The sequence below is a fragment of the Acinetobacter sp. AOR01_HL genome (genome assembly GCF_027855455.1).
Classification (GTDB): Bacteria; Pseudomonadota; Gammaproteobacteria; order Pseudomonadales; family Moraxellaceae; genus Acinetobacter; species Acinetobacter baumannii.
The window spans coordinates 57,672-115,342 of record NZ_JAKTIM010000007.1; the positions used below are offsets into that span (position 1 = coordinate 57,672).

The 57,671-nt window shown below is 40.0% G+C and carries 53 protein-coding genes (2 of these 53 cut by a window edge); 35 read left to right on the plus strand and 18 right to left on the minus strand.

Annotated features, from left to right (window positions below; all coding sequences use genetic code 11):
• The 3 genes from MKL62_RS00825 to MKL62_RS00835 all read right to left on the minus strand — a co-directional run.
• On the minus strand, positions 1-897 hold the 5' portion of the coding sequence (locus MKL62_RS00825) for a ribonucleotide-diphosphate reductase subunit beta (RefSeq protein ID WP_000025828.1). The gene continues 387 nt to the left of window position 1, outside the view; 897 of the gene's 1,284 nt are visible here — the first part of the coding sequence; the start codon lies at positions 895-897; the stop codon falls past the left edge of the window.
• A gap of 137 nt (positions 898-1,034) precedes the next feature.
• A complete protein-coding gene (locus tag MKL62_RS00830; RefSeq protein ID WP_000465010.1) occupies positions 1,035-1,169 on the minus strand; it encodes a hypothetical protein in 135 nt (44 codons plus the stop codon).
• Between the two features lie 56 nt (positions 1,170-1,225).
• Complete coding sequence (locus MKL62_RS00835) at positions 1,226-4,057, minus strand: ribonucleoside-diphosphate reductase subunit alpha (protein WP_000111542.1); 2,832 nt, start codon at positions 4,055-4,057, stop codon at positions 1,226-1,228.
• Positions 4,058-4,387: 330 nt separating this feature from the next.
• Here MKL62_RS00835 and MKL62_RS00840 point away from each other — a divergent pair, with 330 nt between their 5' ends.
• Genes MKL62_RS00840 through bfmS form a run of 3 tightly spaced genes read left to right on the plus strand, consistent with a single transcriptional unit; the run spans position 4,388 to position 6,989 of the window.
• Positions 4,388-4,594, plus strand: a complete 207-nt coding sequence (locus MKL62_RS00840; RefSeq protein WP_000143214.1) for a hypothetical protein — start codon at positions 4,388-4,390, stop codon at positions 4,592-4,594.
• A complete protein-coding gene (bfmR, locus tag MKL62_RS00845; protein WP_000076440.1) occupies positions 4,591-5,307 on the plus strand; it encodes a response regulator transcription factor BfmR in 717 nt (238 codons plus the stop codon). Before MKL62_RS00840 ends, bfmR begins: the two co-directional genes overlap by 4 nt.
• Before the next feature lie 32 nt (positions 5,308-5,339).
• The gene (gene bfmS / locus MKL62_RS00850) at positions 5,340-6,989 is read left to right on the plus strand and encodes a sensor histidine kinase BfmS (RefSeq protein WP_005129536.1); all 1,650 of its coding nucleotides are present in this window, start codon (positions 5,340-5,342) and stop codon (positions 6,987-6,989) included.
• A gap of 22 nt (positions 6,990-7,011) precedes the next feature.
• Here bfmS and MKL62_RS00855 read toward each other — a convergent pair whose 3' ends face one another.
• Together MKL62_RS00855 and MKL62_RS00860 are read right to left on the minus strand one after the other, a co-directional pair.
• Positions 7,012-7,365, minus strand: a complete 354-nt coding sequence (locus MKL62_RS00855) for a hypothetical protein (RefSeq protein WP_001047855.1) — start codon at positions 7,363-7,365, stop codon at positions 7,012-7,014.
• A 92-nt stretch (positions 7,366-7,457) separates the two neighbouring features.
• Positions 7,458-8,879 carry a GGDEF domain-containing protein gene (locus MKL62_RS00860; RefSeq protein ID WP_001147027.1) on the minus strand — a complete coding sequence of 474 codons (1,422 nt, stop codon included), beginning with the start codon at positions 8,877-8,879 and terminating at the stop codon, positions 7,458-7,460.
• A 427-nt stretch (positions 8,880-9,306) separates the two neighbouring features.
• Between MKL62_RS00860 and ndhC the strand changes: the two genes are divergently transcribed.
• From ndhC to MKL62_RS00935, 15 genes are all read left to right on the plus strand, one after another.
• A complete protein-coding gene (ndhC, locus tag MKL62_RS00865; RefSeq protein ID WP_001274550.1) occupies positions 9,307-9,858 on the plus strand; it encodes an NADH-quinone oxidoreductase subunit A in 552 nt (183 codons plus the stop codon).
• 6 nt (positions 9,859-9,864) lie between these two features.
• Entirely contained in the window at positions 9,865-10,542 is a 678-nt protein-coding gene (locus MKL62_RS00870) for a NuoB/complex I 20 kDa subunit family protein (protein ID WP_000878003.1), read from the plus strand.
• Between the two features lie 84 nt (positions 10,543-10,626).
• On the plus strand, positions 10,627-12,414 hold the full coding sequence (gene nuoC / locus MKL62_RS00875) for an NADH-quinone oxidoreductase subunit C/D (RefSeq protein ID WP_000852150.1): 1,788 nt from the start codon (positions 10,627-10,629) through the stop codon (positions 12,412-12,414).
• A gap of 13 nt (positions 12,415-12,427) precedes the next feature.
• Positions 12,428-12,937, plus strand: a complete 510-nt coding sequence (nuoE, locus tag MKL62_RS00880) for an NADH-quinone oxidoreductase subunit NuoE (protein WP_000973142.1) — start codon at positions 12,428-12,430, stop codon at positions 12,935-12,937.
• Entirely contained in the window at positions 12,934-14,265 is a 1,332-nt protein-coding gene (gene nuoF, locus MKL62_RS00885) for an NADH-quinone oxidoreductase subunit NuoF (protein ID WP_001091095.1), read from the plus strand. Before nuoE ends, nuoF begins: the two co-directional genes overlap by 4 nt.
• A gap of 11 nt (positions 14,266-14,276) precedes the next feature.
• Positions 14,277-16,961 carry an NADH-quinone oxidoreductase subunit NuoG gene (gene nuoG / locus MKL62_RS00890; protein WP_000190957.1) on the plus strand — a complete coding sequence of 895 codons (2,685 nt, stop codon included), beginning with the start codon at positions 14,277-14,279 and terminating at the stop codon, positions 16,959-16,961.
• A gap of 3 nt (positions 16,962-16,964) precedes the next feature.
• Complete coding sequence (nuoH, locus tag MKL62_RS00895) at positions 16,965-17,981, plus strand: NADH-quinone oxidoreductase subunit NuoH (RefSeq protein WP_001070989.1); 1,017 nt, start codon at positions 16,965-16,967, stop codon at positions 17,979-17,981.
• Between the two features lie 18 nt (positions 17,982-17,999).
• Positions 18,000-18,542: an NADH-quinone oxidoreductase subunit NuoI gene (nuoI, locus tag MKL62_RS00900; protein ID WP_000276693.1), complete on the plus strand. Its 543-nt coding sequence runs from the start codon at positions 18,000-18,002 to the stop codon at positions 18,540-18,542.
• Entirely contained in the window at positions 18,542-19,060 is a 519-nt protein-coding gene (nuoJ, locus tag MKL62_RS00905) for an NADH-quinone oxidoreductase subunit J (protein ID WP_014205902.1), read from the plus strand. The genes nuoI and nuoJ overlap by 1 nt, the downstream gene beginning before the upstream one ends.
• Positions 19,060-19,368: an NADH-quinone oxidoreductase subunit NuoK gene (nuoK, locus tag MKL62_RS00910; protein WP_000529822.1), complete on the plus strand. Its 309-nt coding sequence runs from the start codon at positions 19,060-19,062 to the stop codon at positions 19,366-19,368. The genes nuoJ and nuoK overlap by 1 nt, the downstream gene beginning before the upstream one ends.
• Complete coding sequence (gene nuoL, locus MKL62_RS00915; protein ID WP_000121137.1) at positions 19,365-21,254, plus strand: NADH-quinone oxidoreductase subunit L; 1,890 nt, start codon at positions 19,365-19,367, stop codon at positions 21,252-21,254. The genes nuoK and nuoL overlap by 4 nt, the downstream gene beginning before the upstream one ends.
• A 1-nt stretch (position 21,255) precedes the next feature.
• Complete coding sequence (nuoM, locus tag MKL62_RS00920) at positions 21,256-22,854, plus strand: NADH-quinone oxidoreductase subunit M (RefSeq protein ID WP_000429844.1); 1,599 nt, start codon at positions 21,256-21,258, stop codon at positions 22,852-22,854.
• 2 nt (positions 22,855-22,856) lie between these two features.
• Positions 22,857-24,353, plus strand: coding sequence for an NADH-quinone oxidoreductase subunit NuoN (nuoN, locus tag MKL62_RS00925; RefSeq protein WP_001011955.1), 1,497 nt, complete (start codon positions 22,857-22,859; stop codon positions 24,351-24,353).
• Between the two features lie 100 nt (positions 24,354-24,453).
• A complete protein-coding gene (gene upp, locus MKL62_RS00930) occupies positions 24,454-25,089 on the plus strand; it encodes a uracil phosphoribosyltransferase (RefSeq protein ID WP_001007343.1) in 636 nt (211 codons plus the stop codon).
• A gap of 116 nt (positions 25,090-25,205) precedes the next feature.
• On the plus strand, positions 25,206-25,499 hold the full coding sequence (locus tag MKL62_RS00935) for a cold shock domain-containing protein (RefSeq protein ID WP_005129533.1): 294 nt from the start codon (positions 25,206-25,208) through the stop codon (positions 25,497-25,499).
• Between the two features lie 19 nt (positions 25,500-25,518).
• On the opposite strand, the gene gigC is transcribed toward MKL62_RS00935, so the two are convergent.
• The gene (gene gigC, locus MKL62_RS00940; RefSeq protein ID WP_001242992.1) at positions 25,519-26,406 is read right to left on the minus strand and encodes a LysR family transcriptional regulator GigC; all 888 of its coding nucleotides are present in this window, start codon (positions 26,404-26,406) and stop codon (positions 25,519-25,521) included.
• Between the two features lie 86 nt (positions 26,407-26,492).
• Here gigC and MKL62_RS00945 point away from each other — a divergent pair, with 86 nt between their 5' ends.
• On the plus strand, positions 26,493-27,254 hold the full coding sequence (locus tag MKL62_RS00945; protein ID WP_000021166.1) for a ferredoxin--NADP reductase: 762 nt from the start codon (positions 26,493-26,495) through the stop codon (positions 27,252-27,254).
• A gap of 46 nt (positions 27,255-27,300) precedes the next feature.
• Here the strand turns inward: MKL62_RS00945 and MKL62_RS00950 are convergent, their stop codons facing one another.
• Positions 27,301-27,720 carry a hypothetical protein gene (locus MKL62_RS00950; protein WP_002000170.1) on the minus strand — a complete coding sequence of 140 codons (420 nt, stop codon included), beginning with the start codon at positions 27,718-27,720 and terminating at the stop codon, positions 27,301-27,303.
• Positions 27,721-28,012: 292 nt separating this feature from the next.
• Between MKL62_RS00950 and MKL62_RS00955 the strand changes: the two genes are divergently transcribed.
• From MKL62_RS00955 to MKL62_RS00965, 3 genes are all read left to right on the plus strand, one after another.
• Positions 28,013-28,240: a hypothetical protein gene (locus MKL62_RS00955; protein ID WP_000543705.1), complete on the plus strand. Its 228-nt coding sequence runs from the start codon at positions 28,013-28,015 to the stop codon at positions 28,238-28,240.
• Positions 28,241-28,467: 227 nt separating this feature from the next.
• Positions 28,468-30,144, plus strand: coding sequence for a mechanosensitive ion channel (locus MKL62_RS00960; RefSeq protein ID WP_005129531.1), 1,677 nt, complete (start codon positions 28,468-28,470; stop codon positions 30,142-30,144).
• 128 nt (positions 30,145-30,272) lie between these two features.
• Positions 30,273-30,443, plus strand: coding sequence for a hypothetical protein (locus tag MKL62_RS00965; RefSeq protein WP_000742883.1), 171 nt, complete (start codon positions 30,273-30,275; stop codon positions 30,441-30,443).
• A 12-nt stretch (positions 30,444-30,455) separates the two neighbouring features.
• Here the strand turns inward: MKL62_RS00965 and MKL62_RS00970 are convergent, their stop codons facing one another.
• From MKL62_RS00970 to MKL62_RS00990, 5 genes are all read right to left on the minus strand, one after another.
• Positions 30,456-31,655 (minus strand): BaiN/RdsA family NAD(P)/FAD-dependent oxidoreductase, encoded by a 1,200-nt coding sequence (locus MKL62_RS00970; protein WP_005129529.1) that lies wholly within the window; start codon positions 31,653-31,655, stop codon positions 30,456-30,458.
• A 117-nt stretch (positions 31,656-31,772) separates the two neighbouring features.
• A complete protein-coding gene (locus MKL62_RS00975; protein WP_005129528.1) occupies positions 31,773-32,642 on the minus strand; it encodes a 1-aminocyclopropane-1-carboxylate deaminase/D-cysteine desulfhydrase in 870 nt (289 codons plus the stop codon).
• Between the two features lie 65 nt (positions 32,643-32,707).
• Positions 32,708-33,817, minus strand: coding sequence for an HlyD family secretion protein (locus tag MKL62_RS00980; RefSeq protein ID WP_005129525.1), 1,110 nt, complete (start codon positions 33,815-33,817; stop codon positions 32,708-32,710).
• A gap of 40 nt (positions 33,818-33,857) precedes the next feature.
• On the minus strand, positions 33,858-35,501 hold the full coding sequence (locus MKL62_RS00985; RefSeq protein ID WP_000047790.1) for an MFS transporter: 1,644 nt from the start codon (positions 35,499-35,501) through the stop codon (positions 33,858-33,860).
• The gene (locus MKL62_RS00990) at positions 35,498-36,067 is read right to left on the minus strand and encodes a TetR/AcrR family transcriptional regulator (RefSeq protein WP_005129524.1); all 570 of its coding nucleotides are present in this window, start codon (positions 36,065-36,067) and stop codon (positions 35,498-35,500) included. Before MKL62_RS00990 ends, MKL62_RS00985 begins: the two co-directional genes overlap by 4 nt.
• A gap of 178 nt (positions 36,068-36,245) precedes the next feature.
• On the opposite strand from MKL62_RS00990, the gene MKL62_RS00995 reads away from it, so the two are divergent.
• Together MKL62_RS00995 and MKL62_RS01000 are read left to right on the plus strand one after the other, a co-directional pair.
• Entirely contained in the window at positions 36,246-36,869 is a 624-nt protein-coding gene (locus MKL62_RS00995) for a LysE family translocator (protein ID WP_000463103.1), read from the plus strand.
• Between the two features lie 162 nt (positions 36,870-37,031).
• Positions 37,032-37,220 (plus strand): NF038215 family lipoprotein, encoded by a 189-nt coding sequence (locus MKL62_RS01000; RefSeq protein ID WP_005129523.1) that lies wholly within the window; start codon positions 37,032-37,034, stop codon positions 37,218-37,220.
• Between the two features lie 127 nt (positions 37,221-37,347).
• On the opposite strand, the gene metG is transcribed toward MKL62_RS01000, so the two are convergent.
• Positions 37,348-39,411 carry a methionine--tRNA ligase gene (gene metG, locus MKL62_RS01005; protein WP_005129522.1) on the minus strand — a complete coding sequence of 688 codons (2,064 nt, stop codon included), beginning with the start codon at positions 39,409-39,411 and terminating at the stop codon, positions 37,348-37,350.
• A 286-nt stretch (positions 39,412-39,697) separates the two neighbouring features.
• On the opposite strand from metG, the gene MKL62_RS01010 reads away from it, so the two are divergent.
• From MKL62_RS01010 to MKL62_RS01020, 3 genes are all read left to right on the plus strand, one after another.
• Positions 39,698-40,198: a hypothetical protein gene (locus MKL62_RS01010; protein WP_000206127.1), complete on the plus strand. Its 501-nt coding sequence runs from the start codon at positions 39,698-39,700 to the stop codon at positions 40,196-40,198.
• 145 nt (positions 40,199-40,343) lie between these two features.
• The gene (gene apbC / locus MKL62_RS01015; RefSeq protein ID WP_000118708.1) at positions 40,344-41,573 is read left to right on the plus strand and encodes an iron-sulfur cluster carrier protein ApbC; all 1,230 of its coding nucleotides are present in this window, start codon (positions 40,344-40,346) and stop codon (positions 41,571-41,573) included.
• A 145-nt stretch (positions 41,574-41,718) separates the two neighbouring features.
• A complete protein-coding gene (locus MKL62_RS01020; protein ID WP_001159887.1) occupies positions 41,719-42,591 on the plus strand; it encodes a 5'-methylthioadenosine/S-adenosylhomocysteine nucleosidase in 873 nt (290 codons plus the stop codon).
• A 30-nt stretch (positions 42,592-42,621) separates the two neighbouring features.
• Here MKL62_RS01020 and MKL62_RS01025 read toward each other — a convergent pair whose 3' ends face one another.
• A complete protein-coding gene (locus MKL62_RS01025) occupies positions 42,622-43,188 on the minus strand; it encodes a DUF2062 domain-containing protein (RefSeq protein ID WP_000605097.1) in 567 nt (188 codons plus the stop codon).
• A gap of 356 nt (positions 43,189-43,544) precedes the next feature.
• On the opposite strand from MKL62_RS01025, the gene MKL62_RS01030 reads away from it, so the two are divergent.
• The 7 genes from MKL62_RS01030 to MKL62_RS01060 all read left to right on the plus strand — a co-directional run bounded on the left by MKL62_RS01030 (position 43,545) and on the right by MKL62_RS01060 (position 53,076).
• Complete coding sequence (locus MKL62_RS01030; RefSeq protein ID WP_000626772.1) at positions 43,545-44,138, plus strand: LysE family translocator; 594 nt, start codon at positions 43,545-43,547, stop codon at positions 44,136-44,138.
• A gap of 114 nt (positions 44,139-44,252) precedes the next feature.
• On the plus strand, positions 44,253-44,822 hold the full coding sequence (dcd, locus tag MKL62_RS01035; RefSeq protein WP_000985728.1) for a dCTP deaminase: 570 nt from the start codon (positions 44,253-44,255) through the stop codon (positions 44,820-44,822).
• Positions 44,823-45,118: 296 nt separating this feature from the next.
• Complete coding sequence (locus MKL62_RS01040) at positions 45,119-46,420, plus strand: hypothetical protein (protein ID WP_005129521.1); 1,302 nt, start codon at positions 45,119-45,121, stop codon at positions 46,418-46,420.
• A gap of 223 nt (positions 46,421-46,643) precedes the next feature.
• Positions 46,644-48,776, plus strand: coding sequence for a hypothetical protein (locus MKL62_RS01045; protein WP_005129520.1), 2,133 nt, complete (start codon positions 46,644-46,646; stop codon positions 48,774-48,776).
• Positions 48,777-48,791: 15 nt separating this feature from the next.
• A complete protein-coding gene (locus tag MKL62_RS01050; RefSeq protein ID WP_005129519.1) occupies positions 48,792-49,517 on the plus strand; it encodes a DUF6160 family protein in 726 nt (241 codons plus the stop codon).
• 32 nt (positions 49,518-49,549) lie between these two features.
• Positions 49,550-51,961 (plus strand): DUF6160 family protein, encoded by a 2,412-nt coding sequence (locus tag MKL62_RS01055; protein WP_005129518.1) that lies wholly within the window; start codon positions 49,550-49,552, stop codon positions 51,959-51,961.
• A 161-nt stretch (positions 51,962-52,122) separates the two neighbouring features.
• The gene (locus tag MKL62_RS01060; RefSeq protein WP_005129517.1) at positions 52,123-53,076 is read left to right on the plus strand and encodes a DUF6160 family protein; all 954 of its coding nucleotides are present in this window, start codon (positions 52,123-52,125) and stop codon (positions 53,074-53,076) included.
• A 79-nt stretch (positions 53,077-53,155) separates the two neighbouring features.
• Here MKL62_RS01060 and MKL62_RS01065 read toward each other — a convergent pair whose 3' ends face one another.
• Positions 53,156-54,100, minus strand: coding sequence for a tRNA dihydrouridine synthase (locus MKL62_RS01065; RefSeq protein ID WP_005129516.1), 945 nt, complete (start codon positions 54,098-54,100; stop codon positions 53,156-53,158).
• Positions 54,101-54,184: 84 nt separating this feature from the next.
• Positions 54,185-54,994 carry a cytochrome C assembly family protein gene (locus MKL62_RS01070; RefSeq protein WP_000624642.1) on the minus strand — a complete coding sequence of 270 codons (810 nt, stop codon included), beginning with the start codon at positions 54,992-54,994 and terminating at the stop codon, positions 54,185-54,187.
• Between the two features lie 140 nt (positions 54,995-55,134).
• Here MKL62_RS01070 and ffh point away from each other — a divergent pair, with 140 nt between their 5' ends.
• Positions 55,135-56,544, plus strand: a complete 1,410-nt coding sequence (ffh, locus tag MKL62_RS01075) for a signal recognition particle protein (protein WP_005129514.1) — start codon at positions 55,135-55,137, stop codon at positions 56,542-56,544.
• Positions 56,545-56,593: 49 nt separating this feature from the next.
• On the opposite strand, the gene MKL62_RS01080 is transcribed toward ffh, so the two are convergent.
• Complete coding sequence (locus MKL62_RS01080; RefSeq protein WP_005129512.1) at positions 56,594-57,328, minus strand: pantothenate kinase; 735 nt, start codon at positions 57,326-57,328, stop codon at positions 56,594-56,596.
• 15 nt (positions 57,329-57,343) lie between these two features.
• Positions 57,344-57,671, minus strand: partial view of a biotin--[acetyl-CoA-carboxylase] ligase gene (locus MKL62_RS01085; protein WP_000362828.1) — the 3' portion only. It continues 425 nt past the right edge of the window; the window shows 328 of its 753 coding nt (coding positions 426-753); the start codon falls outside the window, past its right edge; its stop codon occupies positions 57,344-57,346.

Sequence of the window (57,671 nt, forward strand, 5' to 3'; positions counted from 1 at the left end):
CTGCTCAGCAACACCATTCATCTTGTTACGGCGACCCATACTCAAAATTTGAGTAAAGCCACAGTAGAAGAAGATCCCTTCAAGAACACAGTAGAACGCGATCAAGTTACGAAGTAAACGTTGGTCGTTTTCAGGCGTACCTGTGTGGAAAGTAGGATCACTTAACGATTGAGTGTACTTCAAGCCCCAAGCTGCTTTACGCGCAACCGATGGAATCTCGCGGTACATGTTGAAGACTTCGCCTTCATCCATACCTAAAGATTCGATACAGTATTGGTAAGCGTGAGTGTGAATTGCTTCTTCAAACGCTTGACGCAAAATGTACTGACGGCATTCAGGGTTCGTGATGTGACGGTAAATTGCCAATACGAGGTTGTTCGCAACCAAAGAGTCCGCAGTCGAGAAGAAACCTAAAGAACGCATAACGATCGTACGCTCATCTTCAGTTAAGCCATTTTCAGACTTCCAAAGTGCGATATCGTGGTTCATGTTCACTTCTTGAGGCATCCAGTGGTTTGCACAACCATCTAGATATTTTTGCCAAGCCCACTCATATTTAAATGGAACAAGCTGGTTCAAGTCGGCGCGACAGTTAATCATGGCTTTGTCGTCAACCTGAACGCGTTGCGCGCCCATTTCTAACTCTTCAAGGCCAGGAGCAACATCCAAATGTTCTAAGGCTTCAGATGCTCGAGCCATTGAATCGGTTGGATTTGTTGATCGCACGGAATGGGTTCCAGTGGATTGTGGAGCTGCCACGCTCTGCGATGATGGCTGCGCAGCAGATACATTCTGCGAATCAGGCGTTTTTTCCGGGTTGACGGGCGCAGACTTGTGTTCAGGTGCAGCCGGTTTTTGCGAATCATCTTCAAAATCGTCCCAACTAAGGATAGACATTGTTGTTCTCTCTTCGTTGTATATATCTATGTTCGACATCTCTAAACGAAGATGTCACTACTATACGCTCATAATGTGTAAACAAAATTAAGTTTTATTGATGTATGACCAAATTTTGGGCCTTTGGTCCATTATCCCTACAACTTATTTTGCTTACGCTGTTGTTTACGGATTTTAAAAAAGGCGTAAACCATAGGCGTATAAAAGAAAATAAAGGCAAAGATTAAGATTCCAACACCAAGCATATAGTTATGGCTGAGATGAAAAAACATAATCTTTACCTCGTTTAAAGTTGCTCTTTTGTGTTAAAGAGCAACTTTATTGAATGTTATTGGCAAGCTTCGCAATCTGGGTTATCGATTGAACAAGCCATAGGAACCGGAGCTGCTTGAGTGAAGCCGTCTTCTTCAACTGCTTCAGGCTTCTTCGCTTCTACGACTGGAGCTGCCGCAGGTGCTGCTTCTACAGTTGCAGGTTTAACCGCGTTTAACGCACCTGTGTTAATTGTAGATTTTTCAGCAGATGTTGCGCCTAACGCACGGAGGTAATAAGTCGTCTTAAGACCACGTAACCATGCCATCTTATAAGTGATGTCAAGTTTCTTACCGTTTGCACCAGAGATGTAAAGGTTAAGAGATTGGGCTTGATCAATCCATTTTTGACGGCGTGATGCAGCATCAACAATCCAGCGTGGCTCAACTTCAAACGCAGTTGCAAAGATTGCTTTTAATTCTTCAGGAATACGAGCAATTTTTTGTACTGAACCTTCAAAGTGTTTGAGGTCATTAACCATCACTGTGTCCCAAAGACCACGTTCTTTTAATGCGCGAACAAGGTAAGGGTTAATTACAGTGAACTCACCAGACAAGTTAGATTTCACATATAAGTTTTGGAATGTTGGCTCAATAGACTGAGAAACACCACAAATGTTCGAAATGGTTGCAGTTGGAGCAATCGCCATTACGTTTGAGTTACGCATACCGTCTTTTTGAACTTTGGCACGTAAACTGTCCCAATCTAAACGTTGAGTACGGTCAACTTCAAACATACGTTCTGGACGAGATTTCGCAACAATTTCTAAAGAGTCGATTGGAAGGATGCCTTGATCCCACAATGAACCTTTAAATGTTGAGTAAGCACCACGTTCAACAGCCAAGTCACTTGAAGTTTGGATTGCATAGTAGCTAATCACTTCCATTGACTCATCAGCAAAGTTCACAGCTTCATCAGAACCGTAAGCCATACCCATTTCGTAAAGTGCATCTTGGAAGCCCATGATACCCATACCAACAGGGCGGTGTTTCAAGTTAGAGTTCTTCGCTTGTGGTACAGCGTAGTAGTTAATGTCGATAACGTTATCGAGCATACGAACTGCTGTTTTAACAGTACGCGCTAACTTCTCACGGTCTAATACGCCACCTTTAACGTGTTGAACAAGGTTGATCGAACCTAAGTTACATACCGCAATTTCGTCTTGGTTGGTGTTTAACGTAATTTCAGTACATAGGTTAGATGAGTGAACTACGCCAACGTGTTGTTGTGGTGAACGTAAATTACAAACATCTTTAAACGTGATCCAAGGGTGACCAGTTTCGAACAACATAGAAAGCATTTTGCGCCATAAGTCTTTCGCACGTACTTTCTTGTGCAACATGTTCTGTTCTTTCGCAACAGACTCATAGTATGCATAGCGTTCAGCAAACTCAGCACCAGTTAAATCGTGTAGGTCTGGAGTTTCAGACGGAGTGAATAGTGTCCATTCGCCATCTTCAAACACACGTTGCATAAATAGGTCAGGAACCCAGTTTGCAGTGTTCATGTCGTGAGTACGACGACGGTCATCACCCGTGTTTTTACGAAGTTCTAAGAATTCTTCGATGTCTAAGTGCCAAGTTTCTAAGTACGCACATACCGCACCTTTACGCTTACCACCTTGGTTTACCGCAACGGCTGTATCGTTCGCAACTTTAAGGAACGGAACAACACCCTGAGATTTACCGTTTGTACCTTTAATATAAGAGTTCAAGGCACGTACAGGTGTCCAGTCGTTACCTAAACCACCTGCCCATTTAGAGAGCATCGCGTTGTCACGCATTGCACCATAAATGTCATAAAGGTCATCGCCAATCGTTGTTAAGTAACAGCTTGAAAGCTGTGGACGTAATGTACCTGAGTTAAACAGGGTAGGCGTAGATGCCATATAGTCAAAGCTAGACAACAAGTTATAGAACTCGATTGCACGCTCTTCTTTGTCTTGCTCATTAAGTGCAAGACCCATTGACACACGCATGAAGAATAATTGTGGTAATTCAAAGCGAACGCCATTTGAATGGATGAAGTAACGGTCAAATAAAGTCTGTAAACCTAAATAGGTAAACTGGTTAGAACGTTCCGGTTGAATTGCCGCTGCTAGTTTTTCTAGATCGAACTTAAGCAAGTCCGGTGAAAGCAAATCAAGCTCTACACCTTTTTTCAAGAATGCTTCAAGTGCATTGTTTTCAGCTGTATCGGCCGGTAAACCTAAGAATGCTAAGCCAGTGCTTACCAACTCATCACGAAGCAAACGTGCAGTTACGTATGTATAGTTAGGTTCTTGTTCAATACGTGTACGTGTTGCCATCATCATGGTGGTAGCAATATCGCTTTCTTTTACGCCGTTATATAAGTTTTTAACGGTTTCATCGATAATTGCTTGAACATCAATACCTTCTAAGCCTTCAGCAGCTCGATTTACAGTTGCTTGCAGTGCACTTAAATCAAGTGGTTGAAGCTGACCGTTTGCATCGGTAACTTGCAAGGTAGGGTGATGATTAGAATTTGTGTCTTTACGGGCACTTGCGCGTTGATCGCGATAGATAACGTAAGCACGAGCGACTTTGTGCTCCCCAGTACGCATCAGTGCAAGTTCAACTTGATCTTGAATCTCTTCAATATGAATGGTACCGCCAGAAGGTAAACGGCGAGTGAAAGTGTTCAGTACCATTTCCGTCAGTTGGGTAATACGGTCGTGAATACGGCTCGAATCCGCACTTTGTTGACCTTCCACAGCAAGAAAAGCTTTACCAATCGCAACAGAAATTTTCTCTGCATCAAATGCAGCAACATCTCCGGTGCGTTTAATCACCTGAATTTGACCGGGAGTCGAAGTAATTACGCTCATGCCAGCATAGCTCCATTGTCACTTTTGTTATGTTCATAGACCGTTTGAACCGAGCAAAAAACATGCCACGATATTTGAGGGATAAACACAAGACTTAGTAGTTAAAGTTTATTTTCAACACAAGATACGGGATTTTTTACGGTAGATCAATCTTGACTTTTTAGTAATTTTTTATCTGTATGATTTGTCGGGAGATAGCATACCAAAGCTGTGAAAAAACACTTATAGATAACTTTGTGGATAACTCAAAAAAACAAACACTTGAGTGAATTTAAATTTAGTGAAGAAATAATTTGTTTAATATTCATACATAGGAAATATGAATAGATTATGACATTTAAGAACAATAAACAGATAATAAAAATACCTGAAAATTCAAAGATTAATAAAATGCAACAAAACATGGTTGTCATGTATCAGTTTGGTGAACGCCTACTTGTTTACAATGTAAACGTGTGTATATTGCAAATGATAAACGAATGTATCTGCAAGATTTTTAAGATACATGTAATGAGATTTATAGGGGCAATGATATGAGCCAAGAAGAAAAGTTACCAAAGATTCTGATCGTTGAAGACGACGAGCGTTTAGCGCGATTAACTCAAGAATATTTAATCCGTAATGGTTTGGAAGTTGGTGTAGAAACCGATGGTAACCGTGCAATTCGTCGTATTATTAGTGAGCAACCGGATCTTGTGGTCTTGGATGTCATGTTGCCGGGTGCAGATGGTTTAACCGTTTGTCGTGAAGTTCGCCCACACTATCATCAACCAATCTTAATGTTGACTGCACGTACTGAAGATATGGATCAGGTACTTGGTCTTGAAATGGGTGCAGACGATTATGTCGCGAAACCAGTTCAACCACGTGTATTATTAGCGCGTATTCGTGCTTTGTTACGCCGTACGGATAAAACTGTTGAAGATGAAGTTGCTCAACGTATTGAGTTTGACGACCTTGTCATCGACAATGGTGGCCGTTCGGTAACGTTGAACGGTGAGCTTGTTGACTTTACAAGTGCTGAATATGACTTGTTATGGTTGCTTGCATCAAATGCTGGCCGTATTTTATCGCGTGAAGATATCTTCGAACGTTTACGTGGTATCGAATACGATGGTCAAGACCGTTCAATTGACGTACGTATTTCACGTATTCGTCCAAAAATTGGCGATGATCCTGAAAATCCAAAACGTATTAAAACTGTACGTAGTAAAGGTTACTTGTTTGTTAAAGAAACCAATGGATTGTAAAATCTGATTAAACTTCCTATAAGGTTGGTCGAGTGTTTAAACACAGTATATTCCTGCGAATATATGCGGGGCTGGTAATTCTTGTTGTTTTGGTGGCTGTTTTTGGGTATTTACTGGTACAAATTATCAACTACCAACGCGCACAAGAATACCGAGAATCTTTAACTGATGGTATTTCTTATGTCATTAGTGAAGGAGTCGCTCGACAACCTGGGAAGCAGCAAAAAATAGATTGGATTTCTGACGCATCTGATTTGCTCGAACTTCCAATTTATTATACCGATGCAAGTAAGGTTGAGCTGTCTCGGACCGAGAAAAAGCGGATCGAAGCACAAAAATCTGTAGTTCGTTACGATGCAAGCAATAGCATTGCATATGTCATTATTGGCTTGCGTGACGACCCACAACATTACCTATCTATAAAAGTCGACAAAATCACTGAACGCCAAATGAAGGCTCTTCCTATTTTTGTGCTCGACTATTTAATGTTTTATCCGGGGCAGGAACAAGAATATCTTGCCAAGATTGAAAAGCATTTCTCATATCCGATCAATATTCAAAACATTCAAGATGTAAATCTGGATTCTGAACAGATTGGACGTTTGCGCCAAGACCAAAGTGTCATGTTGTACAAAGATAGTGCAACAGTGCGCGGTACAACCATTTCGATTGTGTCTCCAATACCGAATCATCCTGCGCAGGTGTTAGTGCTGGGTCCGGTTCCAATGTTTAACTGGATGCCTTTACAGCTTTCGGCGGGTATTACCTTATTTAGCTTATTCTTATTAAGTCTAGGTGTTTACGGTTTGATTTTGCCGTTAGAGCGCAAAATCCGTCAGGTGCGTTATGCATTAAACCGTATGAAATCGGGTGATTTGTCACTGCGTGTTCCTATTGAAGGAAGCGATGAAATGGCAAACTTGGCTTCAAGTTATAACAATATGTCTGACCATATTCAGCGTTTGATTGAGGCTCAACGTGAGTTAATGAGAGCGGTATCTCATGAGCTGAGAACGCCTGTGGCACGTATTCGCTTTGGTACAGAAATGTTAGCCGAAGAAGATGATTACAATCATCGTATGCATCAGGTCGACATGATTGATAAAGATATTGAAGCGCTCAATACCTTAATTGATGAAATCATGACTTATGCAAAACTAGAGCAGGGTACACCTTCACTAGATTTTGCAGAAATTGTACTCTTCGAAGTGTTGGATCAGGTTGCAGTTGAAACTGAGGCTTTAAAAACACAGAAAGAAATTGAACTTATTCCACCGCCTTTATATGTGAAAGTAGATGCAGAGCGTCGTTACCTTCACCGTGTTGTACAAAATCTGGTAGGTAATGCTGTTCGTTATTGTGATAACAAAGTTCGGATTACGGGCGGTATTCATAGTGATGGCATGGCTTTTGTCTGTGTCGAAGACGACGGACCGGGTATTCCTGAGCAAGACCGCAAACGTGTATTCGAAGCCTTTGCCCGTTTAGATGACAGTCGTACACGCGCATCTGGCGGTTATGGTTTGGGTCTCTCTATCGTAAGTCGTATTGCTTACTGGTTTGGTGGGGAAATTAAGGTAGATGAAAGTCCAAGTTTGGGAGGCGCACGCTTTATTATGACTTGGCCAGCACATCGCTTTAAACAACCGCCATTAAAGAGCAATAAAAAAGCACCTGCATAAGGTGCTTTTTTTATTGGTTCATTTATAACTGAGTTGCATCAGGTTCCAAAATAGGTTTGCCGCTTCTCAGGCTATTGAGTGCATCTGTATTAAAGTCAATCAAGAGCGAATTATTTTTAGCATCAATTTGATATTTTTGAATAAGAGGCTGATCCCCATTCAAAGTCTCAACTCTATATGAGTCTGCAATATGTAAAATGCCTTCTAGATTTGTTGTGGTTGATGCGAAATCTTGCCTAAAAATTTCATAGACATCTCGCAAGTCAAAAATGGCATTATCTGCATCTGGGTGTTTATGAATATAGCTTTCTATATGTCGCACCAGTAATTGTGCAAACAAGTAATAGTCTGGTTTATGCGTATATTCTAGATTCATGCATTTTTCTCCTTATTATCTGTTATTAGCATACATGGCAAAACAGAAGATATTGTATAAAATTCATTACACTAGATGATGACTTGGAAATATTACAAAGAAATAAAAACTCTATTACGCCCTTGGCGCTTTGCTTGATAGAGTGCATCGTCTGCTTCTTTAAACAAACTTTCAATAGAACGGTGATAGCTTGGAGAATATAAGCTAATACCAATACTTACCTGCACAAAGATGGGTAATTTGCCATATACATAAATCGGTTGCTGACTAATTTGAATGCGTATTCTTTCTGCGAGTTCAAAGGCAGCCTCTCTGGTGGTATCCGGAATAAAAATTGCGAATTCTTCTCCACCAAAACGTCCTAGTAAGTCATGAGGATGTAAAATATTTTGTATGGTCGTTACACAGGTCTGTAAGGCTCTATCCCCAATTAAGTGGCCATAACTATCATTCACTTTTTTAAAATGATCGACATCCAACATAAAAAATGCAGAGGTCTTATTTTCCTTTTGTACTTTTTCTTGGAGTAAGCGGACTGACTGTAAAAATTGGCGTCGAGTTAAACTCGAGGTGAGTTCATCATGGGCAATTGCATGTTGTAACTTCTGAATTAATTCAGAATGGAGTGCGCTAATACTGGAAACGGTAAGTGGCGCAACCGTCATCATGATCAGCCCTATACGTATAGAAATGGTATTGCCTAAATAGTCTTGCGGATACAGTAATAAATAATGCCCTGAGACATGATAAATAATATATGCACTGGTAAAGGATGTAATGAGAGCAACAATAATGGGTTTATAGCGGATAGCGCACCAGATTAATGCGGCGATGGGGTAGAGTAGGGAACCTGGACCCGAGTCGTAATAACTTACACCTATCGAAATTAAAACAGCGAATAAAGGTAAAAAATCAATCGCTTTGATATATATACGATTACCCTTAAGGTGGTTTTTTATTTTAAGGTAAGGGGGGATATTTAAAATAATGGGCAGCAACAATAAGGCATTTTGAAGCTCTGATGTAACCCAATAACCAAATTCGGCCCAAAAACTACCAATCATAAATTTGGTGTTAAACATAGGCACAAAAGTTGCTGCAAAAAAAGCACCGGTTATGCTGCCAATCCCGCATAGTGCAAATAAGAGTAAATAAGAATAGCCTTGATAAGCTGCTTTTATATGGCGATTAAACAATATTGCGAGTGCTAAAGTCGTTACTACATACAGGTAGTTGGATATCGTTAAAATAAGGGTGAGAAAAAGAGGTGTGCCATTAACTAAATCGGCAATCATGTAACCGGTAAAAGCACCGGCAAAACTACCTATTTGGCGAGTTTGTGGAAATCGAAGCAATAGGCCTAGAAATACCGAGTTAGCAGGCCAGAAAAAAGCAAGAAAACTAAGAGGACGAGATGCAATTCCAATAAAGCAACATAACGTAATAATGATGGTAAATAAGAGAAAAAATTTCAGGGAGGTAGAAAATGAAAATTCACGAAGTGAGTATGGCATCAGCTGCCCTTAATGATAAACACTCTTATCCAAGAGTAATAAAATATTAATGCATGATTAAACATTCATCATAATTCAGAGGGGAAGATGAATACAATAAAAAACCGATTAATATTATAAAAAAGTAAGGTGTTTAATTTGACCGATTGAGCAATTGTGCAAATAATATTAAAAATCAGAAAATGAAAAAAATCATTACAAGTGCGAAAACTATCAAATAAACCGATTATAAGCGGTGAAACCCCCTCTACAAGACATAGATGATTACTTTTGATTGGAAAATCATCCAAAAGACTAAGACGCTTCAACTAGCAAGGGAAATTAGAAATCAGGTACAATTGGCGGGATTAATTTTGTGTTTGGTGTATTTGAAGGCCAATACATACATTCTTTGTTAAATAATAGGCCTGCCAGGAGTTATCCCCGCATGAGTGCCATTACTCCATACGACTGGGCGATTATCGCCTTCGTGATCGGCGTTACATTTCTTTGCGTCTTTATGCTCACAGTTCCCTTACTCCTCGGGGGGAAATCGTGGGGACGTGCTAAGCAAGAGCAGTTTGAATCAGGTGTCGTGAGTGCTGGTGGCGCTCGCATTCGCCTGTCTGCAAAGTTCTATCTAGTTGCAATTTTCTTCGTTGTTTTCGACTTAGAGGCACTTTACCTCTATGCATGGTCTACTTCTGTGCGTGAAGTAGGATGGTTGGGTTATACCACTGTCGTAATCTTTGTCGTTGACCTATTAATTGCGCTTGTTTATGCCTTCTCTGTAGGTGCTTTAAGTTGGGCACCGGCAGATCGCCGTAAATTAGCAGGTGAGAAGATTAAAGTCGGTTCACCAACAATGAACATTGCTGAAATTACACGCTTTAACTCTATTGAAGAGCTCGTAACTGACCCTACAGGCCAGATTCCAGCCCAATCATCAGGTCGTGTTAAGTCAAAAACTACACCTGCATTGTCATCTGAAAAGGAGTAAGTCGGGATGAAATATACTCTGACCCGCGCGAATCCGGATGCTGATCAATATCCATTGCAAGATCGTCAAATTGTGACAGATCCACTTGAAGAGGAAGTGAATAAAAACGTATTCATGACTCGTTTAGAGGATGTCTTGCATACAGCAGTAAACTGGGGACGTAAAAACTCTTTGTGGCCATTTAACTTTGGTACATCATGTTGTTACGTTGAATATGCAACGACCTTAACAGGCGTGCATGACTTATCCCGTTTCGGTGCAGAGGTTATTCGTGCTTCACCTCGTCAGGCTGACTTGATGATTGTTGCAGGTACCTGCTTTGTAAAAATGGCTCCGGTTATCCAACGTTTGTATGAACAAATGTTAGAACCTAAATGGGTTATTTCAATGGGCGCTTGTGCAAACTCTGGAGGTATGTACGACATCTATTCAGTAGTACAAGGTGTAGACAAAATTATTCCTGTTGACGTGTACGTCCCAGGTTGTCCGCCTCGTCCTGAAGCATTAATCCAAGCATTAATGCTTTTACAAGACCAGATTCAATTAGAGCGACGCCCGCTTTCTGCCGTGATTGGTGATGATCTTCAGCCAGTGTATAAGCCAAAGATGATGCCAGAACGTGATCGTAAGAATGCGCAGCGTATTGCCGTTAAAAACTTACGCTCTATGGATGAGATTAAATAATTTTTTGACGGTGTTTTGACATATCTAACCGATATGTTCATCGAGAAAATTGACAGAATTTGTATTAAATAGGAAGCCAAGCCAATGGCTGAAACTGACATTGCTATGCCAGAATCAACACCAGTTGATTCACGCCCAGCATTTGCAATCGTAGAAGAGCTCAAAACCAAATTTGGTGAGAATTTCTATGTGCAGGCGACTTTTGAAGAGTTTCCAACAGTCTGGGTTGAGCGCGCACGCGTGCAAGAAGTCCTCATGTTCCTGCGTAAAGTGGAACGTCCTTATGTAATGCTGTTTGACTTATCAGCGATGGATGAGCGTTTACGCCAACATCGTGATGGTTTGCCAGCATCTGACTTCACTGTGTTCTATCATTTATTATCGCTTGAGCGTAATAGTGACATTCGTATCAAGGTTGCCTTGAACGAAAACGATCTTAACCTCCCGACAGCGACAAATATCTGGCCAAATGCCAACTGGTATGAACGTGAAGCTTACGATATGTTCGGTATCAATTTCGAAGGGCACCCAATGCTTCGTCGTATCTTGTTACCAACTTATTGGGAAGGTCACCCGCTTCGTAAAGAATATTCAGCACGTGCGACAGAATATACGCCGTACATGCAAGACAAAGCGAAGCAAGATTTCGAACAGGAACACTTACGCTTTGTTCCAGAAGACTGGGGTCTTAAGCGTGGTAACGCTGACGAAGACTTCATGTTCTTGAACTTGGGTCCTAACCATCCATCTGCGCACGGTGCATTCCGTATTGTATTGCAGTTAGACGGTGAAGAAGTGAAGGATTGTGTTCCTGATATCGGTTATCACCACCGCGGCGTGGAAAAGATGGCTGAGCGTCAAACATGGCACTCTTTCATTCCTTATACTGACCGTGTTGACTACTTGGGTGGTTGTGCGCAAAACATGCCATATGTCATGGCTGTTGAGCAGCTTGCTGGAATCAAAGTTCCTGAGCGTGCACAAGTGATCCGTGTCATGTTGAACGAATTGTTCCGTATTAATAACCACTTACTTTACTGTGGTACGGCAATTCAGGATGCCGGTGGTATGACACCAGTATTCTATATGTTCGCAGACCGTCAAAAAGTATACGACATCGTTGAAGCAATTACGGGTTACCGTATGCACCCGGCATGGTTCCGTATTGGTGGTACAGCACATGACCTTCCAAACAACTGGCAAAAACTTGTTAAAGAATTGCTAGATTGGATGCCAAAACGTTTGAACGAATACTACACAGCTGCATTTAAAAACTCTGTGTTTATTGGTCGTACACGTAATGTTGCTCAATACGATGCTAAATCTGCACTTGCATGGGGTGTAACCGGTACTGGTTTACGTGCAACAGGTATTGATTTCGACGTTCGTAAATATCGTCCATACAGTGGCTATGAAAACTTCGACTTCGAAGTTCCGGTTGAGTATGAAGGTGATGCGTACGCTCGTGTACTTGTTCACTTCCGTGAAATTGAACAATCACTCAAAATTATCAAACAGTGTTTGGATAACATGCCTTCTGGTCCATATAAAGCGGATCACCCATTGGCTGTTCCACCACCAAAAGATAAGACGTTACAAGATATTGAAACTTTGATTACGCACTTCTTGAGCGTGTCATGGGGTCCTGTCATGCCTGCTGGTGAAGCGTCATTCATGACTGAAGTTGTGAAAGGTGCAAGTACTTATTACTTGACTTCGGATAAGGCAACGATGAGTTATCGTACTCGTATCCGTACACCGACGTTTACTCACTTACAGCAAATTCCTTCAGTGATTAACGGCAGTTTAGTATCTGACTTAATCATTTATCTGGCGACCATTGACGTGGTTATGGCTGACGTGGATCGCTAAGAGGTAACGCAAAATGATGATTCTGACTGATAAAAAACCACGTGTGAATGTTGAAGGGATTTTGACTGCTGAAGAAATCCACGAAATTGAACATCACATTGGTCACTATCCATACCCACGTGCAGCTTCTTTAGATGCATTAAAGTGCGTACAGCGTCGTAATGGCTGGGTAGATGATGCTCAAATGAACGCCATCGCACAATTATTAACGATCAGTGTTGCAGATTTGGAAGGTGTAGCAACCTTCTACAACCGTATCTATCGCCAACCTGTAGGTCGCCACGTAATTTTGCTTTGTGACTCAATTGCTTGCTTCTTGATGGGTGCTGAAACACTTGCTGAAGCATTCCAACGCGAATTAGGTATTCAGTTTGGTCAAACGACACAAGATGGTCGTTTTACGCTGCTTCCAATTTGCTGTCTAGGCAACTGTGACAAAGGCCCAACGTTAATGATTGATGAAGATACTCACGGTTTAGTAGAAGTGACATCAATCAAACAGTTATTGGAGAAGTATGTATGAATACTGAACCAAAACCAATTTATGGCGACGGTAATCCGGAAACTCATCCACTGACTTGGCGTTTAAGCAAACAAGAATCAGTACGTAGTGCTGACGATTACGAAGCACTTGAAGGTTATGCCGGTTTTAAAAAAGCATTAGGTATGAAACCTGCTGAAGTGCTTGAAGTCATTAAAGCTGCAACTGTAAAAGGTCGCGGTGGTGCAGGCTTCCCTGCAGGGATCAAATGGTCTCTTATGGCACCAAATGATGGCGGTCCACGTTACTTGATCTGTAACGCCGATGAGATGGAACCAGGTACCTTTAAAGACCGTTTGTTGATGGAAAAACTTCCTCACCAATTGATCGAAGGTATGTTGATTGCAGGTTATACCCTAGAAGCAACTCAGGGTTATATCTTTATTCGTGGTGAATATATCGAGGCTGCACAATACCTAAATGAAGCGCTTGAGCAAATCCGCGCTAAAGGTTACTTAGGTGACAATATTTTAGGTTCTGGCTGGAACTTCGAGTTACACGTGCACACTGGTGCAGGTCGTTATATTTGTGGTGAAGAAACTGCATTGATTAACTCACTTGAAGGTCGCCGTGCTAACCCACGTACTAAACCACCATTCCCGCAAGTTGCTGGTGCATGGGGTCGCCCAACGATTGTGAACAACGTTGAAACTTATAACAACTTGCCAGCAATCATGCTTCGTGGTCCAGAATGGTATATCGGTTTATCAGCAGGTAAATCAAAAGATCCGGGCACAAAGATTTATGGTGCGTCAGGTAAAGTAAAATTCCCTGGTCTTTGGGAACTACCATTTGGTACGACTGCACGTGAAGTAATCGAAGAACATGCTGGTGGTATGCGTGATGGCTTGAAGCTTAAAGCATGGTTACCAGGCGGTGCGTCTACTGACTTTTTACCGGCAGATACCATTGATTTACCAATGGATGCTGAAACCATTATGAAAGCAGGTTCACGTTTAGGAACATGTTTATTAATGGTGGTAGACGAGACCCAATGTATGGTGTCGTTGACCCGTAATCTGGAAGAATTCTTTGCGCGTGAATCATGTGGCTGGTGTACACCTTGCCGTGATGGTTTGCCATGGGCTGTTAAAGCGCTTAAAGCACTTGAGACAGGTGAAGGTAAGAAAGAGGATATCGACCACTTACAAGAACTTACTCGTAAATTGTGGATTGGTAAGACTTTCTGTGCCCACGCACCAGGTGCGATGGAGCCGCTTATGGGCGCACTCAAACATTTCCGTAGCGAGTTTGAAGCGAAAGTGACTGATCGTCCTGTCGTGCAAACTAGCAACGTAGAACAAGCTTAAGGGATTCGACTATGGCTACAATTCATGTCGATGGAAAATCGTACGAAGTCAATGGATCAGAAAACTTGCTACAAGCATGTTTATCCCTTGGCATTGATATTCCGTATTTTTGTTGGCACCCATCCTTAGGTTCTGTTGGTTCATGTCGTCAATGTGCCGTAACTCAGTATGCAAATCCTGAAGATACGCGCGGACGTCTTGTGATGTCATGTATGACACCAGCATCTGACAATACCTATATTTCGATTGAAGACAAAGAAGCAGTAGATTTCCGTGAATCTATTGTTGAGTTCTTAATGACCAACCACCCACACGACTGTCCAGTGTGTGAAGAGGGTGGTCACTGTCATTTACAAGATATGACTGTAATGACAGGTCACGACCGTCGTCGCTATCGTTTTACTAAGCGTACACATTACAACCAAGAACTAGGCTCATTCATTGCACATGAAATGAACCGTTGTATTGCTTGTTACCGTTGTGTTCGTTACTACAAGGATTATGCAGGCGGTACAGACTTTGGTGTATATGCCAATGCATCACGTGTTTACTTTGGTCGTCCAGAATCAGGTACTTTAGAGTCTGAATTCTCTGGTAACTTGACTGAAGTATGTCCAACTGGCGTATTTACCGATAAGACTCATTCAGAGCGCTATAACCGTAAATGGGATATGCAATATGCACCAAGCGTGTGTCATGGCTGTTCTTCAGGTTGTAACATCTCTCCGGGTGAGCGTTATGGCGAAATCCGTCGTGTAGAAAACCGTTTCAATGGTTCGGTTAACCAATACTTCCTTTGTGACAAAGGCCGTTTTGGCACAGGTTATGTAAACCGTGCAGATCGTCCACGTCAACCTCAGTTCCGTAATGGCGAAACAGTAGCTACTGTTTCTGTTGACCAAGCGTTGGACCAAACAATTGCGAAACTTGAAGGTAAAAAAGTTCTAGGTATCGGTTCGCCACGTGCAAGCTTAGAATCAAATTACGCATTGCGTGAACTAGTGGGCCAAGCAAACTACTCAACAGGTGTTGCACAAAAAGAGCAAAGCCTCGTTGAACTTGCTGCTTCAATCATGCAAACAGAGGGTATTTACAACCCGAACATGCGTGAAATTGAAAGCTACGATGCAGTACTAATTTTGGGTGAAGATTTAACTCAAACTGCTCCACGTATGGCATTGTCAGTTCGTCAAGCTGCAAAAAATAAAGCTCGCGAAATGGCTGCAAAAACACGTACACCGGACTGGTTGGCTGAACCTGTACAACGTATTGGTCAGGAAGCGAAATCTCCGATCTATATCTTGGCTGCAACTCAAACTCGTCTTGCGGATGTTGCGACTGGTGAAGTTGTTGCATCACCAAATGATATTGCGCGTTTAGGTTTTGCAGTTGCTGCGGCAGTTAAAGGCGAAACAGTTAATGGTTTAGATGAGGATGCAAAAGCATTTGCTCAAACTATTGCCGACACTTTAAAAGCAGCAAACAAACCGTTAATTATTGCGGGTACGAGCTTGCAAGATGCTTCAATTATGGAAGCGGCAGCAGAGTTAACGCAAAACCTTGGCTCAAAAGCTGGTTTAAGCCTTGTTGTTCCTGAAGTGAACTCTATGGGCTTGGCATTATTTGGTGGCTTAAGCCTTGAACAAGCATTTGCTCAAGACTACGACACACTTGTTATTGTTGAAAATGACTTATTCCGTCGTTTACCGGCCGCTCAAGTTAAAGCAGCACTTGATAAAGCTGAAACAGTAATCGTGCTTGACCACAGTGAAACTGAAACTGTGAAACAGGCTGATATTGTACTTTCAGCAGCAAGCTTTGCTGAAGGTGATGGTACTGTCGTAAGCCAAGAAGGTCGTGCACAACGCTTCTACCAAGTTTACGATCCAAGCTACTACAAACCTGAATACGCGATTAAAGAATCTTGGCGTTGGTTGCATGCCATTGAAACTGGCCTTAAAGGCAAGCCAATTGATTGGACAGTACTTGACGACGTAATCGAAACAATCGTGAAGAACGTTCCGGTACTTGAAGCAATTCAAGATGTTGCGCCAGACGCTGGCTACCGTGTACATGGTTTGAAAATTGCTCGTGAACCACGTCGTTATTCTGGTCGTACAGCAATGCGTGCGCCTTTATCGGTTCATGAACCTAAACAACCGACAGATCCAGACTCAGCATTAACATTCTCTATGGAAGGTTATGTAGGTCCGCAAAAAGCTTCTTCGCTTGTACCATTTGCGTGGGCACCAGGTTGGAACTCTCCACAATCTTGGAACAAATACCAAGATGAAGTGGGTGGTCACTTAAAAGGTGGTGATTCAGGCGTTCGTTTATTCGACCGTTTAGCAAAACGTCCAGCACGTAGCTATGTTGCTCCAACAGCTGTAGTTGCAAATCCTGAAAGCTTCCGTCTTGTACCAATGCACCATATCTTTGGTTCTGGTGAATTCACAATTAAAACACCTGCAATGGAAACTCGTATTCCTGAAGCTGTGTTTGCTGTGGGCGAACAAGACGCAACACGTTTGAATCTACAAGAAGGCCAACGTATTACAGTAAAAGCAGGCGAAACAACTGTGAGCTTACCTGTACAAGTAATCGAATATTTACCTACAGGTTATATTGGTTACCCAGTTGGTTTAGCTCCGACAGTATCTTTAGCTGAACCTGTTTCAGTGGCATTAGGAGTGTAATTCATGAATCAAGAAATTATACGTCAAACGCCACTTTGGGCTGAGAACTGGCCAATTGCTTACGCTGTTGTTCAAGCAGTTGTGATTTTGCTTGTTGTTGTTCTTGTTGCAGCGTTGATGTCTTTCATTGAGCGTCGTTTGCTTGCTTGGTGGCAAGACCGTTATGGTCCAAACCGTGTTGGTCCTGGTGGTATGTTCCAGATCGTTGCCGACATGCTTAAGATCATGTTCAAAGAAGACTGGACACCAAAATTTGCTGATAAATTAACTTTCCGTTTAGCTCCGGCAGTTGCGATGGCAACTGCGGTGCTTTCGTTCATGGTTATTCCTGTAAGCCCTGCATTGGGTGTTGCGGACATGAGCATCGGTTTGTTGTTCTTTATGGCAATGGCTGGTATTGCGGTTTATGCAGTGTTATTCGGTGGTTGGTCATCAAATAACAAATATTCATTACTCGGTGGTTTGCGTTCAGCTGCTCAAACAATTTCTTATGAAGTGTTCTTGGGTATCTCGCTAATGGGTGTGGTTGCAATCGCTGGTTCATTTAACCTTCGTGAAATTGTTGAAGCTCAACGTGATGTTTGGTTCATCATTCCACAGTTCTTAGGTTTCTTGATTTTCGTTGTTGCAGGTGTTGCGGTAACTCACCGTCACCCATTTGACCAACCTGAAGCAGAACAAGAATTGGCCGAAGGTTACCATGTTGAATATGGCGGTATGAAATGGGGTATGTTCTTCGTTGCTGAATATGTAAACGTTGTACTTATCTCTGCATTGATCGTGACCTTATTCTTTGGTGGCTGGTTAGCTCCATTCAATTTAGAAATTCCATTTGTTCCACCAGTGTTCTGGTTTGTGATTAAAACAGCATTCTTCGTAATGATGTTTGTATTGGCACGTGGTTCTTTAATGCGTCCACGTTACGACCAAGTCATGAACTTCGGTTGGAAAATTTGTTTGCCGCTGGCGTTGGTTAACCTATTGGTAACTGGTGCTGTGATTCTGATGAATCAGGCCTAAGACAGCAGGGAGTACAAAATGTATAAAATTCTAGCTGGAGTTGGGTCAATCGTTCGGACGTTATTCATGGTATTTACCCATGGTTTCCGTAAACGTGACACAATTCTTTATCCAGAAGTACCAGCAGAGGAAATTGTACCACCTCGCTATCGTGGTCGTATTATCTTGACACGTGACCCGGATGGGGAAGAGCGTTGTGTGGCATGTAACCTTTGTGCGGTTGCATGTCCGGTTGGCTGTATTTCACTGCAAAAAGCTGAAAAAGAAGACGGACGTTGGTATCCGGAATTTTTCCGTATCAACTTCTCTCGTTGTATCTTCTGCGGTATGTGTGAAGAAGCATGTCCAACTACAGCGATTCAGCTAACTCCAGATTTCGAGTTGGGCGAATACGTACGTCAAGACCTCGTATATGAGAAAGAAAACTTGCTCATTTCAGGTCCAGGTAAATACCCAGACTATAACTTCTACCGTGTAACTGGTATGGCAATTAACGGTAAAGAGAAAGGTCAAGCACAAAAAGAAAGTGCACCAATCGATGTACGGAGTCTATTACCATGATGTGGCCGTTTTATTTGATGGCGCTCGTGGCCATCGTTTCTACGGTTCGTGTAGTGACTAACACGAACCCTGTACATGCATTGCTTAGTCTGATTGTTTCATTGCTTGCTGTTGCTGGTATTTTCATGATCGTAGGTGCGCCGTTTGCCGGCGCCCTCGAAATCATTGTTTATGCTGGTGCGATTATGGTCTTGTTCGTATTCGTTGTGATGATGCTTAACTTAGGGCAACACACAGTTGAACAAGAGCGTAAATGGCTTTCTTCAGATGCTTGGGCATATCCAGCACTCATGAGCTTTTTACTTGGCTTACTTTTAGTTTGGATGCTCGGTGGTGAATATACAACCATCTCTGCACCACTTGGAGCACAAGTAATTGGACCAAAAGTTGTTGGTCAAGCGCTCTTTACACACTATTTATTGTTGGTTGAAGTTGCCGCGATGTTATTGCTAGCAGCCCTTGTTGCAGCATACCACTTAGGTAAACGTGAACCAGGTGCAGAAGAGGAAAAAGAATAATGGGCCAGATCCCTTTAGAACATGGTTTGATTGTTGCAACCATTCTTTTTGCACTCGGTTTTTACGGTGTAATGGTGCGACGCAACCTTTTATTTATGTTAATGAGCCTTGAGATCATGATGAATGCTGCAGCGTTAGCATTCGTTCTTGCGGGTAGTGTATGGGCACAACCAGATGGACAAGTCATGTTCATTCTGATTTTAACCCTTGCTGCTGCAGAGGCGTGTATCGGTCTTGCGATTGTCCTTCAGTTCTATCATCGCTTCCATCATTTGGATGTGGATGCTGCTAGTGAGATGCGCGGATGAGTTATTTATATCTAACAGTATTATTTCCGCTAATCGGTTTTATTTTATTGGCGGCTGGGCGTGATAAGCTCTCTGAAAATGTTGCAGCAATTATTGGTGTAGGTTCTGTAGGTTTATCTGCATTATTTGCATTGATTGCTGGTATGGCATTTACCAGTAGCGGCCAGCAAGTTTTTGTTCAAAATCTTTGGACATGGTTCAATGTTGGTGGTTTCGCGCCTGGCATTAGCTTACATTTAGATGGCTTATCTTTACTCATGATGGGCATGATCACGGGTGTTGGTTTCCTAATCCACATCTTTGCATCATGGTACATGCGTGGTGAAGAAGGGTATGCGCGCTTCTTCTCTTACTTCAACCTGTTCGTTGCAAGCATGCTTTTGCTTGTGTTGGGTGACAACTTAGCGTTGTTATTCTTAGGTTGGGAAGGCGTAGGTCTATGCTCTTACTTGCTGATTGGTTTCTATTATGCAAATCCAGCAAATGGTTGGGCAGCGATCAAAGCATTTACAGTTACCCGTGTAGGTGACGTATTCTTACTTATCGCTTTATTCTTGCTTTACCAACAATTTGGTACGCTTAATACTCAGTACATCGTTGAACACGCAGCAGAAGTAATGACGAAGAGTTCGTCACTTACCATCTGGACTGCATTAATGTTGTTCTTGGGTGCTGCTGGTAAATCTGCACAAATTCCATTGCAAACATGGTTAGCAGATGCGATGGCAGGTCCTACACCTGTTTCTGCATTAATCCACGCAGCAACAATGGTAACAGCTGGTGTGTACTTATGCTGTCGTCTATTCAGCGTATTTGAACTTGCGCCTGAAGTGATGCAATTCATTTCGGTAACAGGTGCTGTAACTTTATTAGTTGCAGGCTTTGCTGCTCTCGTACAAACAGACATCAAACGTATTTTAGCTTACTCAACTATGAGTCAGCTTGGTTATATGTTTATGGCTGTAGGTGCAGAAGCGTATCAAGCTGGCTTGTTCCACATGTTGGCTCACGCATTCTTCAAAGCATTATTATTCTTGTCTTCTGGTGCAGTTATTCTTGCTTACCATCACGAACAAAATATTTTCAAAATGGGTGGTTTGTTCTACAAAAACAAATTCCTATTTGCATGTTTTGCGATTGGTGGCGGTGCATTAGCGGCTATCCCATTCTTAACTATCGGCTTCTTCTCTAAAGACGCGATTCTCGGTGAGGTTTGGGTACAAGGTCAATCGATTGCTTTATATAACAGCTTATATTGGGCTGGTGTAGCAGGTGCATTCCTGACTTCAATCTATACCTTCCGTTTAATCTGGGTTGTATTCTTCGGTAAAGAAAATACACATTACCATGAGATTAAAGGTGCTACTTACTGGGCTCCATTAGGTATTTTAGCTGTATTGTCTACTTTTGTGGGTGCTGCATTAAAAGCTCCGGTAGCAAATATTTTGAATACGGCAAAAATTCCTGAATTCCATGTTGCTGAACAATTTGTTGAAGGCATGCATGGGGCAGAGCATTTAGCAGTAGGTATCGCGCTTGTTGGTTTAGCTGTTGGTATTGGTCTATTTGCATTTGCTTACGGTGCAGTAAAATCGTTTGCAAAAACAAGTCTTGGTGCTGGCTTAGCTCATATTTGTCGTACTGCATTTGGTTTCGATGCGTTGTATGACATCGTTTTTGTTAAACCTTATTTATTCTTCGCCAAACTATTTGGTCGTGATCCGATTGACAGCTTATGGCTTGTTCTTCCTGCGCTTGTTAAAGGCGGAAACAGTTTCACAAGCTCACGTCAAACAGGTTCATTGCGTGAATACGCATCAAGCATGTCACTCGGTGTAGTGGTGTTATTGATGATCTTGATCGTTATTCAGGTAGTGGGGAAATAAAATGGAAAACAATTTAATTTTACCCGCGCTGATCCTTGTTCCGTTCATTGCAGGTTTTACTTGTTGGTTAGTCGATAAACTCGACAAAACTTTGCCACGCTGGATCGCCTTAATTGGTATGCTCATCACGTTGGGCTTAGGTCTTGCGCTTTGGCAAAGTGGTACTTATAGCTACGAGTTAGGCTCAAAAGTCCCAACTTGGACAGCTGAGTTTTATTTACCGTGGATTCAATCTCTCGGTATTGGCATTCACCTAGCAGTGGATGGCTTGTCTTTACTCATGGTGTTATTAACAGCTTTACTTGGTGTACTTGCTGTTGGTTGTTCATGGGGTGAGATCCAAAAGAATGTTGGTTTCTTCCACTTAAACTTGTTATGGAGTTTAGGGGGCGTTATCGGCGTGTTCTTGGCAATTGATTTGTTCCTATTCTTCTTCTTCTGGGAGATGATGCTTGTACCAATCTACTTCTTGATTGCGTTATGGGGTCATAAGGGTTCAAACGGTCGTTCACGTGTTTACGCTGCAACCAAGTTCTTCTTATATACGCAAATCGCTGGTTTAGTAATGTTAATCGGTATCCTTGGCCTTGTGGTTTATGGTTACATGATGACTGGTATGATCGGTTTTGATTACAACTATTTATTAGCTGTAGCGAATCGTTTACCTGCTGGCTTCGCGTATGGTTTCATGATCTGCTTCTTTATTGGTTTTGCAGTGAAGTTACCAGTTTTCCCATTGCATGGCTGGTTACCGGATGCCCATGCTCAAGCACCTACAGCGGGTTCTGTAGACTTGGCTGGTATCTTGATTAAAACAGCAGCGTACGGTTTGCTTCGTTTTGTAATTCCATTCTTCCCGGCAGCTTCTGCACAGTTTGCAGATATTGCAATTATTTTCGGTTTGATTGGTATTTTCTACGGCGCGTGGTGTGCTTACCAGCAAACTGACATGAAACGTTTACTTGCGTATACGTCGATTTCACATATGGGCTTCGTTTTACTTGCTATTTATGCAGGTAATATTTTGACCTTCCAAGGTTTAATGATCATGATGTTGGCACATGGTTTGTCATCAGCTGCATTGTTCATTATGTCTGGTCAAATCTACGAGCGCTTACATACACGTGATTTACGTTTGATGGGTGGTCTTCGTGGTCAGCTCCAGTATTTACCGTTCTTCTTAATGTTCTTCGTCGCAGCTCTTGTTGGTGTGCCAGGTTTAGGTAACTTTATTGGTGAATTCCTGATTTTGATGGGTTCATTTAATAAATATCCTGTATTCACGATCATTGCTTCTATCAGCCTTGTATTTGCAGGTTTGTATGGTTTGATCTTGATTCACCGTGCTTTGTTTGGTGAACCAAACTCTGAACAAAAGCAACACTACACTAGTCCATTAAAAGACTTATCTGCTCGTGAAGTTAGTATTTTGATGATTTGTGCGATTGGTCTCGTTTGGCTTGGTATCTATCCACAAACATTCTTGGATGTATCTCATTCAAGCATGCAGTGGTTGGTCAATAGTTATGTACCAGTACAAGAAGTCGTTGAAACTGTTCAGCAAACAGCTACTCAACTTGACCATGTGGAGATCCAATAATCATGAACTTCACAGTATCATTTTCTACGCTTATGCCTTTAGCACCGGTGATGATTGTTGCTTTGACAGCAGTCGTCGTCATGCTGTTAATTTCAATTAAGCGTAACCATAATTTAATCGCAACAACCTCTGTTGTCGGTTTAAACCTTGCTGCACTTTATATCTTGTTAGAATTATTTGGCGGTAAATTTGTGCCGGCAAATGTGATGGGCATGTTTATGGTTGATCCATTTACTATGTTCTATCAATTCATGATTTTAGTTGCATCATTGGCTTGCTGTACTTTGTCTCATGCATATATTGAGACTTATAAAGACAACCGCGAAGAACTCTATCTTCTGTTACTTGCTTCTGTAGCAGGTGCAATGTTGATGGTTGCAAGTTCACACTATGCATCATTCTTCATTAGCCTTGAGTTAATGTCGATTCCTGTATACGGCTTACTTGCTTATACATATCAACGTAGTCAGTCGCTTGAAGCAGGGATTAAGTATCTTGTGCTTTCTGCAACAGCTTCTGCAATGTTGTTGATGGGTATGGCGTATATCTACGCTTATACTGGTTCACTTTCATTCTATGATTCTGTACAAGCTTTATTTGGCGCAATCAAACAGCCAATGGTGTTATTAGGTTTAGCACTCATTATTTTTGCTGTTGCATTCAAATTGTCGCTTGCGCCGTTCCATAAATGGACACCGGATGTATATGCAGGTGCGCCGGCTCCAATGGCAACGTTCTTGGCGACTGCAGCTAAAGTTGCAACAATTGGTTTGTTCGTACGTTATTTGCTTGCTTCTGGCGCAATTATGGTGAATTCGCTAGTGACCGTTTTGACAATCATTGCCGTATTGTCAATTTTAGTCGGTAACTTGCTTGCTGTTCGTCAGGTCAACTTAAAGCGTATTTTGGGTTATTCATCTATTGCTCACTTTGGTTATTTGTTAATTGCTTTAATCAGCATGACATATGCAAGCTTGGGCAGCGTAACTGTGTATGTGGTGACTTATGTATTAACGACTATTGGTGCTTTTGGTGCAGTAGCGTTAATGTCTAGCCCATATAACAACGTAGATGAAGCGCAAAGCCTTGCAGACTACCGTGGTTTGTTCTGGCGCCGTCCAGTACTTACAGCAACATTAACAGTCATGATGTTATCTTTGGCTGGTATTCCATTAACAGCAGGCTTCATTGGTAAGTTCTTGGTTGTTATGGCTGCTGTAACAACTCAACACTGGTTCTTAGCTGCAATGATTATTGTGGGTAGTGGTATTGGTTTGTATTACTACTTACGTGTGATGGTTGTTATGTATATGACTCCACCTGAAACTCCTCGTATTGATGCTGATGCACATTGGGGACAAAAAGTGGGTGGTTTAATGGTATTGGCTGCTGCTGCATTAGTTATTATTTTGGGTGTTTATCCAGATCCAATGATTAATTTGGCATTAAAAGCAGAAATTTTATCTCCATTACATTTCATGCTTTCTCAGCAACAATAATTCTTGTGTACAAAAAAGCCTCCAAATATGGAGGCTTTTTTTTATTGATAGTTAAAAAAAGATTATAATAAATACGTTTTTATATTTTTAGGTAACATCTGTGGCCATTCAAGAAATTCGTCACCCACTTATTCGTCATAAATTAGGTTTATTACGTCGTGCTGACATCAGTACCAAGAATTTCCGTGAGCTTGCTCAGGAAGTGACTATGTTATTGACATATGAAGCGACGAAAGACTTACCAGTTGTGGATTGTGAGATTGAAGGTTGGGCTGGCAATGTTACTACTCAGCGTATCGCGGGTAAAAAAATAACGATTGTACCGATTTTGCGTGCAGGTATCGGTATGCTTGATGGTGTGCTTAACCTAATTCCAAGTGCAAAAGTAAGTGTGTTAGGGCTTGAGCGTGATGAAGCAACTCTAGAAGTACGTACTTACTATAAAAAGTTAGTTCCTGATGTCGCTAACCGTATTGCCATGATCATTGATCCAATGTTGGCAACAGGTAATTCTTTAGTTGCTGCTATTGATGTATTAAAGGCAAGTGGATGCAAAGATATCCGTGTTATGGTGCTAGTTGCAGCACCTGAAGGAATTGCGAAAGTAGAGGCAGCACATCCTGATATTCAGCTTTATACTGCATCTATTGATAATGGCTTAAATGAACATGGTTATATTGTTCCAGGTTTAGGCGATGCTGGTGACAAGATTTTTGGTAGTGTTCAAAAAGACTAATTTTTGAAATAAAGATAAAAAGAGACTTCATTAAGCCGTATAACTTTTAAGAACGGAAATGAAAGTCTCTTTTTATTTACTACAGTAATTGCATTGGGAAAGTAGGGTGAAAAATCATGAAGCAAGAGTTTTATACTGGAAGGGTAAAACAATATAACGCCGATAAAGGGTTTGGTTTTATTTCGACGACTGAAGGAGATATTTTCTTTCATATTTCTGATTTCCCTGCATCCGAAGGTGAACCGAAAAGAAATGAAAAAGTGAGATTTCTTGCTGCAGATAATCGAGGAAAATTTAAAGCTATTAAGATTGAGCGTATCGATCCTAATCCTGCGAAGAGTAAGAAAACTAAAATTGCTGATCACAATAAAGCGATCACAAGTGAGTTATTGTCTAATTTCCGACGCTAATGAATGTGAAGATCAGGCTTTAAGCCTGATCTTCATCGCAAAATTTTAAAAATGCTTTAAGGCCCGGACCTTGATATTTTTGGCGGTGCACTAGCATATAAAGAGGGCGGGTAAGTTGCCAAAATGGAGTATCTAAAATAACAAGTTGACCTTTTTCACTTAAAGGTTCAATCGCTAACTTTGAAATACACGACATTCCTAAACCGCCAGCCACTATCTTTAAGATCGCTTCATTATGTCCAAGCGTCAAACGTATGTTTGCATCTGGTAAATCTTGCAAAATTGCATTATCAAAGACTTCACGAGTACCTGAACCTTCTTCACGTAATATCCATTCTACGTCATGAAAATCTTGAGGGGTAAGTGGGCGATTTAAACGTGTTAACGGATGGTCAGGTGAGCAGCACACTGCTAGCTCATCGTCACGCCAATGAATACATTGGAGTTGAGGTAAGTGACAAGACCCTTCAATTAAAGCTAAATCAAGCTGAAACTGATTTACAGCTTCAATCATTTGGCGTGTGTTACCAACTTGAAGTTGTAAATGCGCTTGTGGATGACGTTGTAAGAAGTTAGCCATTAAATCTGGCATTAGATAATCACTGATGGTTAAAGTAGCCCCGATACGAAGGTCAATACTCTGTAACTCACCCTTGGCTGCTTGTTCAAAGGCTTCACAGCGGCCTAAAATTTCTAATGCTTGGGGAAGCAGAAAACGTCCAAGATCATTTAGCTGCAAGCGCTTACCTAAACGATCAAATAAAGGAGCACCTAAGCCGTCTTCTAAATCGGCTAAAGCCATACTTGCTGCACTTTGCGTCAGTCTGACCGCATCACTGGCTTTAGTAACGGTTCCTTCTTGGGCGACTGCTACAAAAACAGCCAACTGGCGTAATGTCATCCGCATGTTTAAAAAGCCTTAACGTTTAAAAGTATTCATTATTTCGGCTGTCATGCTAACATGAGCGCACTATTTCATGCCACGTTGAAATCATGTCAATTGAAAAATTTAGCGTAGAAAAAGTTTTATCTGTTCATCGTTGGACCCCAACTCTTTTCAGTTTTACCATGACGCGTCCTTCGCATTTTAAATTTACGGCAGGGCAATTTGCGCGTATTGGTTTAAAGGTGGGAGATGAGCTGGTTGTCCGTGCGTATTCGGTGGTGTCTTCTCCGTTTGATGAAACGCTAGAGTTTTTCTCAATTGTAGTACCAGACGGTGCCTTCACCTCGAATCTACAGCATTTGAAAGTCGATGATGAGCTATATTTGGAAAAAATTCCATATGGTTACCTGACGTTGGCACGCTATCAACAGCCTTTACCGCATGATCTGTGGTTACTGGCAACAGGTACAGGCTTGGCTCCATTTTTGTCGATGCTACAAGATTTTGAAACTTGGTCTAATTACCAGAAAATTAACTTGGTCTACAGTGTTCGTACTGCGGCTGAGCTGGCTTATGTTGACCGTATTCAAGAGATTGCTGAAACGTTTGGGGAAGGGCATAGCGGTTTTAAATTTATTCCTATAATTACCCGAGATCCATCTGCGCCGTTGCATGAGCGCTTACCTGTATTAATCGAAAATGGTGAGTTAGAAAAAGCAGCAGGTTTGGAACTCAGCCCAGCATCAAGTCATGTCATGCTTTGTGGAAACCCGCAAATGGTTGATGATACGAAAGAGGCTCTAAAACGCCGTGGTCTCACAATGAATCGTCGCGGTGAAGGAAATATTGCGGTAGAAAATTACTGGTAAAACTGGAAGTAAAATATTTTAAGAAAATTTTTTATGGATATGTTTATTAATGGACAAACATATCCATAAACTCACGGATCTCTGCAATCGCACTGTCGACATCTGTTGAAAGCCATGTTGGTTCAAATAATCCCGCATAGTGTTCAAGGCGGTCTTGAGGAACAACTAGGCGAACAGGACAATCTTCTTCGAGTAAACGCCACGGTAAAATTGGAACTTCATTGTCCAGAAATACATTGATATTACGAATATCAACAATCATCGCATTAATGCATTCAGGAAATGGCATGACCGAGAACTCTTCGGTGCGGCGACGGAAATATTCAAGATCACCCCATTTGAGTTCATAACTTGGTTTATTAAATTCAATAATACCAATGAGATGGTCATCTCTTGTCTGATGCAAATAACATTGATGTGTGACGTCAGTGTCGAGATCAAGAGTTACGCTTTGCTGACGATACATCATAAAATTGAGTAGCTTTAAAACAAGGGGGCTTATTATAGCCTATTTTATAAAAAGTAAGGGCTAAAACATATTGTATTACAAATCGGACTTTAGCGAAGATTCTGAATATCGAGAAGTTAGATTCTAAAACGTTATAATTAAAGTGGCTAAATTTTATACTAAATTAATATTTTTAAAAGTAGAGTTTTGCAACCGTAGACACCTTCTCATAATGCTTTTTCACACAATGCAACAAATCAAATTGTTATGATGAATATAAAGTTAATGATAATAGAAGAGGGGAAAGAAGATGCATGATTTTTCAAAACCGCCTCATGTGACGAGTCCGGAAGAGACTGCAAAAAAAAGAAGATTGCCAGTTTATATTTTAATTATTGTTGGGCTTTTTCTTCTCGCACTTGTGGTTTATATGGTTGCTGATCACAGCAAAACGCCAAAAGAGGAAGCCGCTTTTCAACATGAGACCATACCACAAGTCATTAGTGGTACTTCTGATTTGAAGACCTATGAAGGGTAATAAGCTAACCAGTATATCGTGATAAAAAGCCTTTAGGATGTGACCTGAAGGCTTTTTTTGCAATCTTTTGCATCAATTTGTTGTATTTATGCAGAAGGTTGTTGATTGAAAAATATTCAAAACATAAGGTGACATAGACCGCATTTATCGTCATTTTTTACAACGAACTGGTGTTTTTCATTTAGTGATAACACTGAAAAGAACATAACAATTGAGGACATAACAATATGAATGAATTTTTTAATGGGCCTCACGGCGCTCAGTTTGATGCGATGTATTACTGGGATCAGTTTCATCCTATTTTAGCTGCAATTGTCATCTTACTGGTAGGCTGGATCATCGCTTTATTGGTGGCGGCAGGTGTAAAAAAACTTCTGCAAAAAGTAAATACCAATGCGAAATTATCTTCAGCGACTGGACGTACACCCAATATAGAAGGTCTGATCTCCAAAGTCGTATTCTGGTTTATTCTGATTCTCGCCGTTGTTGCTGCTTTAAATGTGCTCAACATTAGTGGAGTGAGCGGTCCATTTAGCAACATGGTTAATCAGGTACTCGTCTATATACCAAATATCATTGCTGCTGTAGTGGTGGGCTTTATTGGCTGGATCGTTGCTCGACTGGTGCGGGCGGGGGTGACCAATGTTTTATCCCGAACTCAACTTGATGATAAGTTAAGCAGCGAAGTGGGTGTAGGGGGAATTAGCCAGAATATTGGTGAAATTCTTTATTGGCTTGTATTGTTACTTTTCCTTCCGATTGTTCTTTCAATCTTAGGATTAACAGGCTTACTGATTCCAGTTCAAAATATGGTAAATGATGCTGTAGCATTCTTACCAAATATCTTTATTGCTGGCGTCATCGTTTTTGTTGGTTATATCTTGGCAAAAATTGTACGCGGTATTGTTGAAGGATTAATTAATAGCTTAGGTGTGCAATCTCAAGCGGAAAAAATTGGTCTTTTCAAAAATTCAAATGTAGGCAAATTCTTAGGTTCATTTGTTTTTGCCATCATCATTATTACGACATTGATTGTAGCATTTGAAGCTTTAGGTATTGAGACTATTTCTCAGCCAGCAACAGCAATGCTCAATGAAATTTTACAAGCTATTCCAAACATTATTGCTGCTGGTTTAATTTTACTGGTTGCTTATATTGTTTCACGTTTTGTTGGTCGCTTGGTTGCTGAGTTAATTGCAGGAACTGGTGTTGATGAAATTCCTGCAAAATTAGATGTACAACGCTTTTTAGGTCAAACTAAAGTTTCTAATGCCGTTGGTTGGCTAATCGTGTTCTTTACCATGTTGTTTGCAGTTTCTGAAGCTGCTGACCGTCTTGGTTTCGATCAGATTAGTGGTCTAATCGCAATGTTTATCCATTTCGGTGCAAACATTCTATTGGGCGCTGTAATCTTGGTGATTGGTTTCTGGCTTGCAAATGTTGTGGCGAATGTTGTTCAACGCGGTGAATATAATAGTTCGCGTTGGTTAGGTAGTTTGGTTCGTGTCTTGATTATTGGTTTAGTCCTTGCACTTGGTTTAAGAGCGATGGGTATTGCCGATTCGATCGTAAACCTTGCGTTCGGCTTAACGCTAGGCGCAGTTGCAGTTGCTTTCGCTCTTGCATTTGGTTTGGGTGGTCGTCAACCAGCAGAAAGACTTTTATCTGATTTACTTGATAAAGCTAAGAAAGAGGCGAATCAACCAAATCCTTTATATCAACCGCCTACTACTAATAATACAACAGGTAGTTCGTCTACGGCTTCAACTCCGTCAACGACTACAACTGCACCATCAACAACAGTTTCATCTGATGCAAAACCAGCTGATTCTGCACAAGTAAATCCATCACAACCACCAGTAAATAAACCGTTTGGTTCTACTGGCGAAAATGATGAAATTTAATAGGTGTAACTAATTTTCAGATAAACAGTACAAAAAATCTTTGATTTTTGTGATAAGTTCGACCACTCTATATTGAGTGGTCGTTCTGTCTTTGACAGCTATAAAAACAAATAAGTGAGGAAAATACGATGAAAAAACCTGGTCGTTTTTTAGCACCTGTTGTAATTGCTGGGATTACCGTTGGTTTTTTAGCAAGTGCTTATAAATTTGTATTTAGCAAATCTGAATCATCAAAACAGACAACAAGCCATAAGCATGATTCTGAAAAATCATCCAATGATTCAAAAGCATCAAATTAGCTTATTCATCATTTAAACATATTGTGCTGCTGCATAAGCCGAAGACCAAGCCCATTGGAAGTTATAGCCCCCTAAGTGGCCGGTGACATCCAGTACTTCTCCAATAAAGAATAGTCCTTTCTGCTTTTTGCTTTCGAGTGTTTTAGATGAAACTTCAGTTGTATCAATTCCACCTAAGGTAACTTCGGCAGTACGATATCCTTCTGTGCCTGATGGTTTAACAGTAAAACCATGTAGCTGCTCGGCAATATGCTCTAGCTGTGCATCACTGATATTACCAATGGCTGTCTCGCTCTGCTCTGGCCATATAAGTTGTTGTAATTCTTGTACAATACTTTTTGCCGTAAATTCGTTTAGAAGAGTACGCAGTAAAACTTTAGGTTGGGCTTTCTTTTTATCTTTTAAATAAGTTGCTAAATCTTGGCTCGGGAAAAAGTCGATTTTAAAACTTTCACCTGTATTCCAATAGTTTGAAAGCTGTAAAGAACTTGGACCACTCAAACCACGATGCGTAAATAATAATGCTTCAGTAAAGCTATTCTTAGAGTTAGTTAGAGTCACATCTAAAGCATTACCACTTAGGCGTGTAGTGACTTCTTTAATATGATCTGAAAAAGTAAATGGTACTAAACCAGCACGGGTTGGGAAAACTGTATGTCCAAATTTTTGTGCCAATTCATAGCCAAAACCAGAGCCACCTAAAGTTGGGATGGATAATCCACCTGTAGCAACCACTAATGATTCACAGCTAAAACGGCTCTGATTTGTGTGTACTGAAAAACCACCTTGTTCTAATGGATCGACTTGTCCAACCTCACAATGGGTCTGGATTTCGACATTGTTTGTTTTATTACACTCACTCACCAACATCTCTAAAATTTCTTTAGCGCCGTTTAGCGTAAATAATTGCCCGTGTTTACGTTCTTCATAGGCAATTCCATAATCACAGACCAGACCAATAAAGTCCCAGTTGCTATAGCGTGATAGGGCAGAAATAACAAAGTGCGGATTATGAGAAATATAGTTTTCAGGTTCTACATAGAGGTTGGTAAAGTTACATTTCCCACCGCCTGACATTAAAATCTTTTTACCAATTTTATTGGCTTTTTCTAAAATTAAGACCGAACGTCCCCGTTTAGCAGCATGTGCAGCCAACATGAGTCCAGAAGCACCTGCACCTAAGACAATGACATCGACATGACTGTTAGACATAAGAAGTTCTCGATTAATCTTGAAAATTAAAAAGGGGCATATACTATCATGCCAGCACTTACTCATGCTAAGGACATTTATACAGGTAAGGGATAAGGCCTTCTAAAAGCGGTTGAGTTATGCGTGAGGTCTATTTCTGATATCGGCTTGTAAACCACCGGAATGAATTGCCAAAATGCGTGTATTCGCTGGAAAATAATTGTTTTTTATAAGATCAAACAGACCAAACATCATCTTTCCCGTATAGATCGGTTCAAGTGGTACGGCATGCTGCTCTTCAAAATTTTCTATAAATGCCAATAGCTCGGGTGAGGTTTTTGCATATCCGCCACAGCAGTATGCATCTGTCAGAGACCAATTTTGTTTTTGGGTCCACTGCTGAACTTCTTGTTGTAAAAAGTCGCCTTTTAAAGCCGAAAATCCTAGAACCTTTTGATGAGGGGTGCTTCGTTCAATGAGCCCCGAAATAGTTCCGCCAGTTCCTACTGCACAGCAAATCACATCATAGTTTTGCAAATCGCTTTGACTGATAATTTCCTGACAACCTTGAACTGCCAGTTCATTGGAACCACCTTCGGGAATGATATAGGTCTGCGGAAATTGTTGAAGGTAATTTGCGTCATCCCGTAAGCGATATTCATGGCGAGAGACAAAATGTAGCTGCATTCCTAAACTTTGAGCTTTTGCCAAGGTGGGATTAAGTGGTTTACCAGCTAACTCTTCACCACGAATAATTCCTATACTTTTTAAACCAAAAAGATGAGCTGCATAAGCTGTTGCAGCAATATGATTTGAGTAAGCTCCACCAAAAGTCAAAATACTTGATAAACCTTGTTCTTTTGCAGCAAGCAAATTGTATTTTAATTTGAAAAACTTATTACCCGAAATTTGAGGATGAACTAAATCTAAACGTTTAATGTCTAGATGAACAGGAAAGGATAATTCAATGTGCTGATAGGAGATAGGTTGGGCAATGTGATCAAACATTAGAAATTGAGAAAAATAATGATTGATCACATTGTAGCTTTTTAAAAAGATTTTTAAAAAGCTGATTAAGAGCTTGTGTCGACAGAAGTAATCACTGACATACCAGGGCGTAAGTGTTCCATTCCTTCCTGATTTGGATCAATGGTAATACGCACGGCAATCCGTTGAACGACTTTGGTAAAGTTTCCTGTTGCATTATCCGGTTTTAGTACACTGAACTCGGAACCCGCGGCCGGAGAGATTTGTTCAACATGACCTGTAAATTTTTTATGTTTCATTGCATCGACTGTAAACCACGCTTTTTGTCCAATTCGCATATTGGCAATTTGGGTTTCTTTAAAGTTGGCAATCACCCAAGTTTGCTGTGGAATCAGATAGAGTAACTGTGACCCTGCGGCCACATATTGCCCAACACGAGGGTTTACTTCACCAAGTTGTCCATCCATTGGAGCAACAATAACACTATAGTCTTTGGTGGTTTGTGCTTGATCTAACTGTGCTTTAGCACTGGAAACTTGTGCTTCTAAGCCAGCTTCTGCGACTTGAGCTGTTTTAAGTGCTTCTTTGGCAACCAGAACATTGGCCTCCGCCTGTTTAAGGGCTGCAAGATTATTTTCGGCATCAGCAGCGGCTTTATCTTGCTCAGATTTAGAAGCTGCTCCACTATTCCCTAGCTGTTGATAGCGTCTAAGCTGTGCTAAAGAAAGTTCATATTGAGCCCTAACTTGTTCTACTTTAGCCTGCGCAGCCACAATATCTGCTTGTTTTTGAGCAATTGACTGAGTTTGATTGGCTAAAGTATTTTTGGCCTGTTCTACCCCCGAAGCCGCTTGTGCTACTTTTTGGTCATAAGTGGTGGCATCAATATGCATTAATACTTGACCCTTTTTAACATGGTCAAAGTCTTTCACTAATACATCTTTAACGTAGCCATTAATTTGCGACGATAAAATGGTGGTTTTACCTTTGACATAACTATTGTCAGTTTGCTGCACACTCGTGGCAAAAGGCCCAATTCTCCATGCCCACAAAATTACTAAAATACCGATAATAAGCACACCCAACATCCATAATAGGGTTGAGCGTTTTGTCGGAATCAGTTTACTTGCAGGTGCAGGCTCATTATTAGATGTTTGAGCAGGGGTTTGTTCCGGTTTATTTTGATCATCTGACATATATCAATCTCAATTTCTATTTCATCAATAACATAAGCCGTTAAGGGCGGCTAATTCCTCTGCGTTGTAGGTATTTACTACGTGCAATATTAAATCCGCCCCATAAGAGTAAGGCGACGGCAAAAATACCGTTTAATGCAATCACATCATTGTAAGCACGGACCTGAGCTTCACGAGTAACCACTTGATTAAGTGAGCGCATAGACTGAGCTGTTTGTAATGCGGGGTCATTTGTTGTGATGGCTGCACTACGTTGATAAGTAGAAAGCCTTTGAGCAACTAGTGGGTCAGCTTGTTCCAAATCTTTAATAATCTCGACTTGATAGTTTTGTGTACGATGTTGTTGATAGGTCGAGAAAAAAGATGAGCCAACAAGGCCACCAAATGTTTGGGTTGCAGAGAATAAGACAATAAAAGTCACTACATACGAAGGACCTTTAGCCAAAGTTTGCGCAAATCCAATTAGAAGTAAAGGACCGATAAACAGGCCGCCGGCAAAGCCTACTAAAAACTGGCTTGCAAAGAAGTTTGAAGGCCGTACATCGCTCGTAAGGTGATAATCTAGTCCACAGGCAATGAGAATCAAAAACTCTGCAAAAAGTAAGTGAAAAATAATTCGTTCACGCGAGAAAGTAAGCGCACTAAATAGAGTTCCGCTTAAAATCCCCACTAATATGACTACATAGAGTGGAACAAATTGGTCTGGACCCATTCCCATAGTTTTTAGGAAGTTAACGGCTGCATAGCTTTGTTCTGACATTAAAAGACGAATGGCAAAAGCACCAAAGATAAAGCGTAGGGTTGAGGAGGCGCCTAACCAACGTGTCATAATTAATGGATTGGCACGATAATGTTCATAGAGCAAACCTAAAACAACTAAGCTAAAACCTGCAATTAATACATAAGCAAGCCATTCACTGTTAAACCACCACAAGATTGGGCCTTGTGTCAGCACAATACATAGACATGCAAAACCTGGCGCCAGTAAAGCAAAGGTGAAGAAATCCTGTTTTTCGAAAACATAGATTCGTAAGCTACGTGGTAATTTCAAAGAAACCACCATTGCTAAACAACAAAGCGCTAAGCCGAGTTCAAAGGTGTAAAGAACAGACCAACTATCTGTGCTCACAAGAAAAGGGGAAATAATCCAGGCGAGCGGTACACCTAACTGCTGAAAACCAAAGGCAATATATATACCCTTTGCCATGTCGGCTTTTTTAAAAGCTTGCATGGTGTAATACATACCTAAAGAGCTGAGTGGTGCACCAGCTAAACCTGCTACAACCCGAGCGAACAATGCCATTTCATAGGTATGCACAAAAATGTGCAAAACCAGCACGGCAATAAAAATAACAAGTCCTATTTCTGAAAAGACTCTCAGACCATATTGTTGCCTAGCTTTAAACAAAATCAGATTCGAACTGACATTCGCCATTACATAAGCAGCAGGAAGCCAAGCGGCTTCAGAAGGTGTCAGGCCATACTCACCTTGAATTAAGGGTAAATTTGCCGTAATGAAACCATTACTTAAGCTTGCTGAAATAGCGACAAACAGACCAATAAAAAAATAAAGAAATCGCTTAGGTACAGAATGCGCAATCGCTGCTGGTGAACCAGGTAAAGTCGGTTGTTCTTCTGGCGTCCAGTCAGGTGGCGTTTCTAAATAACGAGGCGTTTTACTCATTCTATCCCTCGAATTTTTTGTACTTGAATACCATGAAATAGTAATTCAATTGCTCGTTTCGCTAAGCGGGTTTGTTCTTCAGGTTCATGTCCTTGAAATGAAGAACCCAACATTGCTGTGACCATTGCATAGTCATCAGCAGTTAGATCAGCTCGGCACAGTTTTTGTTCTATTGCATTTTCAATCAGTGGCTTAAGTGCATTATTTCGCCGTTCATAAATTTTTAGCATAATTGGATCTTGTCGATCAATCACTCTCCAAAAATCTTGCAAAATTGCGAGCTTGGGAAGTTGTGCAATATGTCCTTCAATTAAACGAAATAAACCATCTTCGAATTGTTGAAAATGAGAAGCTTTTTGCTCTAGCTGTGTAATCGCACGCTCTAAAAGGGCACTAATTAAAGCCTTTCGGTCACAAAAGTTGCGGTAGAACGTCGCTCTACCTACACCTGCATGATCAATCACGACTTGTAGGGGGACATTAATACCATGAATACGAAAGCATTCCTCGGCTGCATTGAGTAATTCATCCCGATTATGGGCTGCAATTTTTTGACGTTTACTCATGTCACTGATTTGGGAGGTTTAAAGATGATATATTTAACGGACATTTTTGTCCGTTGTGAATAGCTAAATTGTAAAAACATGAAAATTCAATTTTTATAATTTATCTCTTTTCCATTTTTATATGTGTCATAAAAAGCTGCTAGAATATCGCGCAATTGCATGATGCTAGGTCAATACAATGTTTGAGTCCCTTATTCCTCTTTTTTCAATTGCGATGGCATTGATGCTTGGAGCAATAAGTCCTGGGCCAAGCTTTATTTATGTAGCGCAAAATTCAATATCTAAATCACGTAAACATGGCTTATTTACGGCTTTAGGGACGGGCACAGGTGCAGCTCTTTTTGGCTTTTTAGCGGTTATGGGGTTACAGGCAGTTTTATTGGCAGTGCCTTCAGCTTATCTAATTTTAAAAATTGGTGGTGGGCTGTATTTGCTTTGGCTTGCTTTTAAAATTATTAAACATGCCAAAGAACCAATTGCCATGGAAAATGATGCCAAATCGAAAATGACTTATAAACAAGCCTACCGATATGGTTTGATTACTCAGTTAAGTAATCCGAAAATTGCTGTTGTACTAGCGAGTGTTTTTACTGCTTTACTCCCAAAAGAAATTCCAAATTATTACTACGTCGCATTACCGCTCATTTGTTTTATGATTGATGCAGGTTGGTACTCATGTGTAGCAATGCTTTTATCTTCAGAGAAGCCGCGAAAAATGTATTTAAAAGCAAAAACGGGTGTTGACCGAGTGGCTGGAAGCATTGTTAGTGTATTGGGCTTAAAGTTAATCTTCTTCAAATGATAAATCTTTAATTAAAATATCTAAAAAATATAAAGCCAGCTCTTTATAGTCTGGCTTTATTTTTGCGCAAAATATATACAAATTGAAATATCTTTTTTAGCACTTAAATATTTAAAAAGTGGTAACTTAATTAATAAAACAAAAAGAAATGAGGATCACGTTATGAAAAAACTAATGGTGAGCATTTCGGTTGTTTTTTTCATCTTAACTACAGGATGTGAGATGAGAACAACAAGTAAACAGCAACTTTCAAATGAACGGGCGATGAGTATTGCTGGTTCTCCGGTTTATGAAAAAGACTACAAAATTCCCGATTTACAAGCCAATAATCATGAGCAATCTAATTATTAATTGATGGATAGAATGTCTCACATATAACACTTTAAATGTACTCAGTGCAGATAAGCCTGCTTATTTTAAAAAGTAGGTTAGAAATAAAAAAGCTCCCAATGTAGGGAGCTTTTTTTATGAATCTAGATTAAGAAACTTTATCGCCAGGTTTTGCACCGCTATCTGGTGAAATAATGAAAATGCCTTCACCATTTCCGGCAGCAAGTACCATACCGTTTGAAACACCAAAACGCATTTTACGTGGTGCAAGGTTAGCCACCATCACGACCAATTTACCTTTTAGGTCTTCTGGCGCATATTGACTACGAATACCACTAAATACATTACGTGGTTCAGCTTCACCTACGTCTAAAGTAAGTTGAAGTAATTTATCTGAACCCTCAACTGTACCTGCCTCAACGACCTGAGCAACACGTAAGTCAACTTTTAAGAAATCTTCAATACCGATAATTTCAGCTTCACCAACTGTTGGAGTAGGAGCTGCTTTTTTCTCGGCAGATTTCTCTTTTTTCGCCGCTTTAGTTGCTTGTGGCGCAGGAGTACCTAAAGACTCTTTAGAAGCATCGACCATGGCTGCAACAGCTTTTGGATCAACACGCTGCATAAGAGGTTGGAACTGTGCAATCTCATGGCTTACAAGAATTTGTTTACGTGACTCGAAATCGAAGCTTTCAAGTTTTAAGAAATCTTGAACTTGCTGAGCTAAAGTTGGCAGTACTGGAGCTAAGTACACTGCTAATTGACGGAATAAGTTGATACCGACAGAGCATACATCAAGAACTTGTTGTTCTTGACCTTCTTGTTTAGCAAGAGCCCAAGGTTTTTTCTCATCAATATATTGGTTTGCGCGGTCAGCAAGCGCCATAATTTCACGGATTGCCGTAGAGAATTCACGCGATTCATATGCAGCAGCAATTGAATCACCAGCATCAATAAAGCTTTGTACTAAGTCAGATTCAGCACATGTACTTGATAGCGTATTGTTAAAGCTGCTGTTAATAAACTTAGCACAGCGACTAGCAATATTAACCACTTTACCGACTAAATCTGAATTTACTTTCTGAACAAAGTCATCAAGGTTCAAGTCAGAGTCTTCAACTTTATCTGAAAGTTTAGAAGCAAAGTAATAGCGTAAATATTCTGGGTTTAGATGTTGTAAGTACGTCTCGGCTTTAATGAAAGTACCGCGAGACTTAGACATTTTTTGTCCATTTACAGTCAAGAAACCATTTACGAATAAGCCTGTTGGAGTGCGATAGTTCGCCCCTTCAAGCATCGCAGGCCAGAATAAAGCATGGAAGTAAACAATGTCTTTACCAATAAAGTGGTAAACCTCATTTTGACTATCTTTCTTCCAGAAATCATCAAAGTTTAAGTCTGGGCGCTTAGTTTTGATGTAGTTTTCAAAACTAGACATATAACCGATTGGGGCATCTACCCACACATAGAAATATTTATTCGGTGCATCCGGAATTTCAAAACCAAAATAAGGAGCATCACGAGAAATATCCCAGTCTGCTAAACCTGCTTCAAACCATTCATCTAACTTGTTCGCAATTGAAAGAGGTAAGCGACCTTCATCGCGGGTCCATTTTTGCAAATATTCAGCAAAGTTTGGGAGCTTGAAGAAATAGTGATCTGATGATTTTTCAACTGGTGTTGCACCACTTAAAGTCGAACGCGGATTGAGTAACTCAGTCGCATTATAAGTTGTACCACACACTTCACATGAGTCGCCATATTGATCTTCGGACTTACATTTTGGGCAAGTACCCTTAATGAAACGGTCAGACAAGAACATACCTTTTTCCGGATCAAATAATTGAGTTACAGGTCGAACTGCAATATTTCCGGCTTCACGGTTTTTAATATAGATATCTGTTGAACGAGCTTTGTTTGCATCACTATGAGTTGAATCATAATGATCGAAATGTACGCCAAAACCATCAAAATCACGAATGTGTTCTTTTTGAACATTCGCGATTTGCTCTTCTGGGCTAATACCATTTGCTTCGGCACGTAGCATAATTGCTGTACCGTGAGCATCATCCGCACATACATAAGTCACGTCATGACCCATTGCCCGCATGGCACGAACCCAGATGTCTGCCTGGATATAACCGAGTAAATGACCCATATGAATTGGACCATTGGCATAAGGGAGGGCATTGGTGACTAAAATTTTACGCACGGATCTCATTCTCTCATTCGTATTTATAAGGTGGAAGATTTTAACTGATGCAGGAAGATAAGCAAAGATTAATAATCTTTGACTAAATATAAGAGGTATCTATAAAAATGGACTTAAAGCCAGAAGTTATTTCTCTTTAGAACAGATAAACAAATCAAAAAATATTTGAATCTTCCTGTATTGTCTTTGTTTCAAATTGCAGTTACGGTCAGAAAATAAACCATAACGATGTATAACTAATAACTTATTCAGGTAATTTTTTTAATTAACGATGAGGATAACAACGATGACTACTGAAAATAAATTAGATGAATTAAAGGCAAAAGCGGCTGATGCAAAAGTACAAGGTGAAAAAGCTTTGGACGATTTAAAAGAAAATGTAAAAGAGAAACAAACTGCGGGTAAAGAAGCAGTTGCAGATAAAGTAGATGAGCTAAAGACCAAAGCGGCCGATGCAAAAGTACAAGGTGAAAAAGCCTTGGAAGATTTAAAGGAAAATGTAAAAGAAAAACAAGCTGCTGCAAAAGAGGCAGTTGAAGATAAAGCTAGTGATTTGAAAGGCAAACTTGATGATGCTCAGCATAGCCTGCAAGACAAGTTTGATCATTTACGTACTGAAGCAGCGCATAAACTTGATGATGCTAAAGCCAAAGCTGCAGAATTAAAGGAAGAGGCGGCTACAAAATTTGATGAGTTAAAAACTCAAGCAACTGCGAAATTTGATGAGTTGAAGAAAACAGCTACCGAAAAACTTAATAAATTGAAAAATCATGATTCTGCTGAATAAGCTGATTTAAACTAAAATCCGTACTCCTTACCTAAAAGATGAGTTCTGAAGTTAGTAATTATTCATCCCAAGGTGAGCGAGTGCGGAGCAATACTGTTACACTATCTCCATTAAGCTGTAATGATCTGTTTTTGGAGTAAACAATATGTCTTGGCTTTCTTCATTAAAATCCGTTTTTTCACCCGCACAAGAAGTGAAAGAAGAGGAAATCCAAACCGTACTCCAAAATTATTTATTGCCACATTCAAAAGATGCTTTAAAAGAGCGCATTAGTCAGCTTCAAGTGCAAGGTCGTGTTTTACAACTCACCATTAATACTTTCCCAGACGAAAAAGAATACTTGCAACAAATTCATGATGATTTAGCTGGCGCTTTGCAAAAGTGCGGTATTGAAGAACTTAATTTACATGTAGTTCAACAAAAGCGCCCTACACAAGAGAGTTCGGGTCAAGGTTGTTCATCTAAAGCACCCAAAGAGAATTCGAATTTACCTCCTGTACTTGATGCTTCACCTAAGTCTGAACCGGATCCAAATAACCCACCAATTCAGAAAGCAGCGCCGCAACAAAGAGATGTGCCACTTCATCCTCGAATCAAGAATGTTATTTTAGTTTCATCAGGTAAAGGTGGTGTTGGTAAATCGACAACTACGGTAAATTTAGCGCTTGCCTTACAAAAAATGGGACTTAAGGTTGGGGTATTAGATGCTGATATCTATGGACCAAGTATCCCGACCATGCTAGGTAATGCTGGTAAAACTCCTCTGATTGAAAGTGAAAATTTTGTGCCTTTAGATGCTTACGGTATGGCAGTACTTTCTATTGGACATCTAACTGGCGATAACAACACACCTGTTGCATGGCGTGGGCCGAAGGCTACAGGCGCTCTAATGCAATTATTTAATCAAACGCTTTGGCCAGATTTAGATGTACTCATGATTGATATGCCGCCGGGTACAGGCGATATTCAGCTGACACTTGCTCAGCGTATTCCAGTGACTGGCTCAATCATTGTGACGACCCCACAAAATGTTGCTTTACTTGATGCGACTAAAGGCATTGAATTATTTAATAAAGTTGGTATTCCTGTATTAGGTGTCGTTGAGAACATGTCGACCCACATTTGTTCAAACTGTGGGCATGAAGAGCAAATTTTTGGTATCGGTGGTGGTGATAAGCTTTCCGAGCAATATCATATTCCATTGCTGGGTCGTTTGCCTTTAAATGCTCAAATACGTGAGCATGCGGATCAGGGCAAACCGAGTGTTGTTGCAATGGATGACGCAGCTGATAGTTATATCGATATTGCGAAAGCAGTGTGGCAACAGATTGAAAAAATCCCTCAGCGCACACGAGATGACAAACGAATTTTTTGATTCATTTGACCCGACTTTAAGTCGGGTTTTTTATTGGCTGATTAAAAGAAAAATTTAAATTACTGAATCTAAATAACAAAGCTAAACTTGAAATTGGCATGCAGATTGCTACTTTACGCTTCTTTTTCAAAGAAACAGGTGGAAAATGCAATTTAAGTATAGTTTGGGTGTAATCAGTTTATGTAGCGCTTTATTTTTAGTTGGATGTAATGATGACAACTCATCAGTTTCACAAACACCAACAGTTCAGGAACAAAAACAGAAGTTACAGCCGATTATTATTCAGGGTGCTTTACCCGTAGAGTCGGAAAGAATGGCTTCAAAGTTAGAAAATAAAACTGTTGAAACAATAGGTGGCTGGACCTTTTGGAAAGGAACCTACAATGGCTATCCAATGATTATTTCTAAAACACGTATGGGGATGAGTAACTCTGCTGCCGCAACCGCTTTGGCAATTGAACGGTATAAACCGATTGCGATTATTAACCAAGGAACAGCAGGGGGGCACGATCCTGATCTCCATGTTTATGATATTGTTTTAGGAAAATATGCAACCAATATTGGCGCTTTTAGAACGCCTAAACAGCCATTAGGTGGCGGTTCAAACTCACTAACATGGGTTGAGGCTTTCGACGTTTTACCAACAAAAGAATCTGACCCTGAGCCTATTGCAATTCGCAAATTTGAAGGTGACCAAGAGCTATTAATGGCGGCACATAAAGTACGTTATGACAAAGGTGAAGTGGTTGAAGGGACGATTGGCTCGGCAGATGTTTGGAATAATGAACTTGACCGAATTCAATTTTTCCATGAGCGTTATGGTACCTCAGTTGAAGAAATGGAAGCGGCTTCTGTTGCGCAAATCGCCAGCCAGTTTAATGTTCCGTTTTTAGGAATTCGAATTTTATCTAATAATATTACAAATAATGGTGCTTATGACCCTGGTACAGGAGAAGCTTGCCAAGACTACGTGCTTAACGTAGCTGAAGAATATATGAAATCTAAACTACCAAAATAACAATTTAATTTTAGGCAAGAAGATGAATTCTTATAGAGCGTCTTCTTGTTTTTTATGTCCTGTTCTATTTTTCCAGTTTCGAATGACCATCCAACGCCAAAAAACCTCAGTCACTATATATAGTATGGTTGCAAATACAAACGCTTCGACAATGAGACCTGATATTAAAATTTTAGCGAGGCTCAAATCGATATGACCATGACCAAAATGCGTAATCCAACGTGAAATCTGGTGAAGCACCCCTAAAAGCATTTTCTTATTTATCATATGCACATGATAAATATGGGCACCAAACCAGAAACCAATATACAAAATAGGCGCTAATGTAAGAGGATTGCTGAGCCAAGCAAGCATTAAGCTAATAGGTAAATTAACTTCAAACAGTAAAACTGCCATAACAATAAATACACTATGAAAGGGTATAGGCAGTAAACCGAAAAAAGTCCCTACAAAAATGGCGCGAGTAATAGATTTACGGTTGACATACCAAAGCACAGGATTAAGGGTTTTTTGCCCGAAAATCCTTAAAAATTTCATATTTGAAACTTTCTCTGGAGAAGGAAGCCAAGATTGAAAAAATTGCTTTGCCATAATCATAGGATAGTAGAGCTTAGGGGCTCATATAAACACAAAGAAACAATATATTAATTGAAACTTATTAAAAGCTTAAAAATTAAACTTACTGCGGTAATAATTTATTATAGGCCTTTTTAATGTAAAAATAGATTTAAAATAAAAATACTTATATTACTTAAATACAATTTGGTACGTAAAACGCTGTGACTGACTCTGTAGTTTTTTAGCTTAGAATTAATAAAAATTTAATAAATTATTGTTTATAAATAATTTTTAAATTTTATTTCTTAAGATCTTAAAAAATTGTCTTACAATTAGATTTTGCCTTCTAGAATAATATCTATTAATCTGAGATGACTACATTGTGAGGTCATTCAATGATTTCATGGCTTTTTATTGGCTTGGTTGCCACTATTTTACTTACCCCTGGCCCAACAAATACTTTACTTGCATCATCAGGAGTACAAGTAGGCCTTAAAAAATCTGCTAAATTAATTCCGGCAGAGGTTCTAGGGTATGTGATTTCGATTTCAGCTTGGGGAATGTTAATCGGGAAAGTTTCTGCAACGCTTCCTTTATTACCTCCTATACTTAAATTGCTCAGTGCTTGTTATATTATTTTTTTAGCAATTAAATTATGGCACACGGCAAATCAACAGTTTGAACTAGATCAGCCAACTATTCGCCCACGTGAATTATTTTGTGCAACTTTACTAAATCCTAAGGCATTACTTTTTGCTTCAGCGATTTTCCCTGTTGCAGCGTGGACTAATTTTCATATTTATCTCATTCATATGTTGGCTTATTTAGCTTTAATTACCCCAATTGCCTTATTCTGGATTTTTTTAGGGTCAGTCTTGGCTGCAAATAAAGTACGTTGGTTAAATCAATCAAATTTACAAAGAACGGCCTCGTTGGTTTTAGTTAGTTTCTCAATTCCAATTAGCTATTCTGCTTTATTAAATCTTTAAAAATTTATTCCGGGCTATTCTTAGCGATAAGAGTAGCCGTCATTGTTTTCATAATTGCTTTTTTACGTTAAAGTACGTCGCAATCAATGAAATTACCTTTTGGATAGAAAATACATGGCTATTAAGTCTGATCGTTGGATTCGCGAGATGAGCGAAAAACACGGCATGATTGAACCTTATGCAGAGAATCAAGTCCGTTTTGATAAGAATGGCGAAAAATTGATTTCATACGGGGTCTCTAGCTATGGTTATGACGTACGCTGTGCCCGCGAATTTAAAGTTTTCACTAACGTACATTCTGCAATTGTTGATCCAAAAAATTTCGATGAAAAAAGTTTTATCGATATTGAGTCTGACGTTTGTATTATTCCGCCTAACTCATTTGCTCTAGCGCGTACAATTGAATATTTCCGTATTCCACGTAATGTTTTGACTGTGTGCCTTGGTAAATCAACTTATGCACGTTGCGGTATTATTGTAAATGTCACTCCTTTAGAGCCAGAATGGGAAGGGCACGTTACTTTAGAATTTTCTAATACTACGAACTTGCCTGCGCGTATTTATGCGGGTGAAGGTGTAGCACAAATGCTATTTTTCGAAAGTGATGAAGTATGCGAAACCTCTTATAAAGATCGTGGTGGTAAATACCAAGGCCAAACTGGGGTTACACTTCCTAAGACATAAGTTGTTATAAATAGATGAGCTTTAAAAATGGGTCACTTTAAGTGGCCTATTTTTTATATATACCTTAAAAAGTGACGTTTATCGGAATATTAATAAGGTACGTTTTCTTTTGTAGAAAATGATATAAAATGATCAAGAATTGATTTTTTTCTTTGATGTGGATCACACAAATTAAAAAGAAGCGAAATCGTAAATATCGGTATTTTTCTTATGTATTTAGTTTAAAAGTACATTAAAGAAAAAGAAGCCAAATAAAAAGAAATTAGATTATGCCCCCAAGGATACGGAGGTCGGTCATGCGACAGTTTACGTCTCTTCTGGTTGCGATATTAGCACTCGGAAGTTTATGCTTTTCTACAGCCTATGCTGATTCTACTTTAGTTCCAATGTCAGATGCTGAGCTGTCAGCTACTCGTGGCCAAGCCTTGATGAGTATGTCTTATATTGCCCCTACCGATGCTGCAAGTAACTCTAGTACTAATGGAAACATGGGCTTCTATCGACTTGCCCTAGATGCCCAATTAGAACTGAATGCCAATATTAAAAAATTACAGTTAGGTTGTGGCGGTGTCAATGGAGCAGGGGCCTGTGATATTGATATCGATTATTTAAGCTTAAGTGGTGGTACTGTAGATAGTACCAGTGCTGAACGTGCTGCCTCTTCAGCAGTTATTACTAATCCATTTTTAGAGTTCGCTGTTAAGAACCCGAATTCAGCGTCTACACGTGAAATACAAGGTTTCCGATTAAGTGCTAAATCGCTTTCGGGCTTACTTACTTTTGGTTTAGAAAATGGTGATGCACCTAGCGGTATTAATTCATTAAGTGGATATATGGTCACTAAACCAACTGGTGGTACGGTAACTACGAATCCTTACTATGGTATTACCCAAGATGAAACAGGAACAGCAATTACAGGACGAGCGCAAGTTCTAGGTAATCTATATACAGTTCCATTTACATCTAATTCTTATAACCTAAACTTGGGTACTGGTACAGGTACATTATCAATGGGGCAACAAATTATTACGGGTAAGCGTATTAATACAGCGAATTTAAATGCGACTGCAAGGGTCGGAGGAATTTCAGTTACAGGAACTTTAGATGCAACGGCTTCAGTGCTCGGTCTTCCGGTTGCGATTTCAGGTAATGTAACTGGAACAGTAAATAATCTTGATGTAAATGTGGCAATTAAACAAAGTCTAGGTTATTTCCATGCCGCGCAATTAAATGGATCTGCAGGTTATTTATCTGTACAAGGTGTAAATATATTATGGCCTGAGGCTGCTTCAACGGCACAAACAGGATGGTGGTTAGAACTTACTAATCCAATTGATATTGGTCAAATTACTCCTACGGGAAATGTTGATATTGCTCTAGCTACTATTAATGATGCTTTAGGACAAGTGAGCTCCTACTTAAATAGTAATCCTGTGCCGTGTGGAGCACTTGCATACAATTGTCTACTTTTAGGTAATCTTCCAATTGGAACTGTTGATTTAACAGGAAAAACGCCAGCCTCTATGTCCTTAACTAATGTTGTCTTACAAAAACAGAACTTCTCAGCTAACTGCTATGGTTCTTTAAAATTCTGTTAATTGATTTTAATGTATTTGCCATATTTCATTCATCGGAAAAGTGCTTTTTTATTTATTTACTTTTGCATTTGTATAAATATTCAGCATAATGTAAATGTGGAAAGGTTGGCAATTTTTAAAAGTTTGCCCCCTTGTGAGATGAAAAAGGAAATAATCTCACATCAAGGACTGTTAAAGAAAAAGAAATATGGTGCGTGGCATCGTATAAAACAGGAAGGTCACGATGACTACACTTAATTATACGGTAAGGTTTCAAAAAACCGTTTTAGCAAGTTTAATTGGACTTTTTTTAAGTCAGTCAAGCTTTGCTCTTGAAGAACTTTCTGATGCCGGTTTAAGTGAAACTACAGGCGAAGGTATTGCAATATTACCCCAAAATGCATTTATGGTATTCCGTGGCGCTGGTCCAAATGAATCTGTAAATCAAATTATTACTGATCGTAGTAAGGATACTGGCTATATCAACTATATGCCTGTGGGACCCTTGAGTGTGGCTGCTGCCGATACTAGTGGTAATGGTAGCGTTGGACCGGAAGATAAAGCAGTAGGTAAAGCTGATATCTTTCTTTATGGTTTAGCACTTTCCAAATCGGACGGTGATGCAAACTCACGTATTGCCAATACTGCAACAGCAGCAGCGATTTCGAGTTGGGGCACAGGAGCCAATCCTTGGATATTTAAGGTAAAAACTGCTACGAATGTTCCTAATTTTAGTACAACGGATAGTTCTCTTTACCCTGTAACATATTTATCTTTAGAGGCTCCTTTATATCAACCAACAATTGATGGTGCAGAAGGAGCTGATGCATATAATTTAAAATTAGGATTATGGGCTGATGCATTTGTACGGAATCCTAATATTGTAGCGACTACAGATGGCTCTTTAGCACAGTTCCAGTATGGCGATAGTAATGGATTAATTGGTACCAGTATTGATACAAATCGGGCTAACCGATTGCGCTTACAAGGTGTTTTAAATGGCTTTAGTCTGAATGGCAGCCAGATTAGTGTGTTTCAAACTTTAGGTGGAGCAACTACTACAGGTGGAATGAGCCCCTTTTACAATAATACTTTAGGTATGTCTGGCCTAGTCCGCTTAAATACAGGTGATAGTAAAAATACCAGTATAGTGACTGAAAACGTTACGAGTCAAACCCAGACATATACATCGAGTACCAATAATGGTTGGCAAACAGTACATGCTGGTGCAAACTCAACTTTAAGTACAAGTAGTAGTGGCGATTGTGGTAACAGTGGAACAGGAAGTTTTAGTACTTCTCGTGGATGTCGTTACTATGTAGAAAATAGAACTAGAACAGATACAAAAACATCGAATAAAACACGAATTGCCTTTAATGATACAAGTAAAGTCTTACGATTAAGCACTCGTGAAACATCAGATTCACCAAATGCATCAAATAATTTATATACACCAGCATTAGGTTCCACAAGTGCTGTAGCACCAAAATTTGCTGATAGTGAAGGCTTATATCTTTACAATCCAAATATTAACTTAGTATTAGGTAACTTATATCAACCGCTTATTTTAGGTTCTGACGGCAAAAACTTTAGTATTGAAATTGCAAGAATTGCAAATAAACCAGAAATATATAAACAGATTTATACTGATTACACAGGTGCTGACACGTCTTATAAAGGTTCTACTTGTAATGTTTATTCATGTGTTAACCCTACGCATAGTAGTATTACGATTGGTACCGTATATAGTCCTGATAATGGGAAAACCTTGTTAGCAAATACAGGTGAAGGGGCAATAGGCGTTTCCTTTGGTCGTTTAATTTCAACAGGTACGCAAGTTTCTGGAACTTCTGCCGGTAGTTTGGTATCACTGACTAATTCAGTATCTGGTACCACTTCTGCAACTATGACAGAGGTCCGTTTTAAACAAAGACAGCAGAACACTCAAACTTGGAATCAAGAATATAGTTGTGGTTTATTTAATTCGGACTGTGGTTATAAGACTGTTGGTTATTTAAATCAGTGGGAATATAACAAAGGGACTGGTGTTTGGGTCATTACAAATCCAACGCCAAAACCAGCAGATGCTACACCTTGTTCGGGTGTATTAGGATGTACGAGTACATCGGGTTCGACGCCAATGTACGGAGTTACTTCCAATCGTGATTGGAGTAATTCTGCTATTCCATGGCTCACATCAAGAAATGCTGTTGTCAACGATTTAATTGGAAGTAGTAACGGTACCACTGGTTATGTGATTCCAACTGCCAATCAGGCACCTGCATTAACAAATATTACTCCTCTCAACAATTTAGGTTCCGCTGTGGTGGATGGTTTGCTCATTCAACATTTAAAACTGACAACGAAAGGTCTCTAAGAGGAGGGTAACGAGATGAAAAAAATAACTGCTTTACTCTTTGCTCTTTGTGCAACTGTGACCCATGCAGAGTTACAGACCTTGGATAATGATGCATTACAGGCAATCAATGGCCAAGCTGGTGCTGATTTATCTTTGATGCTTAATTTAAACCAGACCAGTAACGGTATATTTGATAATGGCAGTGGTGGAGTTTGTGAAAACGTAGAGTTCTGTCACATTGGTTTAGCAATTAACAAACGTTTTGTGCAAGCAGACACGACTAAGCCAAGTGGTTGGGTTGAAAATAGTGATAGCGGTAATAAACTTTGGTTAGTATTTAAAGGTGTACAAGGCACTTTAAATATTCAAAAAATGGGTTTAGATGGCGCTGATTTAAAGTATCTTGATAAAAGTAATACTGAAATTATAAAACCGGCTATTCAACTTAGTTTTAGTGCAGCACAGCCAATTTTAATTCGTAACTTTGGCTTTAATGCCCTGTCAATTGAGCAAGATAACTTTACGAGCTCAACAACAACGCAAGGCTCGAGTGCAAATATGTATGATTATGCATATTTCAAAAAACCAACTTATGCAGCGACTGCTAATAGTGCGAACCAGCAAGTGGCTACTGCGACCCCATCGGCGTATGACTACGGTCGTGAAACAGGTTTTATGGGCTTAATGATGAATGGCAACTTAGCAATTCAAGGAAAAGTCATGGTCTTTAGCTGTGATGGTAGCCATCCACGTTGTTAAAGGTTAATGTAGATTTCAAAGGAACTGAAGTGATGAACAAAAATAAAGAAAGTCACGGCTCAAAGTTTATTTTAAATACATTAACAGCCAGTATGTTGTTAGTGAGCGGACAGGTTTTTGCTTTAGAAGCGTTAACAGATGCCGATTTGAGTGCGGTCAATGGTCAAGATGGAATCTCGATACAAACGACTTTCAACGAAATCAATATTGATAATGCTTATTGGGACGACCATGCAGGCACACCAACAAGTGCTGATCAAATTTTAAGAGCTCAAGCGAGTGGTGTAAAAATACAAAAAAGTAATGCCTCTACACAAGCTTTAGGTACAAACTACCGTTTAGACGTAGGAAGTAATGCGACTACAGGTAAAGCAGGGGTCGATTTTTCTATGCAAAGTAGTCCCTCGCTCATTACTGTAAATAGCTTCAAAGTCTGTAATAGTTCGGCTGCTTGTTCACCTACTTTAGGACAGTTGGCTATACAAACAACTTCGCCTTTAAACTTGGCTCTTACTACTCAAGATGGTTTATTTAGCCCGAATAGTCAGTCAAGCATGACGCTTGGTCTAAATAATGCAAATATTTATTTAGGGCAATTAGACGCGCGTAGTCAGCTAAATCAATTGATATTAAAGAATTTTAACTTTAATTTTGTTGGTAAAGGCGTCATGTTTATTGATCCTACCCGTGGCATAGTCTTACAAACTAATACAGGGAATAATACTGCTGCGGTTGGGCAAACTCCAAATAGTACCTATGGCTATGTCGATTTTAATCGTGTCGCCGATTCTGCTTCTGGTTTAACTGCTGGTACATATGTAGACAGTAGTGGGAAAGTAACCAATTCAGGTCTAAATATTGAGATAATGCTTAGCTCAAATGTTGATAAGTCAAATCCTTATGCCCTAGACACAACAAATAGCCCACAGAATTCTAAAGGCTTGATTCGTTTAGGTGCTAGCGGCCGTATGGTTAACAGTTACCTACAAGTCCGTGGTATGGATGGTTCTTCAGATAAAACAACATTAGGTACAGCTAATACGGCTTCAGGTACGGGATCGAGTAATAGTATTTTAGGTAACTCTGGAATTGCCTTTCGTATGAAAGGGGAGTTCACTAAAGATAATGATTCGATGTTAGGTTCAGATGGCAAAGCAACTACCTTAGAAATTGGTGGTGCAGGTCTAAATGCTTATGGTTTTGAATTCGGTAATTTAACGGGGCTGAACTCGGCTACACGCGGTTATTTTGACAGCGGAAATATTTATCTAAATCTTGCTGATACAAAAATTTTATTAATGCCAAATAACGCAACGTTAAATGCAATTCGTTTAGGCTCCGGCACTTTAACAACTGCTGCCGATTATCAACATAATATTCATCGTGATACGGTGACTAATCCATTTAGCTTAATTCTTGCCATGCGTGGAGCAGAGTTCCAGGCATTCTCAAGACGAGGTCGTTTTACCACCAGTGCAAATGTCGCTGCTGCTAATCAATTTGCAGATAATGGTTTAAATAACCAGTGGGGTTTGGCATTACCTTTTTATAATTTAAATGCGAATGCCGCTGTCTATGGTGTAGATGCGCCTGCAAATAGTGCTTATTACTATACAAAAGATGCCAACGGTAAACCGATTCAAAATTTAGTTGCAACATCTGGTACAACTTCACGTTTAGGTTTTGGTATAGCTGTCGGAACGACAGGTCGAGATGCAGGCGGTACTAAAACAACTTCAATTTTATTAATTGATGGTTCTCCAAATGCTAATAATGCGGGCAACCCTACCGATTATTATATGGGGTTACGTAATATTGATATGTTCCTCAAAGGCAATGGCACTATTGGTTTAGAAAATGGCAGTTTAAATATCGGTTTAAAAGATATGTTACTTGCTTTATCAACCGAAATTGCAGCAGGTTATTTACCAGGAGCTAAATATAAAACTTGTCCGGCAACCGGGTCTTGTACTTCGCCAATCGATAACTTTGCCAAAAATAATGATGTCTTATTTGGTTTAAAACTACGTTTAGGCGGCGATCTTAATTTATCGATAGTGCCGAATAGTTCAATTGCAGATGGTAGTGCTTTAACTGTACTAGGTGATTTTACAATGCCTGCGACAGCAACTGGTAATACTGTACAAATTAGCGACCCGATTGATGGTTCTGCAATTGGTTTTGACAATATTACTGGAAAGCTAGCGTTTAATACCGCTTTAGTTGTGGGTAAAGATACCGCAAGTGGTTTAGGTAAAGTTGGTGTAAATACTGCGGTTTATTTTAATCCTGATAAGAGTATTGACGGCGCATTACGTGTGAAAGATATTAATTTCTATCCACCTTCAACAGGTGCAGGAGCACGTTTAGGTGAGCTTGCAATTACGGGGGGACGTCTAAATAGTAGCTTTAGCATTGTGCCTAGAAATGGCGCCTTTAACTAATCAATAAAAGTGACGTTTAACGTCACTTTTTTATATAAATTTTAGTTTAGTGTGATTGGATTTGCATTCGTCGGGTTATAGAGATAATTGCTTTGTACTTGAATATTATTCTGATAGTCTGAACAAATAATAAACGTTTGTCTCTTAAGGATTAGAGCGACATGAAAAATAAAAATATAGGGTGCTGGCTGTTACTTGCCGGTAGTTCAAGTGTTTGCGCGATGCAACCTTTGGATGATCAAAGTCTCGCAGCTGCGACGGGTCAAAATGGTTTAACCCTAGGTATTCAGGCCGATCAAGTTAAATTTAATCAAGTCGCCTTGATTGATACGAATGGTATTGCATCTACGTCTTACAACAGTAAAGCAGGTCTTGTCATTGCAGGAAACTCTACTAATCCGGTTCCTGGCATAGAGTTTATTAAAGCTGCTGTATCTACAAATCCTTCTTTTAATATTGCAATCGATACCGATGCTGGTGGTAGAAATCCTTTTTTAAATTTAGCTGTCACGATGGGGAGTGACGTAAATGGTATTCGGCTTTTACCATTTTCAGTTTATTTAGCTCCAAGTGCATCTTTATCTAGTCCATCCGATTACGCACTAACGAGCTATGCACCAAAATCAATTTTTAGTTCGGGCTCAACAGTGAATACGGGTGTAAAAGAGCTGATTCGCTCTACTGGTAATCTTGATATTAACTTTGTACAAACCAATAAGCCCCGTTTAAATATTCAATTGGGACATGCTGCCCAGTCGGTTATGGTTAAATTCGGAGGAGCTATTCAATCGATTTGTTCTGCTGCATCTGGTTGCCCGATTACTTTAGTTTCCGATAACACGGGTGCTACATTTGGGTTTAAATTTGCAGGTACGAATGCGTCAACCGGTTTTGTTCTTGATGGATTTTATGCTGGAGTTGATCCGACAGGACTTACCATTGGAAATATAGGTGTATCTAGTAAATTTGATGCATCACTTAACAATGTGACTTTAGGAAATTTAGGTACACAAAGTACAACAACATTTAATAATTTACCCAATGGGTCTATGGGGAGTTTTGGAGTTACGGGTGCTTCGGTGACCGACTTTAAAATGAAAGTAAGTGGCTTTTAAAAAATAATTAATAATTACTTAACCTGAAATACCAAAAGAGGGCGGTTGTTTAAACAATCGCTCTCTTTTGTTTGAGTGATTAAATACGAGAAGAACTGGTTTGCTCTAGCTGCTGAACAATTTCATCTAAAGCTTTAATGCGTTTCACTTGGTCCCATAATTCTTTCGCTTGAGGATAGGCTTTGGTCATCATACCTAACCACTGCTTATAACGGCCAACCATCCCAATTTCTGTTTTTGCTTGACCATTTAAAAAACGTATTTGTAAGTCAACCAGTTGTTCCCAAGTAAACATTGCTTCATCCATATTTTGGCGAATACATTGTGTTAAATCTGGAGTAGTCACTGCACCACGGCCAATCATTAAATCTTCACAGCCAGATTGTTGCTGGCAAGCTCTAGCATCAGCATTGGTCCAGATTTCGCCGTTAGCAATCACATTAATTTTTAAAGCTTCTTTAATAGGCAGAATTTTTTCCCAATAAGCTGGTGGCGTATAACCATCTGCTTTAGTACGAGCATGTACAGTTAACCAGCTTGCACCCGCATCTTCAACAGCATGGGCGTTTTCCATGGTGTGGTTTTCATCTAGATAACCTAAACGCATTTTTGCTGAAACAGGGATGTGCGCAGGTACTGCATCACGGACTGCTTTAATCAGCATATGTACTACGTCTGGTTCATCAAGAAGTACCGAACCACCTCGATGTCGATTAACGGTTTTTGCAGGACAACCAAAATTAAGGTCAATTGCAGGAGCACCCAGCTCAACGACTTTTGCCGCATTTGCTGCAAGCATCTCTGGATTATTGCCTAAGAACTGAACGTGTACAGGTGTTCCAGCAGCTGTTTTACCATCATTTTTAAGTTCAGGACAAAAACTATAGTAAATATGGTCTGGCAAAATACTGTCTGTAACGCGAATAAACTCGGTTACACACCAGTCGAAGTGACCAACAGATGTGAGTGTATCCCGCATGATCGGGTCAGTTAAACCTTCCATTGGAGCGAGTATGAGTTTCACAGTCTGAGTCACCTGAGCAAAACAAAAACAGCGTTATACGGGATATGTATAACGCTGTCTAGTAGTGCTGAAATTTTAATTGTTTTATCGGCCCAATATCATCTCAAGCACAAATTTACTGCCAATAAAACCGATCGCTAATAATGCAAAACCAATTAAGGTAAAACGAATCGCTTTTTGTCCGCGCCAGCCAAGTTTATAGTGGCCAATCAATAAAGAGCCATAAATAAACCATGAAATAATACTAAATACGGTTTTATGAGCGAGATGCTGGGCAAAGAAGCTATCAACTGTTAAGAAACCAAACGCGAGAGCAATGGTTAATAAAATAAAACCAGTAATGATGAGGTCAAATAATAAAGACTCCATGGCCTGAATGGATGGAAGTAAATTGACCCAAATACGTTTTTTTTGTTTCTTTTTGAGTTCACGGTTTTGGAACCATATCAAGATCGCATGTATGGTTGCCATCAGTAAAACAGCATAAGCAGAAAGTGAAAGAATAATATGAGTATCTAAACCTAATGAATGCTGTTCAATAAACTGATCGGGACGGCTAAATGCAAAACCTAAAATAAGACCAATCGCTGCTACAGGAATGCCGAGCAAGTTTAACGGTACAATCGGACGGAAAGTACTAAAAACTAGGCTTAACAACAACATAAGTCCTGATGTAAAAGACACCAGATTAAAAACATCGTAGTTAATTCCTGATGGCGTCAGCATGGCATGACATAAAACTGTGCCATGTAACAGCAGTGCTAAGGTCGTAACAAAAGCAAATAACCATGGGTTTGGTTCACGTTTTGACATTAAACGTATGAACAGATACCAGAAAGAAGTGGTATATGCGATGAGTGCCAAAATTGTGTAAACCAAGGGGAGGCTAATCATGTCAAACCTTTTTCAGGATTAATTCATCTAGATAAGATATAAATTCGCTGCGAACTAAAGTATCCTATAGCATTCTATGCATAAATTTTCTATTTCGAGAAAGATTTTTTTGCAACTAGCCATTTTAAGCGGATTTTGCAATGTTTGATACCTTAACAGAACGACTCACGCAGAGTTTAAGAAATGTTACTGGCTCAGGGCAGCTGACCGAAGACAATATTAAAGATACCTTACGTGAAGTACGTATGGCTCTTCTTGAAGCCGATGTCGCGTTACCTGTAACTCGTGAATTTATCGCGAAAGTTAAGGAAGAGGCATTGGGCCAAGAAGTGATGACTCAGTTATCTCCAGGCCAGGCATTTGTAAAAATTGTCTATGATGAACTCACCAAGATGATGGGTGAGGCCAATGAAACACTGGATTTAAGTGCTAAGCCTCCAGTTGTTGTATTGCTTGCTGGTTTACAAGGTGCAGGTAAAACTACAACTGCTGCCAAGCTGGCACGTTTCTTAAAAGAACGTCAAAAGAAAAAAGTAATGACCGTTTCTGCCGACGTTTACCGTCCGGCAGCAATTAAACAGTTAGAAACTGTATCAGTAGAAGTTGGTGCAGGCTTTATTCCGTCAGATCCTTCTGAAAAGCCAATTGACATCGTTAACCGTGCAATTGAACAGGCAAAAATCCAGTTTGCCGATGTGTTGATTGTCGATACGGCAGGTCGTTTACATGTCGATGAAGACATGATGGACGAAATTAAAGAATTGCATGCAGCAGTTAAGCCAACTGAAACTCTGTTCGTGGTTGATGCCATGACAGGTCAGGATGCTGCAAATACTGCTAAAGCATTTAATGATGCTTTAGCGCTTACAGGTGTGATTCTTACTAAAACTGATGGTGATGCGCGTGGTGGTGCGGCACTTTCTGTGCGTGCTATTACCGGTAAGCCAATTAAGTTCTTAGGTATGGGTGAAAAGCTTGATGCTTTAGAACCATTCCATCCGGATCGTGTTGCCCAACGTATTTTAGGTATGGGTGACGTACTTTCTTTAGTCGAAGAAGTTGAACGTAAAATCGACAAAGAAAAAGCCGAAAAAATGGCGAAAAAATTGCAAAAAGGCGGCAGCTTCAACTTTGAAGATATGCTGATGCAATTTGAGCAAATGAAGAAGATGGGCGGCATGATGGGCTTCTTAGACAAGTTGCCAGGCATGAGCAGTGCAGGGATTCAGCAAGCGATTGAGCAAGCGAACCCTGAAAAACAAGTCAAAAAGATGGAAGCTATTATCCAGTCAATGACTGTTAAGGAACGCCGTAATCCAGACCTGATGAACCCAAGTCGTAAAAAACGTATTGCGGCAGGTTGTGGTATGGATGTTGCTGAAGTGAATAAACTCATTAAGCAACAAGCGCAAATGGCTAAAATGATGAAGAAGTTTGCGAATCCATCTGGTATGAGCAAAATGATGCGTTCTTTAGGCAATATGCAAAAACAATTTGGCGGTGGCGGCGGTATGGGACCACTGTTTGGTAACAACGACCAAAAGAAATAAAACCATAAAATAAAAGGCGCTTAGAGCGCCTTTTATTTTGTTCTGTATTTTAGTCTTTAGGGTAATGGGCAATATATTGTTGTAGCCCTTTAAGCAAAAGATCTTTTTCAACAGTTGGCTGGTACTTCTGTAGAAATTTAGCAAAAAGAGGAGCATCTCCACCTGTGAGGAGCAGCTTTTTAGGAGATTGCTGCATGATGCTTTCAATTGTACTAATCAGACCTAACAAAATACCGTGGTGTACTGCATCGACTGTGTTATTTCCCGGGTTTAGATTATCAAAAGCCGAATCGGGAATTTTAATACCTTTGGTATTTTGAATAAGTGCATCGCGCTGCAAATACAAATTAGGTAGAATATAACCGCCTAAATGCTGTTTGCCTTTGGTTAAATCAATGGTAAGCGCTGTTCCGCAACCAATAATGCAATAGTTTTCCTGTTCCTCTGCAACAGCCAATACTTGTAACCAGCGGTCAATCCCGAGCTGACTCGGTACTTCATAGCCACATTGTAGGCCTGCATATTCCGAATGGACTTTGGCAAAAACAACAGGAATTTCAAGCCATTTTAAAATCTGCTGAATACGTTGGTTGTTTTCAGTGTCAAGTACCGAAGAAATACCAATACGATGCAAGCCTTGATGTTTAAAGTGTTGGATTAATCCCAGTAATAAATCGGCAGGAGACTGTAAATGTAACTCAGCTGCATGTTCAATAATTTGCTGATTTTCAGTAATCCAGTATTTTAAACGGGTGTTTCCGATATCAAGCCATAAACTTTTCATGGGAAAAATACCTGATTACTGAGTGGTTTGTGGTCTTAGACGACCTTGATAAAACTGCTGTGGTTCAGGAGTTTCAAGAATCACCGCACCTTCATTAGAGATTCCAACGAAACGGCCATATACCAGTCCTTGACTATGTTCGAACTGAACTAACTGATTAAGCCATGCTGCATGGTGGTTAAAACGTCCTGCAAGGTTATAACAACCATGATCAAACCAGCGGGCTGCATTTTGAATTGCAACATAAAGCTCCGAAATTAACTCAAGACGACTCATTTGCTCTAGGCCTAAATCTTCTAGAGACGTGATCGGTTGATCACTATCAGTGACTGGTGGTGTTTTT

What these genes read in the sequence shown, in the direction of transcription:
- MKL62_RS00945 (WP_000021166.1), top strand. Translation starts at nt 26,493, where the DNA reads ATGTCAATTGAAAAATTTAGCGTAGAAAAAGTTTTATCTGTTCATCGT.
- MKL62_RS01060 (WP_005129517.1), top strand. Translation starts at nt 52,123, where the DNA reads ATGAAAAATAAAAATATAGGGTGCTGGCTGTTACTTGCCGGTAGTTCA.
- MKL62_RS01050 (WP_005129519.1), top strand. Translation starts at nt 48,792, where the DNA reads ATGAAAAAAATAACTGCTTTACTCTTTGCTCTTTGTGCAACTGTGACC.
- nuoN (WP_001011955.1), top strand. Translation starts at nt 22,857, where the DNA reads ATGAACTTCACAGTATCATTTTCTACGCTTATGCCTTTAGCACCGGTG.
- bfmR (WP_000076440.1), top strand. Translation starts at nt 4,591, where the DNA reads ATGAGCCAAGAAGAAAAGTTACCAAAGATTCTGATCGTTGAAGACGAC.
- MKL62_RS00990 (WP_005129524.1), bottom strand. Translation starts at nt 36,067, where the DNA reads ATGAGTAAACGTCAAAAAATTGCAGCCCATAATCGGGATGAATTACTC.
- MKL62_RS00840 (WP_000143214.1), top strand. Translation starts at nt 4,388, where the DNA reads ATGACATTTAAGAACAATAAACAGATAATAAAAATACCTGAAAATTCA.
- nuoL (WP_000121137.1), top strand. Translation starts at nt 19,365, where the DNA reads ATGAGTTATTTATATCTAACAGTATTATTTCCGCTAATCGGTTTTATT.
- MKL62_RS01045 (WP_005129520.1), top strand. Translation starts at nt 46,644, where the DNA reads ATGACTACACTTAATTATACGGTAAGGTTTCAAAAAACCGTTTTAGCA.
- nuoJ (WP_014205902.1), top strand. Translation starts at nt 18,542, where the DNA reads ATGTGGCCGTTTTATTTGATGGCGCTCGTGGCCATCGTTTCTACGGTT.
- MKL62_RS00935 (WP_005129533.1), top strand. Translation starts at nt 25,206, where the DNA reads ATGAAGCAAGAGTTTTATACTGGAAGGGTAAAACAATATAACGCCGAT.
- ffh (WP_005129514.1), top strand. Translation starts at nt 55,135, where the DNA reads ATGTTTGATACCTTAACAGAACGACTCACGCAGAGTTTAAGAAATGTT.
- nuoM (WP_000429844.1), top strand. Translation starts at nt 21,256, where the DNA reads ATGGAAAACAATTTAATTTTACCCGCGCTGATCCTTGTTCCGTTCATT.
- nuoI (WP_000276693.1), top strand. Translation starts at nt 18,000, where the DNA reads ATGTATAAAATTCTAGCTGGAGTTGGGTCAATCGTTCGGACGTTATTC.
- MKL62_RS01030 (WP_000626772.1), top strand. Translation starts at nt 43,545, where the DNA reads ATGATTTCATGGCTTTTTATTGGCTTGGTTGCCACTATTTTACTTACC.
- nuoF (WP_001091095.1), top strand. Translation starts at nt 12,934, where the DNA reads ATGAATACTGAACCAAAACCAATTTATGGCGACGGTAATCCGGAAACT.
- dcd (WP_000985728.1), top strand. Translation starts at nt 44,253, where the DNA reads ATGGCTATTAAGTCTGATCGTTGGATTCGCGAGATGAGCGAAAAACAC.
- MKL62_RS00855 (WP_001047855.1), bottom strand. Translation starts at nt 7,365, where the DNA reads ATGAATCTAGAATATACGCATAAACCAGACTATTACTTGTTTGCACAA.
- nuoG (WP_000190957.1), top strand. Translation starts at nt 14,277, where the DNA reads ATGGCTACAATTCATGTCGATGGAAAATCGTACGAAGTCAATGGATCA.
- MKL62_RS01020 (WP_001159887.1), top strand. Translation starts at nt 41,719, where the DNA reads ATGCAATTTAAGTATAGTTTGGGTGTAATCAGTTTATGTAGCGCTTTA.
- gigC (WP_001242992.1), bottom strand. Translation starts at nt 26,406, where the DNA reads ATGCGGATGACATTACGCCAGTTGGCTGTTTTTGTAGCAGTCGCCCAA.
- MKL62_RS00955 (WP_000543705.1), top strand. Translation starts at nt 28,013, where the DNA reads ATGCATGATTTTTCAAAACCGCCTCATGTGACGAGTCCGGAAGAGACT.
- MKL62_RS00980 (WP_005129525.1), bottom strand. Translation starts at nt 33,817, where the DNA reads ATGTCAGATGATCAAAATAAACCGGAACAAACCCCTGCTCAAACATCT.
- MKL62_RS00975 (WP_005129528.1), bottom strand. Translation starts at nt 32,642, where the DNA reads ATGTTTGATCACATTGCCCAACCTATCTCCTATCAGCACATTGAATTA.
- MKL62_RS00830 (WP_000465010.1), bottom strand. Translation starts at nt 1,169, where the DNA reads ATGTTTTTTCATCTCAGCCATAACTATATGCTTGGTGTTGGAATCTTA.
- MKL62_RS01070 (WP_000624642.1), bottom strand. Translation starts at nt 54,994, where the DNA reads ATGATTAGCCTCCCCTTGGTTTACACAATTTTGGCACTCATCGCATAT.
- MKL62_RS01080 (WP_005129512.1), bottom strand. Translation starts at nt 57,328, where the DNA reads ATGAAAAGTTTATGGCTTGATATCGGAAACACCCGTTTAAAATACTGG.
- MKL62_RS00960 (WP_005129531.1), top strand. Translation starts at nt 28,468, where the DNA reads ATGAATGAATTTTTTAATGGGCCTCACGGCGCTCAGTTTGATGCGATG.
- MKL62_RS01000 (WP_005129523.1), top strand. Translation starts at nt 37,032, where the DNA reads ATGAAAAAACTAATGGTGAGCATTTCGGTTGTTTTTTTCATCTTAACT.
- apbC (WP_000118708.1), top strand. Translation starts at nt 40,344, where the DNA reads ATGTCTTGGCTTTCTTCATTAAAATCCGTTTTTTCACCCGCACAAGAA.
- ndhC (WP_001274550.1), top strand. Translation starts at nt 9,307, where the DNA reads ATGAGTGCCATTACTCCATACGACTGGGCGATTATCGCCTTCGTGATC.
- MKL62_RS00870 (WP_000878003.1), top strand. Translation starts at nt 9,865, where the DNA reads ATGAAATATACTCTGACCCGCGCGAATCCGGATGCTGATCAATATCCA.
- nuoK (WP_000529822.1), top strand. Translation starts at nt 19,060, where the DNA reads ATGGGCCAGATCCCTTTAGAACATGGTTTGATTGTTGCAACCATTCTT.
- MKL62_RS00950 (WP_002000170.1), bottom strand. Translation starts at nt 27,720, where the DNA reads ATGTATCGTCAGCAAAGCGTAACTCTTGATCTCGACACTGACGTCACA.
- nuoE (WP_000973142.1), top strand. Translation starts at nt 12,428, where the DNA reads ATGATGATTCTGACTGATAAAAAACCACGTGTGAATGTTGAAGGGATT.
- MKL62_RS00965 (WP_000742883.1), top strand. Translation starts at nt 30,273, where the DNA reads ATGAAAAAACCTGGTCGTTTTTTAGCACCTGTTGTAATTGCTGGGATT.
- MKL62_RS00995 (WP_000463103.1), top strand. Translation starts at nt 36,246, where the DNA reads ATGTTTGAGTCCCTTATTCCTCTTTTTTCAATTGCGATGGCATTGATG.
- MKL62_RS00860 (WP_001147027.1), bottom strand. Translation starts at nt 8,879, where the DNA reads ATGCCATACTCACTTCGTGAATTTTCATTTTCTACCTCCCTGAAATTT.
- MKL62_RS01055 (WP_005129518.1), top strand. Translation starts at nt 49,550, where the DNA reads ATGAACAAAAATAAAGAAAGTCACGGCTCAAAGTTTATTTTAAATACA.
- MKL62_RS00970 (WP_005129529.1), bottom strand. Translation starts at nt 31,655, where the DNA reads ATGTCTAACAGTCATGTCGATGTCATTGTCTTAGGTGCAGGTGCTTCT.
- MKL62_RS01010 (WP_000206127.1), top strand. Translation starts at nt 39,698, where the DNA reads ATGACTACTGAAAATAAATTAGATGAATTAAAGGCAAAAGCGGCTGAT.
- MKL62_RS00985 (WP_000047790.1), bottom strand. Translation starts at nt 35,501, where the DNA reads ATGAGTAAAACGCCTCGTTATTTAGAAACGCCACCTGACTGGACGCCA.
- nuoC (WP_000852150.1), top strand. Translation starts at nt 10,627, where the DNA reads ATGGCTGAAACTGACATTGCTATGCCAGAATCAACACCAGTTGATTCA.
- MKL62_RS01025 (WP_000605097.1), bottom strand. Translation starts at nt 43,188, where the DNA reads ATGATTATGGCAAAGCAATTTTTTCAATCTTGGCTTCCTTCTCCAGAG.
- nuoH (WP_001070989.1), top strand. Translation starts at nt 16,965, where the DNA reads ATGAATCAAGAAATTATACGTCAAACGCCACTTTGGGCTGAGAACTGG.
- MKL62_RS01040 (WP_005129521.1), top strand. Translation starts at nt 45,119, where the DNA reads ATGCGACAGTTTACGTCTCTTCTGGTTGCGATATTAGCACTCGGAAGT.
- MKL62_RS00835 (WP_000111542.1), bottom strand. Translation starts at nt 4,057, where the DNA reads ATGAGCGTAATTACTTCGACTCCCGGTCAAATTCAGGTGATTAAACGC.